The following is a 53,764-nucleotide window of genomic DNA, read 5'->3' as shown; positions in this document are numbered from 1 at the left end:
CACGCGATGGCCCACCCCAACGGCGACACCAAGCTCTCCGGCGTGTCCACCGCCCTCAGCGAGCCACCAAACCCCACCACTCCAGGGGACTCACCCTCCCGTGGGTGTACCAACGCTCAATAGGGCAGCGCGCAGCTGGTTAGAAGCCAATCGGGAAAGTCTGGACGCAAAGAATGCGGAACATAACACGTGGCGCGAAGCGGTCAATGCTGCGGTCTCTCGGCGCAGCCGGTTATAGCTGCATTCGCCGGTCCAGACGCGTGCCAACGCCGGGTTACAGATCTTCGCGCCACCCATATCCAACCGCGGAACCTCGCGCCGCGGCCGACCGGATCAGTCGACCGCCGAGAGCTTGCCCATCGGGCGCAGCTGGGAGGTGGTGGGCACCGGGTCCACGCCGAGCTCGCCGTCGCTGAGGAAGGTCAGGTAGCTGGGCTTGTTCGGGTCCAGCACCAACTGCTGACGCCGGCCGCGAGCCTTGATCAGGTCCGGCACGATGGTCAGGTAGCGCGGCAGGCTGGCCGCGTACACGTCCACGCGGAGGCGGTGGCCGGTCTTGAGCACCGCGTCGGTGGGCACCAGGTCCACGTCGATACGGACCGGCTCGTCCGGCGGCACCGGCAGGCGGCGTTCGCGGGACAGGTAGTGCACGGCGTCGACCAGGGTGCCGCCGTCGGCGTAGGTGGAGCGGGACGGGTCCAGGGCCCGGTTCGACGCAGTCAGCGCGCCGTTGCTCAGCACGGTGGACGTGCCGTCGGGGGCCACATCGTTGATGGTGACCGCCCAGATGCCCTCGTGCGCGGTGGTCGAGACGTTCAGGCGCAGATTCATCTGGCCGGAGATCTGGGTGGGCGCGGTGACCGGGGCGCTGGTGAAGCTCAGTGCGCCCTGCTCCTGGTAGGAGGCGTCCTCGGTGAACTTACGGCCGAAGACGATGGGCAGACCGGCGAACACCTGCGCGGCATCCCGGGACTTCATGCCACGCAGATCCGGGGTGATCCGCAGCGAACGCCGCCGCGTGGCCGGCGCGGTGTGCAGACGGCCGTCGTGGCGGGTGTGCGGCGCGGTGCCGGAGGGCTCCTCGGTGAGGAACAGACGCTGCGCGCGCACCTCGGCGCGCGGGAACGCCGGGCCGCACGACCAGTCGCCGCCCTGCTGCTCGAGGGTCACCGGGCCGTAGTCGTCGATGCCGTTGGAGATGCCCTTGAGCCAGCGGTCGAACCAGGCGCGCTCGAGGACGTCGAGCTGCGGGGGCTGGTGCTCGCCGCCGTGGTCGCAGCCGGGGTCGAGGTGGTAGCCGTTGGCCACCAGCATCTGCTTGCGGCCGGGCTCCATGTCCAGCTGCTGATACACGCGGGTGGCGCTGCGGCCGAACAGGTCGTGCCAGCCGCCCACGGTGAACGTTGCCGCCTCGATGTCGCCGATCTCCGGGGCGCGCTCGGCGAAGTAGGGGTGATCGAAGATGCGGTGGTCGCGAGCGGTGAGGAAACCCCACAGCAGCGACGGCATCTCGGTGGCCGGGCTGGCGATCCGGTCGCGCAGCCAGCGGTACTGCTGGCCGCGCACGGTGTCCGCCAGCAGGGTGGCCGGATTGGGCAGCCACTTCATGGCGTTGACCAGGGCCAGCCACATCGGGATGAAGGCCGACGGCATGCCGCCGGTGATGTAGATGTCGCGCACCACGTCCTCGGTGCCTTCGACGGCGAAGACCGCCTTCAGGGCGGGCGGGCGCAGCGCGGCGGCCTGCAGGGCGTTGATCGCCGAGTAGCTCCAGCCGGCCATGCCGACGGCGCCGTCGCACCACGGCTGCTTCGAGATCCAGTCGATCACCTCGACCGAGTCCTGCTGCTCGCGGGCACTGAGGATCTCCCACCGGCCGTGCGAGGCGCCGGTGCCGCGCACGTCGACGAGGACCTGCACGTACCCGGACTGCACCAGGTTGCGGTTGACGCCGAAGACGTCGAACAGGCCGCGATCGAAGGTGCGGGTCAGGCGGGACAGTCCGACCAGCGGACCCTCCTCGTGCGTCATGGTGCTCGCCGCGGCCTTGACCGCGCGCCCGATCACCGGCCCGTGCAGCAGATGGTCGAAGCCGTCCAGCAGCGCCCGGTTGTACGGGTTCACGTTCAGCACCGCTGGGAACGGGGTCTTGGTGGGCTGGCCGAGACGGTTGGCCGGCCGGATGACGGTGGCGCGCAGGTGGGTGCCGTCGGTCATGGTGATCGTGACATCGCGGGTGATGTGCACGCGCGGGTACGGCTTCCGGCCGTAGACCGACTCGTGCCAGGAGGCGGCCTGGTGGCCGCCGTCGGCGTCTCGGTATTCCGAGGCCTCCGCCGCGTCGAAATCGAGCTGCAGACTCACGTGTGACGTCCCTTCTCACCCGCGCGCGGAGTGAAACTGGAGTAGGTCGGGATGTGATCCATCCCACTGGTCCTCACTGACTATTAAGCACTAGTACTTCGCGAATGCGAAATTGGGGTCACCGTTTCGGTGTGCTCGGGTGACCTCAGCGTGACCGAAGCGGCCGCGGTCATCAGCATGGCGCCGGAGATCTGCACCGACAGATCCCGCTCCGGCGTCGACGACGACCGGACCGCTCCGGCGATGAAGGCCGCGCCCGCGCCGACGCCGTCGGGCACGACCGCCGGCACCGACCAGTCCGGACCGAACAGCGGCCGCCCGTCCACCTCCGCGCGGTGTCGCCACGCCGCCTCGGCGCTGGCCAGCACCACGGCGCCGGCGCGGGCCCGCAGGTCCGCGGCGGCGGGGGAGGTGCCGGGCAGGTCGGTCGCCACCAGCGCCAGGTAGCGCGCGGCGATGCCGCTGAACAGGCCGCCGTCGCCCCCGCCGTGCCCGATCAGCACGCCGTCGCGGGTCTGTTCGCGGGTCACCGCGGCGACCAGGCGGTCGAGCCGGTCGAGGTGGCGCGGCTCCCCGGTCCGGCGGTAGCACTCCAGCTCCAGCCCGAGGGTGACGCCCTGGCAATAGGTGAACGGGGTGTCCACCGCCCGGCGGGAACCGTCCGGCTCCACCCAGAAGCCGTCGGCGATCAGCCCGTTGTCGAGGACGAAGTGCTCGTGGATCCAGTCCGCGGTCGCGACCGCGCGGGCCGCATGGTCGCGGCGCGCCAGCACGATCCCGGCCGGACCGTTCGCCGGGACGTTGAAGAACAGGTCCGTGGTGCGCCAGGGGATGCCGCCGCCGTGGGCCGGGTCCCACGCGTCGTACAGCGTGTCGGTGAGCGTCCGCAGCCCACCGCGCAGACCACGGGCGCGCGGCAGGTGGCGACGGGCACGCTCCAGGGCGATCGCCAGCCAGGCCATGTCGTCGTAGTAGGCGTTGCGCCAGCGGCCGATGTTGCGGATGCGCAGACCGCGGACCACCGCGCGTGCCTCCCGTCCGGCGCGGCGGTCGCCGAGGACGGCCGCGTCGACCAGTACGTCCGCCAGGTGGGCCTGCCACCAGTAGTTCCAGGACGCGGTCAGGCGGGCCTTGCTGCCCAGGCGCCCGGCCGGCGGCCACGAACTGACGCCGATCCGGGTGCCGGGCAGGACGTACGCCACCGGCCGCAGATGGCGGGCGCGGAGCGCGGCCAGGGCCGCGGCGACGCGGGCCGTGGCTTCCGCGGCGTTCTCGACATCTCGGGATTCGACATCTTGGGCCATGACAGTTAGCCTAGATCCCGGTTCACCGGAGTTCGCTTCGGTGCATCGAGTTCAACCAGAGACCGTCGGTCGTCGGGAGGGATCCCGATCGAAGGCCCGAGTTCGCTCGGCGGCCCACGCAGGATGAACGAGGAGACTTCGCCCGCGCGGCTTGCCGCGCGGAGGACATCGCCCCGTGCTTCCTGCACGGGGCGTTCGTGTTTTCACGGGTCGTCGACCGCCTTTCGTTCCGCGGACGGTTTCTGGGTCGCGACACCCGATGGGTGTCTGGAAAAGACACGAGAGGAGGCGAAGTATGTCCACGCAGGAAAAGGTCGCAGCAGTTGCTGAGATCACTGAGCAGTTCAAGGGTTCCACCGCGGCGGTCATCACGGAATACCGTGGTCTGACCGTGCCGCAGATCGGTGAACTCCGCCGCTCGCTCGGTGACGGCGCAACGTACTCCGTCGCCAAGAACACCCTCGTCAAGCGTGCTGCCGCAGAGGCAGGCGTGGAGGGGCTCGACGAGCTGTTCGTCGGTCCGACCGCGATCGCCTTCATCGAAGGTGAGCCGGTTGTGGCTGCGAAGGCCATCAAGACCTTCGCCAAGGACAACAAGGCCCTGGTCATCAAGGGCGGCTACATGGACGGCCGTGCGCTGTCCGTCGCCGAAGTTGAGGCCATCGCCGACCTGGAGACCCGTGAGGTCCTCCTGGCCAAGCTCGCCGGTGCCATGAAGGGCAACTTGGCTAAGGCCGCCGGGCTGTTCAACCAGCCCGCCTCGCAGGTCGCGCGTCTCGCCGCGGCTCTGCAGGAGAAGAAGGAGGGCGAGGCCGCCTAGGTCTCACCCCTCCCCATCGCGGCCGGGCAACCAGCCGCACCACCGACTCGGTCTGCACCGCAGACCTCCCTTACCGGGACTTATAGGAAGGACGCCATCATGGCGAAGCTCACCGCTGACGAGCTCATCGAGCAGTTCAAGGAACTGACCCTGCTGGAGCTCAGCGATTTCGTGAAGAAGTTCGAAGAGGTCTTCGAGGTCACCGCTGCCGCTCCGGTCGCCGTCGCTGCTGCCGGTGCCCCGGCTGCCGCCGGTGCCGAGGCCGCTGCCGAGCAGGACGAGTTCGACGTCGTGCTCGAGAGCGCCGGCGACAAGAAGATCCAGGTCATCAAGGTCGTCCGCGAGGTCGTCTCGGGCCTGGGTCTGAAGGAAGCCAAGGACCTCGTCGAGAGCGCTCCGAAGGCTCTCCTGGAGAAGGTCAGCAAGGAAGACGCCGAGGCTGCCAAGGCCAAGCTGGAAGAGGCCGGCGCCTCCATCTCGCTCAAGTGAGATGAGTCGCCTTCGGGCGACTATCGGCCATCACGGCCATCTGCCGAACGAGGCCCGCAGGGATTCCCTGCGGGCCTCGCTCGCATCTGCCAAGCCGGGTATTCGGTCCCTGTTCCAGTAAGGACTTAAGGCCTACGTGGGCTCCGTCACCGGCGGCTTTCTGGATAGCCGCCGTCTCACTTGGTTGAGACGGATTCTTTGGGTATTCTCAGCGCACTGGGAAGTTACCGCTTGGTAAGAACGGTGTTTGCCGATCGAAGCGTTAGCACTATCGCGTGAAGGTCGGTCGTCGCTGGTGAGTTACAGTGACCGCAGCCACAAGTGGCGGCATCGAGTGGGGTCGGACTCCACGGTGGTCGGGGGCAACAGCCGCGACGACTTCTTCCGGTGCCAGTGAGACGTCTGGAGGGACGCAGTGGGAGTAGAGGTTGCCGTCGAGGGCTTGACCAAGTCGTTCGGCTCACAGAACATCTGGCGCGATGTTTCGCTGACCCTGCCCGCGGGTGAGGTCAACGCGCTGCTAGGCCCGTCAGGTACCGGTAAGTCGGTCTTCCTGAAGACGCTGATCGGTCTGCTGCACCCGGAGCAGGGTTCGGTCGTCATCGACGGCACGGACATCACCCAGTGCTCGGCCAAGGAACTGTACGAGATCCGGAAGCTGTTCGGCGTCCTCTTCCAGGACGGCGCGCTCTTCGGTTCGATGAGCCTGTACGACAACATCGCCTTCCCTCTTCGTGAGCACACGAAGAAGAAGGAAGACGAGATCCGCCGCATCGTCATGGACAAGGTGGAGCTGGTCGGTCTGTCCGGCGCCGAGGACAAGCTGCCCGGCGAGATCTCCGGCGGTATGCGCAAGCGCGCCGGCCTGGCGCGCGCGCTGGTCCTCGACCCCGAGATCATCCTCTGCGACGAGCCGGACTCCGGCCTGGATCCGGTGCGTACGGCATACATCTCGCAGCTGTTGATCGACATCAACGCCGAGATCGACGCCACCATCCTGATCGTCACGCACAACATCAACATCGCCCGGACCATCCCGGACAACATCGGCATGCTCTTCCGCAAGGAACTGGTCATGTTCGGTCCGCGCGAGGTGCTGCTGACCTCCGAGCAGCCCGTCGTCAAGCAGTTCCTGGCCGGTGACCGATTCGGTCCGATCGGCATGTCCGAAGAGAAGGACGAGGCTGTCGCCGCGGCCGAGGCCGCGATGCAGGCCGCCGGTATCTCCGGTGGCGGCACCAAGGACGACTTCAGCGAGATCATTCCGCAGGTGCAGCCGAACCCGGACATGCCGGTGCGCCAGGCCTCGATCCGGCACCGCCAGAACGTCCTCAACATCATCAACGATCTGCCGCCGAACGCGCAGGCCGCCATCCGCGCCTCGATCGCCGAAGAGGACCGTCGGGCCATGGAGAGCCCGGACACCTCCGCGACGCTCGTCGCGATGGCCAACCACCAGTTCGACTACCCGTCCGGTCACGGCTTTGCGGCCTACGACGGCGGCGCCACCGAGCAGATCTCCACCGCGGGCACCGCGACGGCAGTGATCGACGCGCCCACCGAGGTCATCGAGACGCCGACGGAGACCATCGTGGTCGACGACGCGACCGAGGAGATCACGGTGGTCACCGATGACGGCGAGGCGAGCACCCGAGGATGACCAGCGTCGCTCAGCGTGGCGCGTCGAGGATCGCGAAGGCCGGCGACGGGGCACTGACCCAGACCGGCAACATCGTTCAACTCTTCGTCGACGTCGCCCGCCAGCTTTTCGCGCGCCCGTTTCAGCTGCGCGAATTCATTCAGCAGGCCTGGTTCATCGCCAGCGTCACGATCCTGCCGACGGCGCTCATCGCGATCCCGTTCGGCGCGATCGTCTCGCTGCAGACCGGTTCACTGATCAAACAGCTGGGCGCTGAGTCGTACACCGGTGCGGCGAGCGTGCTCGTCGTGGTGCAGCAGGGATCGCCGCTGGTGACCTCGCTGCTGGTGGCCGGGGCCGCCGGGTCGGCGGTGGCCGCCGACCTGGGCTCGCGGACCATCCGCGAAGAGATCGACGCCATGGAAGTGCTCGGCATCAACCCGGTGCAACGCCTGGTGGTGCCGCGAGTGCTGGCCATGGTGCTGGTGGCCATGCTGCTCAACGGCCTGGTGGCCGTGGTCGGTATCGCCGGCGGCTACTTCTTCAACGTGATCGTGCAGGGCGGCACCCCGGGCGCCTACCTGGCGTCGTTCGGTGCGCTCGCGCAGCTTCCCGACCTGTACATCTCCACCTTCAAGGCGGCGATCTTCGGCGTCATCGCCGGTGTGGTGGCGGCCTACAAGGGCTTGAACCCGAAGGGCGGCCCCAAGGGCGTCGGCGAGGCCGTGAACCAGTCGGTGGTGGTGACCTTCCTGCTGCTGTTCTTCGCGAATCTGATCATCACTGCGGTGTTCCTGCAGATCGTCCCGCCGAAGGTAGGTTAGCCGTGACTCGTGGTGTGACGATCTCCAAGAGCCGGCCCGAGTATCTCCGGTACGAGGCCAAGAAGCAGCTGGCCAAGCCGGCCAAGCTGCTCGACGGTGCCGGCGAGCAGATGTCCTTCTACGGACGCACCCTCGCGTGGATCCCGAAGACGGTGGTCCACTACCGGCGCGAAGTGATGCGCATCCTCGCCGAGGTGGCCTTCGGCGCCGGCGGCATGGCCGTCATCGGCGGCACCGTCGGCGTGATGATCCTGATGTCCGGTTTCACCGGCATCGTGGTCGGCATGCAGGGCTACGCCGCGCTGAGTCAGATCGGTTCGGAGGCGCTCTCCGGTTTCCTCTCGGCCTACGTCAACACGCGTGAAGTGGCGCCGCTGGTCGGTGGTCTCGCGCTCAGTGCGACGGTCGGCTGCGGGTTCACCGCCCAATTGGGGGCGATGCGGATCTCCGAGGAGATCGACGCCCTCGAAGTGATGGCGGTGCCGTCGATTCCGTTCCTCGTCTCCACCCGCGTGATCGCAGGCTTCGTGGCGGTGATCCCGCTGTACGTGCTCGGCCTGATGGCCGCCTATCTGGCCTCCCGGGTGATCAACACGGTCTTCAACGGTCAATCGACCGGCTCGTACGACCACTACTTCAACTTGTTCCTGCCACCCGAAGACGTCTTATGGTCGTTCGCGAAAGTCCTGGTCTTCGCGTTCGTGATCATCCTGGTGCACTGCTACTACGGCTACTACGCGTCGGGCGGACCCGCCGGCGTGGGTGTGGCGGTGGGCCACGCGGTGCGCACAGCGCTCGTGCTGATCGCGGTGCTCGACTTCTTCCTCGGCCTCGCCATCTGGGGCACCAGCACGTCGATCCGGGTCGGAGGGTAGCGACACAGTGGGTGCAACCGTCAAACGCCGCCTGTTGGGGCTGGTGTTCTACATCGTCGTGCTCGGGCTGCTCGCGACCTCGATCCTGATCTTCCAGGGCGCGTTCACCTCGACGACGCGGGTGAACCTGATGGCCGACGACGTCGGCAACGCGCTCGCCGCGCACGCCGACGTGAAGGCGCGCGGCGTGGTGGTCGGCTCGGTCAAGTCGGTCGACGTGGGCGAGGACGGCCGCGTCGACGTGCAACTGGACCTGGATCCGAAGCTGGCCGGCGAACTGCCCGCCAACAGCACCGCCCAGGTGCTGCCCAAGACGCTCTTCGGCGAGCGCTACGTGGCCATCCAGATCCCGGAGAAGCGTTCCGGCGGCACGCTCGCCGACGGCGGGACCATCTACATCGACCCGAAGGGCAACGCCCCGGAGGTCGAGGACCTGTTCGACGCGCTGCTGCCCATCCTCGAGGCCGTTCCGCCGGAGGACCTGAACGCGACACTGACCTCGGTCAACGCGGCGCTGGCCGGGCGCGGCGGTCAACTCAAGACCACCATCGCCCAGCTCAACGACATCTTCGGCGAGTTGAACGCGAACATGCCGGAGCTGCAGGGCACCCTCGAGGGCCTGGCGTCGTTCGCCGACACCTACTCCGAGGCGCTGCCGGTGGTGATCGACGCGCTCGACACCTTCCGGGTGACCAACAAGACGATCGTGGAACGCCAGGGCGACCTGCGCACCGTGATCTCGACGCTGTCGGTGGCCGCGGTGGACACCACCGAGTTCCTCAAGGCCAACCGCAAGGACCTGATCGACCTGTTCGTCGACTCGGAGACGGCGCTGGTGCAGTTGGCACGGCAGTCGCCGGTCTTCGCCTGCACGTTCAACAACTTCGCCACCATCGTCCCCAAGGTGGGGCCGATCGTCGGCAAGGGCACCAAGAATCCGGGTGTGCGGGTGAACCTGCAGTTCGTGAATCCGCGCGGTCGTTACCTGCCCAACCAGGACGAACCGCGGATGTGGTGGACCGATCCGCCCGCCCGCTGCTACGACCCGCCCACCAACGGCCGGCCGTTCCCGCAGTACCCGGGTGGCAGCGTGCCCGACGGCTCCTACCAGCCGCCCTCGCGCAACGCCGGTCCCAAGACCTGGCCTGACCTGCCGCAGCCGCAGTTCGGCACCGCGCCGGCCGGTACCGGGATGGCTGAGGACCAGAAGAACCAGATGAAGATGATCTACGGCGCCGACAGCGGCCAGGATCCCGCGGACGTACCCGTGTGGGTCACCTACATGGGCGCGGGAGCGCTCGGTGAGGCGGAGGTGACGATCAAGTGAGAGGCATGTGGGCTCCGCTCATCAAACTGATCGTGTTCGCCGTGGTGACGGTGCTGGCGACCACGGTCCTGGCACTGCTGATCGCCAACGCCGGCGCCTCCGGCAAGTCCAGCTACAAGGCCGTCTTCGCCGACGCCGCCATGCTGAACCCGGGCGACGACGTCCGGATCGCCGGCGTGCGCGTGGGTCAGGTGGAGTCGGTGGGGATCGTCGACCGCAACATGGCGCAGGTCTCCTTCAACGTCGACCGCGATTCGCTGCCCAAGAGCACGCAGATCTTCATCCGCTACCGCAACCTCGCCGGTCTGCGGTACGTGGCCCTGGAGAAGGGCCCCGGCGACGCGGCCGACCTCGCCGGACCCGGACACACCTTCGGTTACGACCCCGATCGCCGCAAGTCCAACACCCATCCGGCGGTGAACCTCACCGAACTGTTCAACGGCTTCCGTCCGCTGTTCAAGCAGATCACCCCGGAGGACATGAACAAGCTCGCCGAGACGGTCATCAACGTCTTCCAGAACGGTGACGGCGTCGACATGGGCGCCACCATCGGTTCGCTGATCCAGCAGACCGCGGACCTGACCAACACGATCGCCGACAAGGACCAGGTGATCGGCGACATGATCACCAATCTCACCAAGGTCCTGGAGACGGTGAACAAGAACGACGATCAGTTCACGGCGTTGCTCACCAACACCGAGAAGCTGGTGGTGGGCCTGGCCGCGCAACGCGGATCGGTGGGCTCGGCGATCACCTCGGTCAGCAACCTCACCTCGCTGACCGGCTCGGTGCTCAGCCAGACCCGGCCGTCGATCCAGGCCTCCCTGTCGGGCCTGAAGCAGGTGGCCGACACCATCAACGCGCGGGAGGCGGACGTGTCCAAGGCGCTCACCAACCTGCCGGTCAAGCTGGAGAAGCTGGGCCGTTCGGCCACCTTCGGCTCCTGGTTCCAGTTCTACCTGTGCGGTATCGACGTCGTGGCCGGCAACGGCAAGTCGACACTGCTCACGCAGCCGCTGGTACCGCTGCCCGACATCAATCACGTGCTGTACACCAGCGCCGCCACGCGCTGCTGGGCCGACGGCAAGGTCGGGGGCTGAGCATGAGCGATCAGCACAGCACCCCCGACGGCGACGAGATCGACGTCACCAAGCTGCCGCCCAAGAAGTCGCGCCGCTTCGCCGGGCGCCGGAGCGCCCGCAGCATCGGCATCCTGGGGCTGGCGGTCCTGGTGATGGTGAGCCTGTCGACCTTCTATCTCAAGGATCTGCCGCTGCTGGGCGCGAGCCCGCAGTACACCGTGCAGTTCTCCGAGGCCGCCGGCGTGCAGCCGGGCAACGAGGTGCGGGTGGCCGGTATCCGCGTCGGCGAGGTGACCGAGGTCAAGCTCGACGGCGATCGGGTCCTGATGAAGCTGCGCGTGTCGAACACCTGGATCGGTGACCGCACCCAGGCGACCATTCAGATCAAGACGGTGCTCGGCCAGAAGTACATCGCCCTCAATCCGCTGGGCACCGAGCGGGCCGATCCGCGCGTGGTGCTCACCGAAACGGTGGCCCCGTACGACGTGATCGAGGCATTCTCCGATGCCACCGACCAGATCGAGAACGTCGACACCGATCAGGTGGCCAAGGCGCTCGGCGAGCTCTCCGACGTCTTCACGGCCACGGCCGACGACATCGGACCCTCGCTCGAAGGCATCTCCCGGCTGTCCAAGACCATCGCCAGCCGCGACGACGAGGTGCGTCGCCTGCTGAAGGCCACCCGCGACTCGTCGCAGATCCTGGCCGACCGTAACGAGGAGTTCACCCGTCTGATCGCCGGCGCGGGCGTCCTCCTGCAGGAGCTCAACAACCGGCAGCAGTCCATTTCGGCACTGCTGGCCAGCACCGAGAGCCTCAGCCGGGCGTTGACCGGCATCGTCACCGACAACGAGAAGCAGATCGGGCCGGTGCTCGACTCGCTGCGCGGGGTCACCGACCTGCTGACCGCGCAGAACGCGAACCTGCGCAGCACCATCCAGAACATGGCCCCCTTCTACCGCCTGTACGCCAACGTGCTCGGCAACGGTCGCTGGTTCGAGGCCGTGGTGACCAACCTGCTGCCGCCCGCGCTGCCGGCACAGAACACGACGAGGCTGCCGAACATGCAGAAGAACCTCACGAGCGGCGGGACGGGCGGCTGATGACGACTCCGGACACGACGGTGGACAACACGTTCTTCACCGCTCGAAACAAGACGATCGCCGCGGTCACGGTGGTGCTGGCGCTGATCCTGGGCATCATCGGCTGGTGGTCGTGGGGGATGGCCAACTCCACCAAGATCAAGGCCACCTTCTCCAGCGCCGTCGGCATCTACGAGGGATCCAACGTGCGGATCCTGGGCGTCGACGTCGGCAAGGTCACCAAGGTGACCCCGCGCGGCGAGACCGCCGAGGTGGAGCTGCGGGTGAACAGCGGGGTGCAGCTGCCGGCCGACGTGAAGGCCGTGCAGGTGATCCCGTCGCTGGTGGCCGACCGCTACGTGCAGCTGATCCCCGCCTACTCCGGCGGACCCACCGCGGGCAAGGACATCACCCTTGACGAGAACCGCACCGCGGTGCCGGTGGAGATCGACGCGATCTACGGCAACCTGCAGAAGCTGTCCAAGTCGCTGGGACCGGGACCGGACGGGGTGAACCAGAAGGGTGCGCTCAGCGATTTCGTGACCGCCGGCGCCGATGCGCTCGACGGCAACGGCGAGAAGCTGGGTGCGGCCATCACTAACCTGTCCAAGGCCGCGAGCACACTGGCCGATTCGCGCGGCGACATCGTCGACACGGTCAAGAACCTCGACGTCTTCGTCGGCGCGCTTCAGGAGAACGACCAGCAGGTGCGGCTGTTCAACAGCCAGATGGCGTCGTTCAACACCTTCCTGGCCGGTGAACGTTCGCAGCTGGGCAAGGCGCTCAACACGCTGTCCTTCGCCCTCGGCGATGTGGCGCGGTTCCTCGCCGAGAACGAGGCCAAGCTGGGTCAGACCATCCGCGACCTGCAGCCCACCGGTCAGGCGCTGCTGGACAATCGGGAGGACCTGCTGGAGATCTTCACGGTCCTGCCGGTCACCATCAGCAACCTGATCAACGCCTACGACGCCGAGTCGGGCACGGTCGCCATGCGCGTGAACATTCCGGATCTGCAGGATCCGGCCGGGGCGATGTGCAAGATGCTCGACCTCGGCAAGCTCCTGCCGGGCAACCCGCAGGCCAAAGCCTTCTCCAACCAGCTGCAGCCGCTGATCCAGCACTGCCTGGAGCTGGGGGAGCAGATTCAGGACGATGTGCTCGAACCGGTGCTGCCGATCCTGCCGTTCGGCCTGATGAGCAACAACAAGCTGCAGCGCATGCCGACGCCCGGTGCGGTTCCCGGCAATCCTGATCCCAAGCTCCCGGGAGGTAACTGATGAGGTTCGGCAAGTCCTCCCGCCTCAAGGCCGCCGGTGTGGCGGTGGCGATGACCGCGGTGGTCGTCGGGGCCTCCGGCTGCTCGGTGAACGTGCAGCAGATGCCGCTGCCCGGCGGCGTGGACGTCGGCGACGATCCGCGTGAGTACCGGATCGCCTTCGAGAACATCCTCGACCTGGTCCCGCAGACCGTCGTGAAGAAGAACGGCATGCCGGTCGGCCGGGTCACCAAGATCGAGGTGCCGCAGGGTTCCTGGGATGCCCTGGTCACGGTGACCGTGAAGAACTCGGTGGACCTGTCCGATCAGGCCCACGCCGCGGTGCAGCAGACCAACCTGCTCGGCGAGAAGTTCGTCGCGCTGTCCGAGCCCGAGGATGCCGCGCAAGCGCCGCGGCAGAATCCGGCCGAACCGATCCCGGTGTCGCGCACGTCCACCACCACCGACATCGAGGAACTCCTCGGGGCGCTGTCGCTGCTGCTGAACGGCGGCGGCATCAACCAGTTGAAGCCGATCATCACCGCGCTCAACGAGTCGATGGGCGGTGAAGACGGCAGCAGCGAGATGCGCGAACTGCTGGTCAACGCCGAGAAGCTGATCCGCGGCCTCAACAAGCAGCGGGACAACATCGTCAAGGCCGTCGACGGCGTGGCCGCGCTGTCCGACCGCGCCGCCGGCCAGACCCAGCAGATCGAACGCATCCTCGACGAGCTGCCCGCCGGCCTGGCGGTCCTCGAGGAGCAGCGTCCGCAGCTGGTGGACCTGCTCGGCAAGCTCGACGAGCTGGGCCAGGCCGGGACCGCGGTCCTGAACAAGGCGCACACGGCGATGATCAACGACCTCAAGGCGCTCAGCCCGATCATGACGCAGCTGGCCAAGTCGGCCGACGATGCGATCACGGCGGTGCCGCTGATGCTCACCCATCCGTTCCCCGACGACCTGCTGCCCGCGGTCCACGGCGACTCCACCAACCTGTTCATGACCCTCGACTTCCGGCTGCGCAATCAGCTGGAGGCCCTGGGCGTGGGTCAGGGCACCCCGCGCTATCAGCCGCCGAGCGTCAACCCGCCGAAGGTGGATCCGCGCAACCCGTATGTGAACGGCAACGGGCCGCGCTGGGGGTGGCCGACGATCTCGCTGCTGCCGCCGGCGCCGAACTCGCGGTTCGGCCCGAACACTCCGCCGTCCGGCGGCACGTACCCGATGAACCCGGCGCCGCAGAAGAAGTCGACGCCCCAGAAGAACTCGACGCCGAAGAAGCCTGCCGACAAGACGCCGTCCAACCAGTACGCGGTGACGCCGGGGGCCCAGGAGTACGACAGCTTCCTGGACGGCCCGATCGCGCTCCTCGGAGGCACCGATGCTCACTAAGTTCGTCAAGATCCAGCTGATCGTCTTCGCTATCGTCGGTGTGCTGGCGATCGTCTACGTGGGTGCCAACTACGCGCGCATGGACAAGCTCGTCGGCATCGGCCAGTACTCGGTGATCGTCCGGATGGGCGAGAGTAGCGGCGGCATCTTCTCCAACGCACAGGTCACCTATCGCGGTGTGCCGGTCGGCCGGGTGGGGAACATGACCCTGACCGAGTCGGGCGTCGACGTGGAACTGCTGCTGGACTCGGATGCGGCCAAGGTGCCGACCACCGCGGTGGCGGTCTTCGCCAACCGCTCGGCGATCGGCGAGCAGTTCGTCGACCTGCAGCCGACCAGCGGGAACGGCCCCTACCTGGCCGACAACGACGTGATCACCGAGTACGTGCTGCCGCCGGTGCTGCAGGACGTCATGACCGACACCATCGCGCTGACCGAGTCGGTGCCGGTGGAGGACCTGACCACGGTGGTCAGCGAACTGGGCAAGGCCTTCGATGGCCAGGCCGACAACATGAACCGCCTGGTCGACGCGCTGACCAAGCTCGCGCAGTCCGGGCACGACAACCTGGGCGAGACGATCTCGCTGATCCAGAACGCCGACGTGGTGCTGGCCACGCAGGCCGACCAGTCCGACGAGATCCTGGCCTGGTCCAAGGGTCTGGAGCTGATCACGGCGCAGCTGGCGTCGTCGGACCCGGATGTGCGTCGTCTGCTGACCAACGCGCCGATGACCGCCACCCAGCTGTCGACGTTCCTGCAGCGCAACGGTGCCGACGCGACCACGCTGATCCATCAGCTCGGCGTCACCATGGACACCATCGAGCCGGCGTCGTTCGCCACCGGGGCCACCCTGGCGATGCTGTCGGCGCTGTCGGCGGGCAGCCACAGTCCGGCGCCGGGCGACGGGCAGATCCACTTCGGCATCGTGCTCGAGACCAACAACCCGCCGACCTGTACGCGCGGCTACGAGGGCACCAAGGCGATGATCGCCGAGATGAAGAAGAAGGATCCGACCTTCGACGTCAGCTACGACGACTTCCCGTTCAACCGGGATGCCAGCTGCGAGGTCCCCGTCGGCAATCCGACGGCGGTGCGCGGTGCCGACCGTGCGGCGCTGGCGAACCCGGACTACCCGCAGCCGTGGGACAACACCCCGAAGAAGGATCCGGACAAGTTGAACCTGAACCCGCTGGCCATGCAGCTGGCGTGGCTCACCGGGGTGCACCCCACCAAGTACAAGAACTGACCGGGGCAGGGGAGAGGCCGTGTTTGAGATGACCGGCCGCGAGTAGATACAGTGGCGCGCAATGAGTTCTGAGCAGCACGACATCGAGGGTGACGACGTGGTCGACACCGAGGTCAATTCCGAGGCGGACGCTGCCGACACCGCGGTCATCTCCGAGGCGTCGACGAAGACGGCGACCTCGACGAAGACTGCGAAGAGGACTCCGCGGCCGGGTGCCGATCGGCACTGGGCGTCGTCACTGGCGCTCGCCACGGGCAGCGTCGCGCTGGCCGGGGCCGTCGCCTGCCTGGGCTACTTCGGTTACACCGGCATCTCCGCCTACCTCACCGCGGGCGGGGAAGCGGCCACCCTGCGCGACGACTCGGTCGACGCGGCCGAGCAGGCCATCCTGAACGTCACCAACATCGACGTCAACGACATCGACGGCTGGGAGAAGCGACTGCAGTCGTCGTTGACCGGCACCGCGTTGAAGCAGACGCAGGACGGCCAGGTGGAGCAGCTGAAGAAGGAGCTGGCCGCCGGCAAGCGCGTGCAGAACGCGCAGCTGGTCGCCACCATCAGCCGGGCCGCCGCCACCGAGGTGAACGTGGACGAGAACGAGGTCACCGTCCTGGTCTTCTCCACCTCGACGGCCAAGGGCGCCGACGGCGCACCGGCGGAACAGGTGCCGATGGAGTTCCTGGTGACCGTGGTGGAGGCCGACGGCATGCGCAAGGCCAGCAACATCGTGCCTCTGAGCGACATGGCCTACCTGGAGCAGCCGACGGAAGGCGGTCGGTGATGAGCGAAGAACCCCGCAAGATCGTCGAGACCAAGCTCGATCTCACCGCGCCCGAGCCGACGCTCGACGCCGCCGCAGCCACCGAGAAGATCCGCGCCGCGCGCGGCCAGGCGCCGCGCAGTCGGCCCCGCGAGGAGAGCGTCGACCTCAGCGGTGTCCGCGCCACCGCCGAGCGCACCGCGGCCGAGCGCACCGCAGCGGTGAGCGCGTCCGCCGCCGAGGGCGGCTCGGGGCCGCGTCGCTCCGCGAAACAGACGGTCTCCCTGGCGATCACGCTGTGGCTGGTGGCCGCGATCCTCGGAGGCATCGCCGCGGTCCTGGCCTGGCATCCCGGAGTCTCGGGCACCAGCAATCAGGCGTTCGCCGACACCGGCGCCACCAACGAGGTCAAGACGCAGCTGGAGGCCAAGGCCTGCCTGCCGCTGCAGTACGAATGGCAGAACCTGCCCGAGGCGATGGACCGCGTCCGCGCGTCGATCACCGACGGCGCCCGCGAGGCGTTCGACAAGGCCTTCGAGACCAACCGCAAGATCATCGAGCAGGCGCGCGCCGACTCGGTGTGCCGCGTCGACTCCATCGCCGTGTCCTCACTGACCGACGATCGCGCCGTCCTGCTGGCGATCCTGGTGTCCACCGTCAGCGTCGGCGGCGAGCCGGTCCAGCAGTTGGCTCCGCGCATGCAGTACACCATGGTCAAAAAGGACGGTCAGTGGTTGATCTCGGACGTCTCCGACGTGTGAGTCGAGGAAAAACCGCGCGTTCTGCTTGACGATCGGCCGCAGGCAGTACAGTCTGTTTCCAGCGAGCGCCGCACGGTTGCGACACGGCCGGGGCCTCGCTCCTGAGCCCGGGGCCCTCTGCCCCTTGACAGGGTTGACAAACCCTGCCCATTTTCTGATACAGTAGGACGTTGCGCTGCCCGCGCCCTGTCCACTGATCGCATCTTCCACCCGAGCACTCCTGTGCCGGCCCGGGGAAACCGCAGGTCAATGAACGAAAAGCGGACCACGCAAGCGGCCCCAAGGCCAAAGGCTAGACGCCACATAGTGAACACCTCGTGTTGGAAGGACGCATCTTGGCACTCGACCGCCAGTCCACCTCAACCACCTCGACCGGCAGCATCCCTGGAGCTCCGCGCCGTGTCTCTTTCGCCAAGATCGATGAGCCGCTGGAGGTTCCGGGTCTCCTGGATCTGCAGCTGGACTCATTCGAGTGGCTGATCGGGACTCCGGAGTGGCACGCCAAGGCGATCGCTCGAGGTGAGGACAATCCGGTCGGCGGACTCGAGGAAGTCCTCCGCGAGCTCTCGCCCATCGAGGACTTCTCGTCCTCGATGTCCCTCTCGTTCTCGGAACCGCACTTCGATGAGGTCAAGGCCTCGATCGACGAGTGCAAAGACAAGGACATGACCTACTCGGCGCCGCTGTTCGTCACCGCCGAGTTCATCAACAACAACACCGGTGAGATCAAGTCTCAGACGGTCTTCATGGGCGAGTTCCCGATGATGACCGACAAGGGCAGCTTCATCATCAACGGCACCGAGCGTGTCGTGGTGAGCCAGCTGGTCCGCAGCCCCGGTGTGTACTTCGACCGCGACATCGACAAGGCCACCGAGAAGACCCTGCACGCGGTCAAGGTGATCCCGAGCCGTGGCGCCTGGCTGGAGTTCGACATCGACAAGCGCGACACCGTCGGTGTCCGCATCGACCGCAAGCGCCGCCAGCCGGTCACCGTGCTGCTGCAGGCCCTCGGCGTCTCCCGCGAGGAGATCTCCGAGCGTTTCGGGTTCTCCGAGATCATGATGTCGACCCTGGAGAAGGATCACACCAACAACCAGGACGAGGCGCTGCTGGAGGTCTACCGCAAGCTGCGTCCGGGCGAGCCGCCCACCAAGGAGTCGGCCGAGAGCCTCCTGGAGAACATGTTCTTCAAGGAGAAGCGCTACGACCTGGCGCGCGTCGGCCGCTACAAGATCAACAAGAAGCTCGGTCTCACCGACAACCCGATGAACGGTGAAGCCGTCCTCACCCGCGAGGACATCGTCACCACCGTCGAGTACCTGGTGCGTCTGCACGAGTCGGACCCGAACACCGCCTCCGTGCCGCTGATGACCGGCCCCGGCGGCGTCGAGGTGCCCGTCGAGGTCGACGACATCGACCACTTCGGCAACCGTCGTCTGCGCACCGTCGGTGAGCTCATCCAGAACCAGATCCGGTTGGGCCTGTCCCGCATGGAGCGCGTCGTCCGCGAGCGGATGACCACCCAGGACGCCGAGGCGATCACCCCGCAGACCCTGATCAACATCCGTCCCGTCGTGGCGGCGATCAAGGAGTTCTTCGGAACCAGCCAGCTCTCGCAGTTCATGGACCAGAACAACCCGCTGTCGGGTCTGACCCACAAGCGTCGCCTGTCGGCGCTGGGCCCGGGCGGTCTGAGCCGTGAGCGCGCCGGCCTCGAGGTGCGCGACGTGCACCCGTCGCACTACGGCCGCATGTGCCCGATCGAAACCCCGGAAGGCCCGAACATCGGCCTGATCGGTTCGCTCTCGGTGTACGCGCGGGTCAACCCGTTCGGCTTCATCGAGACCCCGTACCGCAAGGTCGTCGACGGTGTGGTCACCGAAGAGATCAAGTACATGACCGCCGACGAGGAGGACCGCTTCCTCATCGGCCAGGCGAACACCTCCTACGACGCCCAGGGCAACATCACCGACGATCGCGTCCTGGTCCGTATCAAGGGCGCCGAGGTCGAGTTCGTCCCGGCCTCGCAGGTGGAGTACCTGGACGTCTCGCCGCGCCAGATGGTGTCGGTCGCGACCGCCATGATTCCGTTCCTCGAGCACGACGACGCCAACCGTGCGCTGATGGGCGCCAACATGCAGCGTCAGGCCGTGCCGCTGGTGCGCAGCGAATCCCCGCTGGTCGGCACCGGCATGGAGCTGCGCGCCGCCGTCGACGCCGGCGACGTGATCGTCAACTCGGACACCGGTGTGGTGGAGGAGGTCTCGGCCGACTTCATCACCGTGATGGCCGACGACGGCACCCGCCAGAGCTACCGTCTGCGCAAGTTCGAGCGCAGCAACCACGGCACGTGCGCCAACCAGGTGCCGATCGTGGACGAGGGTCAGCGTGTCGAGGCCGGCCAGGTGCTGGCCGACGGCCCGTGCACCGATCAGGGCGAGATGGCGCTGGGCAAGAACCTGCTCGTGGCGATCATGCCGTGGGAGGGTCACAACTACGAGGACGCGATCATCCTGAGCCAGCGGCTCGTGGAGGAGGACACCCTCACCTCGATTCACATCGAGGAGTACGAGATCGATGCCCGCGACACCAAGCTGGGCGCCGAGGAGATCACCCGGGACATCCCGAACGTCTCCGATGAGGTGCTGGCCGACCTCGACGAGCGCGGCATCGTCCGCATCGGCGCCGAGGTCCGCGACGGCGACGTGCTGGTCGGCAAGGTCACCCCGAAGGGCGAGACCGAGCTGACCCCGGAGGAGCGTCTGCTCCGCGCGATCTTCGGTGAGAAGGCGCGCGAGGTGCGCGACACCTCGCTGAAGGTGCCGCACGGCGAGACCGGCAAGGTCATCGGCGTGCGCGTGTTCAGCCGCGACGACGACGACGATCTGCCCCCGGGCGTCAACGAGCTGGTGCGCGTCTACGTCGCGCAGAAGCGCAAGATCCAGGACGGCGACAAGCTCGCCGGCCGTCACGGCAACAAGGGCGTCATCGGCAAGATCCTGCCCGCCGAGGACATGCCCTTCCTGCCCGACGGCACCCCGGTCGACATCATCCTGAACACCCACGGTGTGCCGCGTCGTATGAACATCGGCCAGATCCTGGAGACCCACCTCGGGTGGGTGGCCAAGGCCGGCTGGAACATCGACGTGGCCGCGGGCGTGCCCGACTGGGCCGAGCGTCTGCCGGAGGAGCTGTACTCGGTCGAGCCCGACACCAACACCGCCACCCCGGTGTTCGACGGTGCTCGCGACGACGAGCTCGCCGGTCTGCTCGGTTCCACCCTGCCCAACCGTGACGGCGACGTCATGGTGAACAGCGATGGCAAGGCCATCCTGTTCGACGGGCGTTCGGGCGAGCCGTTCCCGTACCCGGTCTCGGTCGGTTACATGTACATCATCAAGCTGCATCACCTGGTCGACGACAAGATCCACGCGCGTTCGACCGGTCCGTACTCGATGATCACGCAGCAGCCGCTCGGCGGTAAGGCGCAGTTCGGTGGACAGCGTTTCGGCGAGATGGAGTGCTGGGCCATGCAGGCCTACGGCGCCGCGTACACGCTGCAGGAACTGTTGACCATCAAGTCGGATGACGTGGTGGGTCGCGTGAAGGTCTACGAGGCCATCGTCAAGGGCGAGAACATCCCGGAGCCGGGCATTCCGGAGTCGTTCAAGGTGCTCCTCAAGGAATTGCAGTCGTTGTGCCTGAACGTGGAGGTGCTGTCGTCCGACGGTGCCGCCATCGAGATGGCCGACTCCGACGACGAGGACCTCGAGCGCGCCGCGGCGAACCTGGGCATCAACCTCTCGCGCAACGAAAGCGCGACGGTCGACGACCTCGCCAACTAGTAGTGACCAGCCATCCGACGATTGAAGAGACACTGAAAGGCATCTAGTGCTCGACGTCAACTTTTTCGACGAACTGAAGATCGGCCTGGCGACGGCCGATGACATCCACAACTGGTCATACGGCGAAGTCAAGAAGCCGGAGACCATCAACTACCGCACGCTCAAGCCCGAGAAGGACGGCCTGTTCTGCGAGAAGATCTTCGGACCGACTCGCGACTGGGAGTGCTACTGCGGCAAGTACAAGCGCGTGCGCTTCAAGGGCATCATCTGTGAGCGCTGCGGCGTCGAGGTGACCAAGGCCAAGGTGCGTCGTGAGCGCATGGGCCACATCGAGCTGGCCGCACCGGTCACGCACATCTGGTACTTCAAGGGTGTGCCGAGCCGGTTGGGTTACCTGCTCGACCTGGCGCCGAAGGATCTGGAAAAGATCATCTACTTCGCCGCCTGGGTCATCACCTCGGTCGACGACGAGCTGCGCCACGCCGAGCTCTCCACCCGTGAGGCGGAGGTGGTCGTCGAACGCAAGGCGATCATGGACGACCTCGAAGCCGCACTGGCCGAGCGCCAGTCCAAGCTCGAAGCCGACCTGGCCGAGCTGGAAGCCGAGGGCGCCAAGGCCGACGTCAAGCGCAAGATTCGCGATGCCGCCGAGCGCGAGCTCAAGAAGATGCGCGACGTCGCCGGCCGCGAGGTCGACTGGCTCGACGAGATCTGGGACAAGTTCGTCAAGCTCACCCCGGGTGAACTGATCATCGACGAGCGTCTCTACCGCGAGCTCGAGGACCGCTTCGGCGAGTACTTCGCCGGCGCGATGGGCGCCGAGGCGATCAAGAAGCTCCTGGAGAACTTCGACATCGACGCCGAGGCCGAGCTGCTCCGCGAGACCATTCGCTCCGGCAAGGGTCAGAAGAAGCTGCGCGCGCTCAAGCGCCTCAAGGTCGTGGCCGCGTTCCAGCAGTCCGGCAACTCGCCCAAGGCGATGGTGCTCGACGCCGTGCCGGTGATCCCGCCGGAGCTGCGTCCGATGGTTCAGCTCGACGGTGGCCGTTTCGCCACCTCGGACCTGAACGACCTGTACCGCCGCGTCATCAACCGCAACAACCGCCTCAAGCGACTGATCGATCTGGGTGCGCCCGAGATCATCGTCAACAACGAGAAGCGGATGCTGCAGGAGTCGGTGGACGCACTCTTCGACAACGGTCGTCGTGGACGTCCGGTCAACGGCCCGGGCAACCGGCCGCTGAAGTCGCTGAGCGATCTGCTCAAGGGCAAGCAGGGACGTTTCCGTCAGAACCTGCTGGGCAAGCGTGTGGACTACTCGGGCCGTTCGGTCATCGTGGTGGGCCCGCAGCTGCAGCTGCACCAGTGCGGTCTGCCGAAGCTGATGGCGCTGGAGCTGTTCAAGCCGTTCGTGATGAAGCGACTGGTGGACCTGAACCAGGCGCAGAACATCAAGTCGGCCAAGCGCATGGTCGAGCGTCAGCGCCCGCAGGTGTGGGACGTCCTCGAAGAGGTCATCGCCGAGCACCCGGTGCTGCTCAACCGTGCACCCACGCTGCACCGTCTGGGCATCCAGGCCTTCGAGCCGCAGCTGGTGGAGGGCAAGGCCATTCAGCTGCACCCGCTGGTGTGTGAGGCCTTCAACGCCGACTTCGACGGTGACCAGATGGCCGTGCACCTCCCGCTGAGCGCGGAGGCGCAGGCCGAGGCTCGCATCCTGATGCTCTCGAGCAACAACATCCTGTCGCCGGCTTCGGGCCGACCGCTGGCCATGCCGCGTCTGGACATGGTGACCGGTCTGTACTACCTGACCACCGAGAAGGAGTCGGCTGTCGGTGCGTACACCGCCGCCACCTCCGACGACGTGGAGCGGGGCGTCTACTCGAGCCCGGCCGAGGCCATCATGGCCGTCGACCGCGGCACGCTGAGCGTGCAGGCGCCGATCAAGGTGCGTCTGACCGACCTGCGTCCGCCGGCCGACGTCGAGGCCGCCGAGTTCGACGGCAAGTGGCGCAAGGGCCAGGCCTGGGAGCTGCAGACCACCCTGGGTCGGGTCATGTTCAACGAGCTGCTGCCGCCGGACTACCCGTTCGTCAACGAGCAGATGCCGAAGAAGCGTCAGGCCGTGATCATCAACGATCTCGCCGAGCGCTACCCGATGATCGTCGTCGCGCAGACCGTCGACAAGCTCAAGGACGTCGGCTTCTACTGGGCCACCCGCTCGGGTGTCACGGTCGCCATGTCCGACGTGCTCGTGCCGCCGGCCAAGAAGGAGATCCTCGACCGCTACGAGGCGCAGGCCGACCAGCTGGAGCGCAAGTACCAGCACGGTGGTCTGACCAAGGACGAGCGTCGCGACGCTTTGGTCGAGCTCTGGAAGGAAGCCACCGAGGAAGTCGGTAAGGCGCTGGAGGAGTACTACCCGGACGACAACCCGATCACGATGATCCCGAAGTCGGGTGCGACGGGCAATATGACCCAGGTCCGCAACCTGTCGGGCATGAAGGGTCTGGTGACCAACCCGAAGGGTGAGTTCATCCCGCGTCCGATCAAGTCCTCGTTCCGTGAGGGCCTGACCGTCGCCGAGTACTTCATCAACACGCACGGCGCCCGTAAGGGTCTGGCCGATACCGCACTGCGTACCGCCGACTCGGGTTACCTGACCCGTCGTCTGGTGGACGTCAGCCAGGACGTCATCGTTCGCGAGACCGACTGCGGCGTGGAGCGCGGCATTGTCGTGACGATCGCGGCATGGCACGAGAACCCGGCCACCGGGGCTCGCGACCTGGTTCGCGATCAGCACGTGGAGACCTCCGCTTATGCGCGGACGCTCGCCGCGGACGCGGTCGACGCCGACGGCAACGTCATCGTCGAGGCCGGCCACGACCTGGGCGATCCGGCGATCGAGAAGCTGCTGGCCGCCGGCATCACCGAGGTCAAGGTCCGTTCGGTCCTCACCTGTGGCACCGGCACCGGCGTCTGCGCCATGTGCTACGGCCGCAGCATGGCCACCGGCAAGCTGGTCGACATCGGCGAGGCCGTGGGCATCATCGCCGCACAGTCGATCGGTGAGCCCGGTACGCAGCTGACCATGCGTACCTTCCACCAGGGTGGCGTCGGCGACGACATCACCGGTGGTCTGCCCCGAGTCACCGAGCTCTTCGAAGCCCGCGTGCCCAAGGGCAAGGCGCCCATCGCCGAGGTGTCCGGTCGTATCCAGCTGGAAGACGGCGAGCGCTTCTACAAGATCACGATCATCCCCGATGACGGATCCGAGGAGCAGGTCTACGACAAGCTGTCCAAGCGTCAGCGTCTGGCACCGGTGGTGCAGGCCGACGGCAGCGAGCGTCCGCTGGCCGACGGCGACCACGTCAACGTCGGTGAGCAGCTCATGGTCGGCCCGGCCGATCCGCACGAGGTGCTCCGCGTGATGGGCCCGCGTCAGGTGCAGATCCACCTGGTCAACGAGGTGCAGGAGGTCTACCGCCGTCAGGGTGTGTCGATCCACGACAAGCACATCGAGACCATCGTGCGTCAGATGCTCCGTCGCGTGACCATCATCGACTCCGGTGCCACCGAGTTCCTGCCCGGTTCGCTCACCGAGCGCGCCGAGTTCGAGGCGGCCAACCGTCAGGTGGTCACCGAGGGCGGCGAGCCGGCTTCGGGTCGTCCGGTGCTCATGGGTATCACCAAGGCCTCGCTGGCCACCGAGTCGTGGCTGTCGGCGGCGTCGTTCCAGGAGACCACGCGTGTCCTGACCGACGCGGCGATCAACAGCCGTAGCGACAAGCTGGTGGGCCTGAAGGAGAACGTGATCATCGGTAAGCTGATCCCGGCCGGTACGGGTATCAACCGTTACCGGAACATCCAGGTGGCGCCGACCGAGGAAGCTCGCGCGGCTGCCTACGCTCTGCCGTCGTACGACGACACCTACTACAGCCCGGACGGTGCCTTCGGCACCTCCTCCGGTGCCGCGGTGCCGTTGGACGACTTCGACTACGGCGACTACCGCCGCTGAGTTCGAATCTCGCCGAAGCCCCCATTCCGTTCGCGGAATGGGGGCTTCGTCGTTCGCGCCCCGGCCGCCCCCGCCGCTGAAGGCGGCACTCGGCACCACACAGGCGGCAGTGGCCACCGAAAGCGGCACCCGGGGCAGCCGCCTCTGGGGACCATGGCCGCCTTTGTGGTCGACTGCCGCGACACGCCCGACGACGCGGCGGGGAACCTGGGGCGGGGCGCGGAGCGTCGAAAGAGTATGTGGCTTCCCGACGAGCACGGTCTTCTGCACCGGCACGACGTCCTCGACTCCGGCGTCACCCAGCGCGAGCTGGAGGCGGCGATCGCGTCCGGTGAACTGGTCCTGGTGAGCCGCGGGGTATACCTGCAGGAATCCCGGATCAGCGAATCGTCGCGCTATCGCGGTGACGTCCTCTACCGCGCACGGTGTCTGGCCGTGGGAGCAGCGAAGCCGGGGGAGCAGCCGGCACTGCTCAGCCACGATTCGGCGGCCGCCCTTCACGGGCTCCCGGTGCTGTTGCCCACGCGCACGCGCGTGCACCGCTTCGCGCAGCGGCCGCACGGCGGAAACGCGAAGGAGCGCAAGACCGTCTTTCATACCGGCACCGTGCCCGACGAGGACATCGTCGAGGTCGACGGGGTGCGGGTCACGGGGCTCGCGCGGACCGTCGTCGATCTGGCCCTGACCGGTCCGTTTCACCGGGCGCTCGCCGCGTTCGACGCCGGGTTGGCGCGCGGCCTGGACCGCGACGAGCTGGCCGAGCGCCTCGCGGTGCGCCGCAGGGGTGTCGGGACGGCGCGGTTCGCGCTTCGGCACGCGAACCCGTTGGCCGACAATCCCGGGGAGTCGTGGTGTCGTGCCCAGGTGATCGAGGCCAGGCTGCCGATTCCGGCGTTGCAGGTGCGCCACGACCTGCGGGATGGAAGCGTCGCCTACGTCGATCTCGACTTCGACGGGCAGGTGGTGGTGGAGTTCGACGGCCTGACCAAGTACCGGCAGGCGACGATCGGCTCGAAGCACAGCCCGGAGGAGGTGGTCATCCGGGAGAAGCTGCGCGAGGACAAGCTGCGTGAACTGGGGCTCGACATGGTGCGGACGGTCTGGCAGGAGCTGCGCGACGCCTCCTTCATCCCGGTGCTGACCGACCACCTCGGCAGGCGCGGCCTCTGCTGACGGCCCCGCGCCACTCCCACACAAAGGCGGCAGCGGCCCCCGAAGGCGGCACCCCCGGGTGCCGCCTCCGGGGTGCACTGCCGCCTTTGGGGGAGGGACCGCCTCGAGGTGGTGTCAGGCGCCGATGGCGCGGGCGATCATCGGCCACGACAGGCGCATGTCGGCGGCGAACAGGCCCCAGCTGTGGGTGCCGTCGGGCCGGTGGTTGAACCGGTGGCCGATAGCGAGTGAACGCAGCTTGTTGGACATGTTCGTGGTGCAGCTCAGGGCGATGGCCTCGAGGACGTTGCCGCCGAACATGCCGCCGAGGGCCTCGACCGGACCGCCGTCGACCGGGCCGGGCAGGCCGGAGCCGGCCGACAGGAAGATGGTCTTGCCGCGGAGCTTGCCGGCGTTCACCACCGGGTCGTGCTTGATCCAGGCCGGATTGTCGTAGGCGCCCCACATGTTGAACGGGTTGGCTCCGCCGCGCATGGGGATCGCGGTGGCGGCGAGGCGTCCGAGCGGATCGGTGGTGCCGGGACAACCGCTGTAGGCGGCGACGGCGCGGAACCGGCGGGGCGCCTGGATGGCCAGATCGAGGGCCGGACCGGCCGACATCGAGACCCCGCCGAGGGCGTTGACGCCGCTGGTGCGGAAGGTCCGATCGATCGCCTCGGGCAGCTCGCGGGTGAAGAAACTCTGCCACTCGTTGACGCCGAGCAGCGGGTCGCGTCGTTGCCAGTCGGTCATCATCGAGAAGCGTCCGCCGATGGGCAGCACCACGTTCACGCGCTTGCCTGCGAAGAACTGCTTGACGCCGCCGTGGTTGTACCAGCTGATCCCGTCCTCGGCGCCACCCGCACCGGGCAGGAGGTAGAAGCTGGGCAGGCCGGCGGGTTTGCCCGCCGGGTGCAGCACGTGGCTGGACACCACGCGCTTCATCGCCGGGGAGTAGACGGACACCAGCGAGACGCGCGGACTGATTTCGCGGACCCCGACCACGCGTGCCTGCGCGGCACCGGCGGCCGGCGCCGCCGCGAGGGTCACGGCGGCGATCACCGCGGCCAGCAGGAGGGACAGGGCTCGGCGGATCGTGAAGGTAGTCATCGGGTTCGACCATAGAGAGCAGCGTTCCTCCGGCCAATCTCCGCGGACCTCGCGGCAGGAACCGATGCCGCATCGTGTTGTGCGCGCCGCGTCGGGCCTAGGCTGGATTCGTGCCCGACGTCGCGCGATTCGGATGGCTGCTGCACCTGGATGTGGACCAGTTCCAGGTGGCCGCCGAGCGCGGTCGCCGACCGGAACTGCGCGGCCAGCAGGTGATCGTCGGGGGCGACGGCGATCCGACCCGGGCCCGGCAGGTGGTCACCTGCGGCTCGTACGAGACCCGGGCGCTCGGGGTGCGGGCGGGCATGCCGCTGCGCGTCGCCTACAAGAAGGCGCCGGAGGCGCATTACCTGCCGCTGGACATGGCCTACTACGAGCAGACCGCCGAACGGGTGTGGGCCGCCGTGCGCCGGGTGGGACCGCCGGTGGAGGTGTGGGGATTCGACGAGGGATGCATCGGGTTCGGCGATCGGGACGCACCGCGGCCGACCGAGTCGGCGGCCCGCGCGCTCGCCGAGGAACTCGTCGTCGCGGTGCGGACCGAGTGCGGGTTCGACTGCTGCGTCGGCCTCTCCGACAACAAGCAACGGGCCAAGATCGCCACCGGCTTCGCCAAACGGGCGGTGCGCGACGGCGCCGACGGCGAGGGCGCGCGCTGCTTCGTGCTCACCGACGCCAACTGGCCGACGCTGCTCGGCCCGCAGCCCACCGAAGCGCTGTGGAGCGTCGGGGCGCGCACCGCCGCGACCCTGGCCGAGCACGGGATCGAGACGGTGGACCAGCTCGCGGCGACCGCACTCGACGATCTGATCGAGGTGTTCGGCCCGCACAAGGGGCACTGGCTGTACGTGCTCGCGCGCGGCGGCGGCGACGATTCGATCGCGGTGGTCGCGCCTCCGGCTCGATCGCATTCGCGGTCGGTCACCTTTCCGCAGGACTTGACCGAACCGGGACAGCTCCGCGATGCGGCGCACCGACTGCTGGACGAGGTGCTGGCGCAGGTGGTGCGGGAGCACCGGCAACCGATCCGGGTCGGGCTCACCGTCCGGACGTCGACCTTCTTCACGCGCACCAAGATGCGCAAACTGGCGGCCCCGACCGTCGACGCCGCTTCGATCGTGCCTGTGGTCGACGATCTCCTCGCCGCCTTCGCGCTCGAGGAGCCCGTCCGGCTCCTCGGGGTCCGGCTGGAGTTGGCCGAGCCCCCGGCGCAATGACGGCGGCGAACGCCGGTTCTGTGCCAACTTTCTGGTCGTATTCGGACCAGGGCCGCTCCGCGAAATTCCCGGCCGACGCCGTTGTCGCAGGTGGCTGCTTGCCGCGGACTGGGCCTCGCTGAGCAAATTCGTGCCGCCTGGAAATGTCGTTTTCGGCGGTAACGCGCATATCGGACAAGTCACTGTGTCCGGTGACACACTCCATCGGGACAAGTACCCCGGACATTGGAGTGCCTGGTGACCCTCACCTCTCCCCATTCTCGATCCGAGCGCGGCCGCACCGCTCGGCGGCAAGCCCGCGAGAAGAAACGATTCGGCGCCCGCGGCTGGCGCACCAACATCCTGGCCGTCGGCGCGGCCGCCACCCTCGGTTTCGGCCTGATCGTCGGTGGGACCGGCGTCGGTCTCGCTGGGGCCGACGAGGCTCCCGCGATGGAGATGACCCCGGAGATGATCCTGGGTCTCCTCGACGACGACATGGTGACCGGCTTCGTCGAGATGTGCCGGACAGGCCTGCTCGCCAACGGAAACCCGAATGCGGGCGAGAGCACCGCCTGGGATCCGAACGACGTCCAGCAGGGGCAGGTCCCGCCCGGGGCGATCGCCACCTGCACCGACTCGACCGGTACCGGGCTGGCACTGGTGCTACCGGAGACCTTCGAGATCGGCGGTTTCGCTCAGAACATGTGGATGGACCTCGGTCCGGACCAGAACATTCTGGGTCTGGTGAAGTTCGAGATGGGCGAACGCAATCTCTTCAACATCATCGGCGGGCTGCTGTTCGACGCGCCGAAGGTCGCCGGCTTGGTCAGCGTGCGTGATCAGGCCAAGAGTCAGTACGGGATCTCGATCGACCCGCGCATGTTCGATGCCTTCGAGACGTACGACGAGGTCGTTGCAGCGGCGAAGCTGCCGGTCAAGCCGGCCACCGAAGACCGCTGCGTCAACCACTTCGGGCGTGACATCGGCAAACCCGCGTTCTTGGTCGGTTGTTCGTTGAGCGGAAGTACCCGGGTGAACAAGGGGCAGGACCTCAACGCGATCCGACGCAATCAGGCGATCAGTGTCGCCGAATACCTCACCGGAGCCACCTATCCCCGTGGCGGTCCGATCGAGCTCCCGGCTGAAGTTCCTCAGCCCAAGGGCAAATCCACCATCATCGGCGATGGAATCAACATCGCACTGTCCATGCGCGGTGGCACCGCCCTGGCCGAAACCGGCAATAGTCTCGCTGTCGCACTCGCCGCCGCCGACCACGGGCAACTGTCCACGGCTTATGCCAAGTACGGAATCGCGATCGCGGCGAACATGGACACCGAAGACCTGCGCTTCACCTGGTTCGGGCAGGACGTCGATTTCAGCAAGCTGCTCGCTGCGGGTCTGCTCGACTCGGATATGGCGGCTGAGGCCGGCGCCGCCGACATGACACCGATGTTGGAGATGATCGGGGGTTTGAACGGCACGATCCCGAGCCTCAAGGAGGTCTACTGCCTCGGCCTGGATGCGCGGGCGACAGCCGAGGGCCTGGGCAGCTGCACCAACGTGCTGGGCACCTTCGACACCTACAAGGACCTGCGGCCGCTGTCCAACGGTTCGCAGGACTTCACCGGCGACTCGGTCTCCCGCCAGCAGCAGTGGGGCCTGACCGACATCAGCTCGCTCGCGCTGGGCAACGACGCGCTGCTGCAGCAGTTCCTGCCGCTGCTGGGCGGCGAGGAGGCCGACCTGGGTGCGCTGCTGTCGAACCCGACCGTCGCCAAGATGCTGGGTGCGGTGCTGTCGGAGGACCATCGCCTCAAGCTGACCAAGGACTTCATCCGCTACACCAAGAACGTCGAGACCGTCTTCGCTAAGGAGCCGGTGCTCGACGCCAACGGTGACCCGGTGATGGAGCCGGTCAAGGTCGCCCTGGTCGGCGAGGACGGCAACCCGGCCCTCGACGCGGACGGCAAGCCGGTGATGGTCAACAAGCAGGAACAGGCCAAGGACGCCGACGGCAACCTGCTCTGGAACGACGACGAGCAGACCGACCCGACGATGGTCGACGTCAAGGTGCCGGTGCTGAAGAACAAGGTCACGCCGCGCATGGTCGGCGTCACCGAGAATGCGTGGGAGGACTACACCAGCGACGAGCCGGTGATGGTCGACGACGCCGACGCCGACGGCAACCCGATCTACGTCGACGCGGACGGCAATGTCGTCGACGCGGACACCGAGTGGGCGACGAAGCGGCAGGTGCAGAAGCTCGACGACGACGGCAAGCCCGTCTTCGCGACCAAGACGCGCCACCTCACCAAGCCGGTGATGATCGAGCAGCTCGACGCCGACGGCAACCCCGTCCTCGACGCCGACGGTAACCCGCTGCTGGTCCAGAAGATGGAGCAGGCCAAGGACTCCAAGGGCAATCTGCTGTGGGATCCGGTGGTCGAATCGTCGATCACCGCGCACTGGCTCACCAGCGATTACGGTCTGCGCGAGCCGCTGACCATCGAGTGGCTCGGCCACCAGGTGGTGTTCTTCCCGGCCGTGGAGGTCAACGGCACCTACCGTCCGAATCTGATCGGGCTGCCGCAGATCAAGCGCATCGCTTCCGACGCGCAGACGGGTCTGCTGCCCAAGATTTCGCTGGTCCAGTGGGACAACGCGTTCGGGCTGGGTACCTGGAGCTTCGACAAGCCGTGGGATCTCTTCGGGACCTCCCGGAATTTCATCGACTCGGTGACGTTGCCGAGTGACCTGAAGGCGATCGACGGCGCGCTCGGCCTCAGTGCCGGTATCCGGGACAGCATCGACGCTGGGATCGGCGACGTGAAGGACTTCGTCGACCAGGGCTTCGGGGACCTGTGGGGCCTGCTGAACCCGGGCGGTACGACGCCGGACGAGTCGGTGCCGGACGACTCGACGCCCGACCCGGTGCTGCCAGGGGACGGCGACGACGGCGCGCCGACGCAGAACGAACTGGTCGTTCCGGAGCTCACCACGCCGGAGACCTCGCAGGCCCCGTCGGCCGTCGAGCAGCCGGCGGTCACGCCGGAGCCGTCCGTCACGCAGCAGGCGCCGGTCATCCCCGAGTCGACCGGTGAACTGGTGGGCGCGGGAGCCGGCGGGTCGTCGCCGGAGCCGTCATTCGACGAGTGAGATAGGCGAGGCAGTCAGTCGGTTCAGCGAGGGCCGGTCACCGAGTGCGGTGACCGGCTCTCGCCGTCCGCGGCTAGTGGGCGGCCGGGTTGCCGTGTCGTCGCGAATCATCCGTTGAGACTAAAAGTCACGAAAAGGACAAGACGGGGAAGTTGTTCTGTAACAGTCCGACGTGATGTCGATCACTCGCGCCTGAGGAGTCCTGAATGTCCAAGTCGTCTATCCGCAAGATGAGTCTGCCGCGACGGATCGCGGCCTCGTCCGGAATCGCGGCCGCATTGATGGTGGCGGGTCCGGTGACGATCGCTGCAGCGGAGCCTGCGGGTGATGATCCGGTGACGACGGCTCCGGCGGACGGCGGTTCTGCTGACAGCGGGCAATCGGCGGGATCCGGTGAGCCGACGTCCCCGCCTTCCGAGACACCGCCGACCACCGATCCCCTCCCTCCGGTCGCGACGACCCCGGACTCCCCGACTCCGGGCCCGCTGACCTCGACCTCTCCGACTCCGGCGCCTCCCGCTCAGTCCGAGACTCCGATCGACAATGGACTCCCGCTTCCCGGGGGACGACACCGGGCCGATGAGAGCGGCGACCCCGGTGTGGAGCTGCCGTCGTTCTCCGGTGAGGCGGATGGTCGAGACGACCCCGGCCCTCTCGAATCGTCCGACGATCTGAACCCGAGTGCCGACAACGGTGGCACCGACGGCCTCGTCGACCTCGACCAGGCGGGCGCAGACGGACCGTCGTTCCGACCGGCCGACGAGGCGCCGGCGCAGGAGCCGCGGCCCGCGGGGATCGCGGGTCTGCTGAGCATGATGGGCGGTTCCGGCAGCGAAGGGCTGGTGCTGCTCAACCAGTCCGCGCTGATGATGGTGCTGCTGGATCCGCGGCGCATGATGGATCGGCCGCTGTTCGCTCCGACCGATGGCATGCGTCCGGCGCCGGATCCGGCGGTGGCCACGCTGATGGTCGACGACGTTGACGGCGCGCAGGCCGGGCCCTCCGTGGCCGACACCCAGCAGGTGGCCACCCTCTTCTTCTACCAGCCGGTGGCGGACGCCACCGGCGGCATGGCGCTGCTGCCGTACATGGTTCAGCAGTTCGTCTACGACCCGATTCACAACATCGGGCAGGCCTGGATCATCATGGCCGCGCCGATCAATCAGGTGATCAATATTCCGTTCCAGTTGCTGGTGGGCCGCGATCTGATCGGCAACGGCAAGGATGGTTACACCGGCGGCAATACGTCGCTGATCGGTGGACTGTTGCCGGGGCTGTTCGGTGATGCGGGTGACGGCGGCATGCTCTTCGGTGACGGCGGCACGGGCGCTGCGGCGTCGACCGGCGGCAGTGCCGGCGGTAATGCCGGCTTGATCGGCAACGGCGGTAAGGGCGGTGTGAGCGGCGGTGCCGGTGGTACGGGCGGCATTCTCATGGGCATCGGCGGTGCGGGTGCTGACGGAACCACGACGACCGGGGGTGGTCGCGGCGGTGACGCGGTGGGCTGGTTCTTCGGTGTCGGAGGGCAGGGCGGCAACGGCTCCGCCGGTGGCGATGGCGGCCGCGGCGGTGACGCGGTGGGCTTGTTCGGGCTGGGCAGTCTGGTCGGCCAGGGCGGTACCGGTGGCACCGGCGCCGCGGGTGTCGACGGCGTGACCGGTGGTGCGGGCACCGCGCCCGGCTCCAATGGGTCCGACGGCGGGAACGGTACCGCGGGCGGCCGTGGCGGCCAGGGCGGCAACGGCGGCTTCCTGTTCAGTGTCGGCGGCAACGGTGGCGCGGGTGGTCAGGGCGGCCGCGGCGGTGACGGTGGAGCGGGTGCGCCCGGCGCGGTGCCCGGCGGCATGGGCGGTACCGGCGGTGCGGGCGGTGAAGGCGGCGCCTCGGGTGCCGGCGGCAACGGCGGCAAGGGCAGCCTGCTGGGCCGTTCCGGTTCTGCGGGATCGGGTTCGGTGGCGGGTGTCGGCGGCAACGGTGGGGTCGGCGGTGTCGGCGGCACGGGTCGGGCCGGCGACGGCACCGTGGTGGACGGTGGCACGGGCGGTGTCGGTGGCACCGGCGGTGCGGCCGGCCTCGGCGGCCTGAATCTGGACGAAAGCCGCGCGGCGAACGGCCATGCCGGTGACGGCGGCGTCGGTGGTACCGGCGGCGCCGGGTACAGCGGCGGCATCGGTGTCACCGCAGGCAACGGCGGTACGGGCGGTGTCGGCGGCGCGGGCGGCGTCGGGATCGGCGACGACCGCGGCGGTAACGGTGGTCAAGGCGGCATCGGCGGTGCGGGCGGCGACGGTACCGGCCAGGTTGTGCTCGCGAACGGCTCCGTTCCGCAGTCCGGCGGCACCGGCGGTACGGGCGGCAGCGGCGGCCTGGGTACCAATGGCGGCGCGAACGGCAACGGTGGTTCCGGCGGCACCGGTGGCACCGGTTACGCGTACAGCGCGACGGCCGGCACCGGCGGCGTCGGCGGCGCCGGCAGCCAGGGCACCACAGCTGCACCCGGACTCGGCGGCGGCGGTGGCGGCGGTGGTGGCGGCGCGATCGTGCACGCGGTCACCGGCGGGCAGGCCTCCGGCACGGCGATCGGCGGCGACGGCGGTCGCGGCGGCGATGCGACCGCGGCGTTGACCGGCGGTCAGGGCGGTACCGGTGGTAGCGCGAGCGTCTATGCCGAGGGGGCCGGCAGCTCTGCCGGTGGCACCGCGGTCGGTGGACGGGGCGGCGACGCACTCGGCGCGGGTACCGGCGGCGACGGCGGCGTCGGGGATATCCTCGGACTGGGTGCCGGTTCGGCGGCATCGGGGACGGCGACCGGCGGTGCCGGTGGCAGCGGCACCGGCGCCGGCAGCATCGGCGGCGCGGGTGGCGACGCCTGGGTGCAGGCCAGTGCCGGGAACACGGCCGACGGCAATGCCGTCGGCGGCGACGGCGGGGCGGCGTCGAACGGCGGCGTCGGCGGCGACGGTGGCTACGGCTTGGTGATGGCAGTCGGCACCGGTGCGTCGTCGTCGGGCACCGCGACCGGCGGCAACGGCGGCGCGGCCAGTGTTGCCGGCGCGACCGGCGGCAACGGCGGTACGGCACAGGTCACCGGCATGAACGGCGTCACGACGAACGGCACGGCGACCGGCGGTGACGGCGGCGCGGGCCTCGGTGGCAACGGTGGGCACGGCCAGCAGGGTTGGGTCGGCGTCTACGACTACACCGGGCCCGCAGGTTCGACGGTGACCGACGCGGTCGCCCACGGCGGCGACGGCGGCAACGGCGGCCGCAACGCCGCCGACGGCACCCGCGGCGGCGACGGCGGCGACGGCGGACAGGCCCTGGTCAAGTCTGATCAGGGCGGTACTGCCACAGGTACCTCCACCGGCGGCGCAGGTGGTGTCGGCGGCAACGCTGTCGCGGGCACCCCCGGCGGCAACGGCGGTGACGGCGGCAATGCCGACATGCACGCGCGGGGTTCCGGAAGCCAGGTGTCGGGTACCGCGACCGGCGGCGCGGGTGGCGCGGCCATCGGCAGCGGCACGGGCGGCAACGGCGGACAAGGGTATGTGCTGGCCGAGAACGGCGGGACCGCGGCGGCGACCGGGGACGGTGCGGTCGGCGGTGCCGGTGGCAGCGGTACCGCGGGTGGTGTCGGCGGCAATGGAGGACAGGGGAAGATCCATGCTGCGGCGGCTGGAAGCGCGGCGACCGGAGATGTCCTCGGCGGTGCCGGTGGCAGCGGTACCGCGGGTGGTGTCGGCGGCAATGGAGGACAAGGGATCCTCTGGGCCGGTGCGGTGGGTAGCGACGCGGCCGGACTAGGCCGTGGCGGTGCCGGCGGTGCGGGCGCCGATGGCGGCCGCGGTGGCAACGGCGCGCAGGGCGGAGTGTTCGCCCTCGCCACCGACAGCACCGCGTCCGGTACCGGGGTCGGCGGTGATGGCGGGCGCGCCGAAGGCGCGTTGAGTCGGGGCGGTGCCGGCGGCGGCGCCTCCGTGCAGGTCGGCTACGACGGCGGCGGAGCGCGAGGGTCCGCGTCCGGCACGGCAACCGGAGGTGCCGGCGGCGACGGACTGACCATGGGTAGCACCGGCGGTGCCGGCGGCATGGGGTCGATCCTGGTCGGCGGGAACCGCGGTACCGCGAACGGCCCCGTCGTGCCCACGACCGACGGCCAGGCCAGCGGCACGGTGCAGGGCGGCCGCGGCGGCGACGGTATCAACGGTGGAACCGGCGGTGCCGGCTGGACCGGCCAGGTGTATGCCGGCGGCACCCAGACCACAGCGACCGGTACCGCGACCGGCGGGGCCGGCGGAGTGGGCGACGGTGTCGGCCAGGTCGGTGGACGCGGCAACAGCGGAGTCGTGGCGACCAATCGCCTGTCGACATCGGGAAGTTCGGCAGAGGGACACGCCACCGGAGGGGCGGGAGGACGCAACGGCGCCACCGGTAACGCGAACGCGGGTGTCGGCGGTCAGGGTTCCGTGAACGTCGGCCCGGCAGGCGGAACCATCGTGGGCGGCACAGCAGTCGGCGGCGAAGCTGTCGGTGCGCTCAACGGAGCACTGGGCACGGTCCAAGCCACAGGCGGCATCGTGAGGAACAGTTCGGCGATCGCGGGTGTCAGTAGTGCCACCGCGGTCGGCGGCGGCGCCCGGGTGGAAGCCGCGACCGGCAGCACGGTGACGAATACGCACGTGCGCGGCGGCGCCGCCGGGACGGCCGACACTAACAATGTCGGAGGTCGAGGCGGCGACGCCTCGGCGATCGCCACGAGTGGTGGTGCGATCGCCGACAGTTCGGCGGTCGGCGGGGTCGGCGGCGCCGCCACCGGCGGCGGCACCGGCGGTACCGGAGGCTCGGCGTCGATCAGCGCGAACGGAGGGCATGTCGCGAATGCGATGGTGACCGGTGGTGCTGGCGGACAGGCCACCGGCTCGGACAGCGTGGGCGGCAATGGTGGTGCCGGTGACATGACCAGCCGCGGCTCCGGAAGCCGGGCATCGGGTGTGGCGACCGGCGGTGCCGGCGGCGCGGCCGTCGATGCGGGCAAGGGTGGCAGCGGCGGCAAGGGTTCAGTGCTGGCGGAGAACGGCGGCACCGCGGCGGCGACCGAAACCGGTGCGGTCGGCGGTGCCGGCGGCAACGGGTCCGCGGGCGGTGTCGGCGGCAACGGCGCGACCGGCCAGGTCTACGCCAGCGGGCCGAGCGCACAGGCTTCCGGTGCGGCTGCGGGCGGTGCCGGCGGCGATGCCGACGGCGCTGGCAGTAAGGGCGGCGGGGGCGGCAACGCCTGGGTCCAGGCGAGCAACGGGGGCGGATTGGCCACCGGTACTGCTTCCGGCGGCAACGGTGGTGCGGCGACCAACGGCGGCGTCGGTGGTACCGGTGCGTACGGCTTGGTGTACGCGTACGGCAACGGTGGATCGTCGTCGGGCAATGCGTCCGGCGGTGACGGCGGTGCAGCCAGCGCGGCGGGTGCGACCGGTGGTAACGGCGGTACCGCACAGGTCACCGGTTACCACGGCGTCACGACGAACGGCACGGCGACCGGCGGTGACGGCGGCGCGGGCCTCGGCGGCAACGGTGGGCACGGCCAGCAGGGCTGGGTCGGCGTGTACGACTACGGCGGGCCCGCAGGTTCGACGGTGACCGACGCGGTCGCCCACGGCGGCAACGGTGGCAACGGTGGCTTGAATGCTTCCGACGGCACGCGCGGCGGCAATGGCGGCAATGGCGGCCAGGCGCTGGTCATGGCCGATCTCGGTGGTACCGCCACCGGTACTGCGACCGGCCGCGACGGCAGTGCCGGCGGCAGTGCTGTCGCAGGCAGCCCCGGAGGCACGGGCGGCAACGGCGGCAGCGCCTCCATGCACGCCCAGGGGCCGGCTAGCCAGGTGTCGGGCACGGCGACCGGCGGCGCGGCCGGTGCGGCCAACGGCACCGGCTCGGGCGGCCGCGGCGGCGAGGGCCGCGTGGTGGCCACGGGCGGTGGAAACGCGCAGACGACCGGTCCCGGTGCGGTCGGCGGTGCCGGTGGCAGCGGAACCGCCGGCGGCGTCGGCGGCAACGGTGGTGGAGGAACGGTCAGCGCTAGCGGCAGCGGTGTCACGGTGACCGGCACGAGTCTCGGTGGCGCCGGTGGCGCCGCGATTGGTGCCGGAACCACCGGCGGCCAGGGCGGCAACGCCACGACCTCGGTGTCCGGCGGTTCGACCGGCGGTGCCGGCGGCACGGCCACGACGTCCGGTGTGGGAGCCCAAACCGTGACGGCGGTCGGCGGGGCCGGCGGTCACGGACTCAATGGCACCGGTGGCACCGGCGGTGCGTCGACTTCAGTGGCCGACGGCGCGGGCAGCTCGGCTGCGGGGACGGCTACCGGCGGTGCCGGTGGTGACGGTCGCAACGGCGGCGCCGGCGGTGTCGGCGGCGGAGCCGAGATCATCGCCAGCGGCGCGGACAGCAGTGCCAGCGGCTCCGCGACCGGAGGGCCGGGCGGTGCGGCGGTCGGCGCGGGAAGCGTCGGCGGTGGTGGCGGCGGCGGCCGGATTCTCGCCGCCGGCGATGGATCGAGCGCCGCGGGCACGGGACGCGGCGGCGACGGCGGATTCGCTCAGAACGGCGGCCAGGGCGGAAGCGGTGCCAACGGCACCCTCTACGCGAGGACCCAAGACAGTGAAGTCACCGGCGAGGGCAACGGCGGAAGCGGTGGAAACGCCGACGGCGCCGGTAGCCGCGGCGGCAACGGCGCCAACGGAACCATCCAGGTCGGCTACGCGGAGAAGGTGGGTCAGCCGCTCGGCGGTATCGGGGGAGCGGCGCACGGGACGGCGATCGGCGGCAATGGCGGCTCTGCCACCGCAGGCAGTGTCGGCGGCGTGGGTGGACAAGGAAACCTCATCGTCGGTGCGTATCTCCCCGACCCGGTGACGCCGGAGAACCCGACCCCGGGCGGCACCCAGACGACGGGTGGCATCGCGACCGGTACGGGGTTGGGCGGCGACGGCGGAACGGGAGTGAACGGCGGTACCGGCGGGGCCGGCGGCATGGGTCAGATCTATGCGGGCGGCTCGAACACCGGGGCCGACGGTCGAGGCACCGGTGGCGACGGGGGCATCGGCGATGGTGCCACCGGCGGCGCGGGTGGCATCGGCGCGGTCTGGACCGATCCCAGGCTGACCTCCGGTTCGATCACCAGTAGTGCTGCGATGGGTGGCGCCGGAGGCGCGGGTGTTTCCGGTGTCAACGGCAAGAACGGCGGCGAAGGTCGCGTTCGGATCCGGAAGGATCAGACCGTCGTCGCGGGCGGTCAGGTCCACAACAGTGTCGCGACCGGGAGTAGCGCCGCCGGGAACATCGCTGGCTTGCACGGGTACGTCGATTCCTACGGCGGCACGATCAGCAACAGTAATGCTGCGGCCGGAGTGAGCAGTGCCAGCGCGGTCGGGGGCGGCGCTACGATCCGCGCCAACAACGGTGCCACCGTGGCGGATAGCCAAGCCGCCGGCGGAAACGCCGGTCAAGGCAGTGACGATGGAAAGGGCGGGCGCGGCGGAAGTGCCGCCATCACCGTCACGGGAGCGGGAGCGGGAGCGACCACTGTCAAGGCGACGGGCGGCGCGGGCGGTAACGGCGACGACACGGGTATCGGCGGCGCCGGCGGCGCCGCGTCGATCAGCGTGACATCGGCCCAGACCTCCGGCAACACCGCGACCGCGGGTGCAGGCGGAGATCGGAGCGGCCCGGGCACGGGTACCACCGGCGCGGCCTCGACGGTGAACGTGACCTGACCCGGTTCCGTCCAACGACGCAGGGGCGTGGCTGTCTTCGGACAGTCGCGCCCTTGCGGTATCTGGGGGAAGCTCGGGGCGTGGTCCGCCAGAATTCTCCCGTTCACCGACACCGGCGGGGTCACCGTGGTCAATATGTCCACGGTGACCCCGCCGGTGGCAGCGAACTTTCGAGAACTCTTACGCGCGGGGGATCTGCAGCGAGGTCAAGCGAGCCGCTGGGTCCACGTCGAGGCCGAGGCGGTCCCACGGCACACCGATCGACAGGACCGCATACGCCGAGGTGGGGAAGCGGTCGATGTCGGCGTCGCCGTCCAGGGTCAGCGCAGTGCCCGGCAGTCCGGGGAAGTGGCCCACCACCAGCAGGACGGCTGCGTCTGCCGGCGCGTACGTGCGGATCGCTTCGAGGATGTCCTCGGGTGAGTTCTCGTAGATGTCCGCGGTGAACTGCGTCGGAGCGTCGATCCCGGTCCGCTCCAGGGTCTGCCGGGTGCGCTCGGCGGTGGAACAGATCACCGCATCGACCTGCAGGCCGTCGCGCTCCATCCATTCGCCGGCCAAGGCCGCTTCGCGACGGCCGCGGTCGGCGAGGGGACGGTCGTGGTCGGGCACGCCGGCCGGATAGCCGGATTTGCCGTGCCGCAGCAGAATCAGGGTGCGTGCACCAGCGGTCATGCCGACTCGGCCGCGCGGACGGCCGCGGTACGCTCCGCGCGCATCTCGTTGAGGACCCGCGCGGTGTCCCGCCAGGCGGCGGCTTCCTGCATGTAGTACTCGCGGGTCTCCGGAGTCGTATCGGTCAGCGCTTCCTCAGCGAGCTCGCGCAACTCCAGGTACTCGTCGTAGCACTGCGTCAGCAGCGCGTTGAGGCCCTCGCCGGCGCAGGCACGAGTGATCGCGTTCATCGACAGAGTGGTGAGGCTTTCCAGCTGCGTCCGGTAGTCCATGATTCCCACGGTAGAGCCTGCCGCCGACAAATCGGGGGAGGCACGTCAGTGCGACGGACCGGGTGCGGTCTCCGCGCCGGCGCTCTGGGCGTGCAGGGCGCGGACCTCGTCGACCAGTTCCGGCGCGGGGCCGGCCACCTCCACACCGGGCGCCACCGCGTTGATGGGCAACGGGGCGACCGGTGGCTCCGGAAGGTCCCACTCGCGACGCCATTGGAGCAGTTGAATGCTGCCGACCGCGTACACGATGCGGCCCAGTCCGACCCATGCGTGCGCGGCCGAGCACATCGGGCAGTGTTCCCCGGACGTGTAGACCACCGCGGCGCCGCGCTGTTCGGGCGTCAGATTCTCGGCGGCCCAGCGTGCGATCGCGAACTCGGGATGGCGGGTGTGGTCGCCGCCGGAGACGTGATTGCGGTCCTCGAAGAGGATGTCGTCGCCCAGACGCAAGAGTGAGCCGAAGGGCTCGTCGCCGACCTCGACGGCGTGCCGGGCCAGAGTCACGCACCTGCGCAGGAACGGAAGGTCGTCGGGCACGGGGTTGCGGAGGATCACACCTGCAACGTAGCGCCTGGGACGTGCGTCGGGGAGCGGAGCGCGGATCCGACCGATAATCTGAAACCACGATGCACACTTGGGTTCCGGCGCTCTTCGCCGTCTTGTCGGCCGCGTTGATCGCGACCGGAACGGTGCTGCGTCAGCGCGCCTCCTCACGGAACGGTGCGATCACCGCGGGCTGGTGGATCGGTGCGATCATCGCCATCGTCGGCTTCGCGTTCCAAGCGTGGGCGCTGGGGCTGGGCTCGATTCTGCTGGTGCAGCCGCTGGTGGTGCTGGCGGTGCTCTTCGCGTTGCCGCTGGAAGCGCGGATCGACAAACGCCGTCCCTCGCGGGCGGACTGGATCTGGGGCGCGGTGCTGGTCGGTTCCGTCGTCGCGTTCCTGGTGATCGCGCGCCCGGTGTCCAGCGAACGGCGGGCGGCGCCGGTCCTGTTCGCGGCCACCGTGACCGTCGTGGTCATCGCGCTGCTGGTGCTGGTGGTGCTGGCCGAGCGGTGCCGCAACGCGCACTACCGCTCGCTGCTCTACGGCATCGCGGCCGGCGCACTGTTCGGTGTGGCGGCGCTGCTCATCAAATCGGTGGCCATGCACTTCATGGAGGATCCGGTGACCTTCATGGCCCACCCGGACATCTACCTGTTGGCGATCGTGCTGGCCTTGGCCGTGGTCGCGCAGCAGCGCTCGTTCGGTTGCGGCGACATCCAGACGTCGTTCCCCGCGATGAACGTGGTGGAGCCCGCGGTGTCGATGGGCCTCGCGGTGGTCCTGCTCGGCGAGAACCTGCGCGTGGGCGTGGGTACGTCGATCCTGTTGTTGCTGATCCTGCTGGTGGCCGCCGTCGCCGTCGTCAAACTGGCGCAGCACTCGGCCATTCGGGGAGAAGCACAACCGCGCGACGATGCAGATCGTCGCGCGGTCGAGGAGGTCGTCGCCCTGGGTCAGTCGTCGGCGATGACCGACTTGAGGCCCTGAGCCCACTCGGCGGCCGCGACGGTCGGCTTGATCGTCGACGACGCGTCGTGCCGGAAGTGCTCGCCGACCTGCGCGGCGCCGCGCTTGGTCAGCATCTCGGCCATGATCTCGCCGCCGCGATTGAAGGTGTCGTCGTAGACGCTGTCGCCCATGCCGAACACGGCGAAGTGCATGCCGCTCAGGTCGGGGTCGACGTCGTCGAGCTCGTCGGCGAAGGGCAGCGCGCCCGACGGCAGTTCGCCCTCGCCATAGGTGGAGCAGATCACCACGAGGAAGTCGTCGGCGTTCAGATCTTCCGCGGCGAACTCGGCCATGTCGTAGATCGACGGGTCGAAGTCGGCGGCCAACACGTCGGCGATGGCGTCGGCGACCAGTTCCGCGGTACCGGTCTCGGTGCCGTAAAGAATGACAGTGGCCATGTTCGGACCTTCTCCTACATCGGGAAACAACCCGTCGACGGTAGCGTAGGCGGCCGCAGATAGTCGAATCGTGGCCAGGGACTTTCGGCCCAAAAGTGCAGGTCGGGCGGCCGGGAAGTGGGGCAAGTCGCTGGTCGGCGCGCCCCGATTCGGGGGCGCTATTGTGCACCAGTCCACCCCTGTGCTTCGCTTGCTTTTGCACCCGGTCCGACCGGAGGGGTGATTCTCTACGTAAGGAGTCGGTATGGACTGGGGCAACGTCTGGAACGTCGTCTGGTACACGATCCTGATCTTCGCGTTCATCGCGTACCTGATCGTGCTGTTCATGGTCCTGACGGACCTGTTCCGCGACCACAAGCTGTCGGCGGGCTGGAAGGTTGTCTGGATCATCTTCCTGGTGATACTCCCGTACATCACTGCATTCGCCTACCTGCTGTTCCGCGGGCCCGGCATGGCCGAACGTTCGCAGCAGGCGCAGTCGGTCGCCGAGGCGCAAGCGAAGGAGTACATCCGGAACGCGGCGGGGACGACCACGCCGGCCGATCAGATCGCGACCGCCAAATCCCTGCTCGACGCCGGGACCATTAACCAGGCCGAGTTCGAGGCCATCAAGGCCAAGGCGCTCGCCTGACCTGACCTATCTGCGNCTATCTGCGGCGCCCGACGACACCTCGTCGTCGGGCGCCGTGGTGTATCACCGGTCCGCTGTAATACTTAGGGGAACGACGGGCGAGAGGGGAGTTGACACATGGCGACGCGTGTCGACAGTTGGATCTGGGGAATTCGGCTCACCAAGACCCGCTCGGCCGCGGGCGCCGCCTGCCGCGCCGGTCACGTACAGGTCAACGGTGTCACCGCGAAGCCGGCCACGCCGGTGGCCGTGGGCGACGAAGTGCGCGTACGATTGCACGGCCGCGACCGCATCGTCGAGGTGGTCAAGCTCATCAGTAAGCGGGCCTCGGCCCCGGTCGCCGCCGAGTGCTACATCGACAACAGTCCGCCGCCACCACCGCGCGAGATCGTCGCCGCGGTGCCGCGTCGCGATCCCGGCGCCGGTCGACCGACCAAGCGCGACCGACGGCAGATGGACCGGCTGCGCGGCGGCACCCTGCTGATTCTCGCCGCCGTGGCCGCGATGACGCTGAGCGCCTGCGGTTCGGGCGACGACGTCGTCTCGTCGAAGACCACCACGCCGAAGGCGGGCACCGGGCCCGCCTTCGAGCGGTGCGGCGGACTCACCGCCGAAGAGGTGTCGGCGGCCACCACCTTCGCCGCGCTGAAGCTCTACAACGACAATCCGTCCGTCTGCGAGTGGCGTTCCGACGCACACCGGGACGGCCCGGTGGTCTCGTTCAACTGGTACCGCGGCTCGCCGATCGGACGGGAACGCGGTCACGAGCAGCTGAGCCGGGAGAACCCGACGGTGGACATCGAGATCGCCGGCTACCCGGGCTTCCTCGCCCGCCACAATCCGATCTGTGAGGTGGGCGTGCAGTTCGAGAACGACTTCATCGAGATCTCGGTGGCCGACCGCCAGTCGTTCGGCGCCGAGACGGTGCCGCTGGAGACCCTCTGCAATGCGGCCAAGAGCCTGGCCGCCACGTCGATCGAGCGTGCCTCGTGAGCAGGCCCGGCAGGCTGCGGCGCACCGTCGCGGCGACGGCCGCGCTCCTCGTCCTCGGCACGACGGCAGCCTGCACCACCGTGGTCGACGGCGACGCCCAGCGCGTCGGTGCCGACGCGGCGCAGAAGGGTCAGGTCGACACCAGCGATTTCGAGGGTCTGCTGACCGAGTGCCAGATCCTGCCGGCCGCCGACATCGCCGAGGCCGTCGGTGGCGGATCGGCCGAGCGGGGCTTCAACGGGGCGATCTGCCGCTGGGTGGTGGTCGGCGGCGGCGTCACCGATGTGACCCTCGCCTGGTACGAGTGGGGCGATTTCAACCTGGAGAAGCAGACCGCGCAGCGTCTGGGCTTCACCACCGAGAACATTCAGGTGAACAGCCTCGCGGGCTTCACGCAGCGCGATCCCGCCCGACCGCAGGTGTGCGGGGTGACGGCCAAGTCGCCGGGTCGCGGCACGCTCACCTGGTGGGTGGAGCCGCACGCGGCCGGCTCGGACGCGTGCGCGTCGGCGATCGCGCTGATGGAACTGGTGCTGAACCGCGCGAACTGAGTCGGGCGGAACCGGGTCAGGCGAACCGGGTCAGGCGGCGGGGATCAGCGACACCGAGACGGTGGCCGCCGAGACCAGGCCGTCGTCGGACGGAATCAGCATCCAGACGAACAGGCAGTCGTCGATCCGTTTGCGACGGATGGTGATCTCGATCCCGGGCGTCACCGGCCGGAGGTATTCGATCACCAGGCGGTGCGGTGCATCCAGCAGATCCGGGTGATCCACCAGCTCGTCCTCGACGGCTTCGAGGTAGGCGGCGTTGTTGAGGTGCTTGAACGGGTCGAAGTCGGTGGACCGCAGCACGTGCTCGCGGTCGGGCTGCGAGCACTCGGCCTCCGGCGGGGCCGGTTCGGGGTTCATCGAATGCCAGCGGAGCCGATGGTGGTCGTTCATCTGCGCGAGCACCTCGAACGTCGAATCGGAGATGCGCGAGGGCATGCCCTGATCGTTGACGTTGATCCAGAACGCCTCGGTCTCGATCCGTCCGTCCGGACGCGGCTCCGGGTTGAACCGGTTGGTCTCGCTCGTCGCTGCGAGGCTCACCCGCATGTCCGTCCAGCGCGTCGACAAGGCGCCGCACCAGCGCTCCACCTGGAAGTCCGACGGCCAGGTGATCGGCTCGAGGACGTCGATGATGGTGCGCCGCACGATCCAGAACGGTTCGGTGTCGCCGAAGTCGGTCGCCGCGATGTTGTCGTTCGCGGCATCCTGCAGGTAGCGCGCCACCGCATCCAGTCGCACCCGCATCTGCTGATCGATGTCTCCGGTGCGCACCCGATAGTCTTCGGCGAAGAATCGGGCGTCTGCCTTGCGGGCGCCCAGCGGACGGTAGATCGGCGACGCGGACGACGTCGGTTTGGGAGCGGGCACGGCGAGCCTTTCGTCGGTGGCCGATAACCAGTTGATTACGATACGCTCGACACAAAACTAGAACATGTTCCGGTAGGTACGAGTCGAGGGAATCGAACATGGCACACGTCATCACCAGGCCCTGCTGCAACGACGCGAGTTGCGTCGAGGTCTGTCCGGTGAACTGCATCCACCCCACTCCGGACGAGCCGGAGTTCCTCACGGCGGAGATGCTGTACATCGACCCGGAGGCCTGCATCGACTGCGGCGCCTGCATCGACGAGTGCCCGGTCAGTGCGATCTTCCCGGATGATCAGCTCGAGGCCAAGGACGAGCCCTACCTGCAGATCAACGCCGACTACTTCAAGGATCACGATCCCGACGGCGGTCTGGTGAAGCCGACGCGGCCGCCGGTGATGCCCGAGGGCAAGGAACTGCACGTGGCCGTGGTGGGCGCCGGACCGGCCGCCTTCTACGCCGCAGGTGAGCTGGTCAAGCGTGGCCAGGTGAAGGTCGACATGTTCGACCGGCTGCCCACACCGTACGGTCTGGTCCGCGCCGGCGTCTCGCCGGACCACGCGAAGACCAAGGGTGTGGAGAACACGTTCGCCGCCACCGAGAAGAAGGCGAACTTCACCTATCACCTCAACGTCGACGTCGGCACGCACATCACGCACGACGAGCTGAACGCCCGCTACGGCGCGATCCTCTACGCCGTCGGTGCCCCGCACGACCGTCGTCTCAACATCCCCGGCGAGGACCTGACCGGCTCGTTCGCGGCCACCGAGTTCGTCGCCTGGTACAACGGCCATCCCGCCTACGCGGACCGGACCTTCGACCTCAGCGGCGAGCGCGCCGTGGTGATCGGCAACGGCAACGTGGCGCTCGACGTCGCGCGCATCCTGCTGACCGATGACGCCGTGCTGGCCGCCACCGACATCGCCGACTACGCGCTGGACGCGCTCAAGGCGTCGTCGATCACCGAGGTGGTGGTGCTCGGCCGCCGCGGTATCGAGCACGCCGCCTTCACCAACGCCGAGTTCCTCTCGCTGGGCGACCTCGACGGCATCGACATCGTGATCGAGGAGGCCGACCTCGCGTTGTCGGAGGGCACCGAGGCCGCGCTCGCCGACGACACGCTCGACTCCACCATCGCCACCAAGATCCGCCTGGCGCGCGAGTTCGCGGCGCGGCCGCGGACCGAGGGCAACAAGCGAATCGTCTTCCGCTTCCTCTCCTCGCCGCTGGAGATCCTCGGCGACGAGCACGTCACGGGCCTGCACTGCATGCAGAACTCGTACGCGCCCAGCGGTGCGGCGACGCCGACCTCGGAGACCTTCGACCTGGACGCCTCCATCGTGGTCCGGTCCGTCGGCTACCGCGGTCAGCCGATCCCCGGCCTGCCCTTCGACCGGGACCGCAACGTGGTGCCGAGCGACGACGCGCGCGTCACCGACGGCCCGGACGGCCCGGTGCTGCCCGGCCTGTACGTGGCCGGCTGGATCCGCCGTGGACCGACCGGCGGCATCGGCCGCAACCGCTTCTGCGGTGAGGAGGCCGCCGCGTCGATCCTGGCCGACTTCGCCGCCGGTTCCCTCCCGGAACCGGAGCGGTCGGTCGACGACGTCCCGGAGCTGGTCGCCTCGCGCGGTGCCGAACGCGTCGACCTCGACGGCTGGCGCCGGATCGACGCCGCCGAACGGGCCGCGGGCAAGACCGAAGGTCGTCGTCGCGTGAAGCTCGTGACCGTGGACGAACTGGTGGCCACCGCGCGCGCGACCGAAGAGGCCGTTGGATGAGTGCACAGCCGCCGCTGCGGATCGCCCTTCTGTCGTATCGCAGTAAGCCGCACTGCGGCGGGCAGGGCGTGTACGTGCGGCACCTGTCGCGCGAGCTGGCGCTGCTCGGCCACCAGGTGGAGGTGTTCTCGGGACAGCCCTATCCGGTGCTCGACCAGGCCGCGCTCGACGCTGGCGTCATCCTCACCGAGGTGCCGAGCCTGGACCTCTACGGGGAGCCCGAGCCGTTCCGGACGCCGAAGCTCGGCGAGTACCGCGACCTGCTCGACGTCCTCGAAGTGGCCATGATGTGGACCGCCGCGTTCGGCGAGCCGCTGACCTTCAGTATGCGGGCCGCCCGCCTGCTGAAGAGTCGTCGCGCCGACTTCGACGTGGTGCACGACAACCAGTGCCTGGGCTACGGCCTGCTCGACATCAAGCGCCGCGGGTTCCCGCTGGTGGCGACCATTCACCACCCGATCACCCGGGACCGGTCGCTCGCCGTGCGCGCGGCCAAGGGCCTGTCCAAGATCACCGCCTGGCGGTGGCATTCGTTCCTGGCGATGCAGGGCCGTGTGGCCCGGCGCATCCCGTCGTTGCTGACGGTGTCCAAGACCAGCGAAGACGACATCCGGGACGCCTTCGGTGTGCGCGACGGCGCCCTCGCGACCATCCCGCTCGGGGTGGACGTCGACCTGTTCGCCCCGCGCGGCGAGCGGGTGCCCGGCCGGATCGTGTGCGTGGCCAGTGCTGATGCGCCGCTCAAGGGCGTCGCCTACCTGCTGGAGGCCTTCGCCAAGGTGGCCGCCGATCATCCGGTGAGCCTCACCCTGGTGTCCAAGCTGGATCCGGAGGGGCCGTCGGCCCGACTGATCGAGCAGTTGTCCATCGGCGACAAGGTCTCCGTGGTCTCCGGACTCGACGACGACGAACTGGCCGCGCTGCTGGCCAGCGCCGAGATCGCCTGCGTCCCGTCGCTCTACGAGGGCTTCTCGCTGCCGGCCGTGGAAGCGATGAGCTGCGGCACGCCGCTGGTCGCCACCCGCGCCGGTGCGATCCCGGAGGTGGTCGGCGACGCCGCGGTGCTCGTCGATCCGCGGGACGCCGAGGGCCTGGCCGCGGCACTGCGCGAACTGCTCGACGACCCCGACCTCGCCGCCGAGTTCGGCACCGCGGGCCGGACCCGCGTCACCGAGAACTACAGCTGGGCGGCCGTCGCCGCCGCCACGGCCGAGCGCTACCGCGCGGCCATCGCGGTGACCCGCGGGGCCCGCCTGCCGCTCGAGAATCCCCCAGTTCCGAGCACCCCCGAAGTCCCGACCACACCCAAGGAGAACGCCGCATGCTGACCGTCGACTTCGATCGCCTCGGCGTGGGTCCGGGCGTCCGCGCCATCGACATCGGTGCCGGCCAGGGCCGCCACTCGTACGAGATGCTGCGCCGCGGCGCCGACGTCACGGCCTTCGACCAGAACACCCAGGACATGGCCGACGTCGCCGAGATGTTCGGTGCGCTCGCGGTGGCCGGTGAGGCACCCGAGTACGCCGTCGGCCGCACCGAGGTCGGCGACGCGCTGCGCCTGCCGTACGAGGACGACAGCTTCGACGTGGTGCTGATGTCGGAGATCCTGGAGCACATCCCCGACGACGAGGCCGCGATCGCCGAGATGGTGCGGATCCTGCGTCCGGGCGGCATGGCCGCGGTGACGGTGCCGCGCTACTGGCCGGAGAAGATCTGCTGGGCGCTGTCGGACGAGTACCACGAGGTGGAGGGCGGCCACGTCCGCATCTACCGGGCCTCCGATCTGGCGACCAAGCTCGAAGCGGCCGGCCTGGAAGTGACCGGCTCCGATCACGCCCACGCGCTGCACGCGCCCTACTGGTGGCTCAAGTGTGCCGTCGGTGTGGAGAACAACGAGAATCCGCTGGTCCGCGGCTATCACAAGATGCTGGTCTGGGACATGATGAGCAAGCCGTGGGTCACCCGGGTGGGGGAGCAGGTCCTCAATCCGCTGGTCGGCAAGTCGGTGGCGCTGTACCTGAGGAAGCCTGCCTGAATGACCATCTCGGCGGCGGTACCTGATTCGGCGAGCGGGGAGCGCGGCGGCGGCCGCCCGCATGTGCCCGGGGTCCTCGCCGCCGTGTCGATCAACGCGACCGGCGAGGCCGTGGCGCGCATGCAGGAGTCGTCCGGTGCCATGCCCTGGTTCCCGGGCGGGCAGACCGATCCGTGGGATCACGTCGAGTCGGCCATGGCGCTCAGCGCCACCGGCTTCCTCGCCGAGGCCGAAGCCGCCTACGAGTGGTCGCGGCGCACGCAGCGCGAGGACGGCTCGTGGCCGATTCGCACCGACGTCGGCGTCGTCACGGTGCCGGGCATCGACTCCAACTTCTGCGCCTACATCGCCGTCGGCGTGTGGCATCACTTCCTGATCACCGGCGACGGTGCCTTCCTGCAGCGGATGTGGCCCACCGTGTGGTCGGCGATCAATCTGGTGTGCCGGTTCCAGCGGAACGACGGCGCCTTCCGATGGGGTGCCGACCACGTGACCTACGCGATGTTCGACGAAGCGCTGGTCACCGGCAACGCGAGCATCTATCAGGCACTCGACTGCGCCGTCCGCATCGCCGACGAGATCGGTGCACCCGAACCGGACTGGGAGGCCGCGCTGGCGGCGCTCGGGCTCGCGTTCCGCGAGCAGCCGGAGGTCTTCGAGCCGCCGAGCGATCACTCCATGGACTGGTACTACCCGATGCTCGGCGGCGCGATCCGCGGACGCGAGGGGCAGGAGCGCATCGCGCAGCGGTGGGACGAGTTCGTCGTCGACGGCCTCGGCATCCGCTGCGTCGACCACCGTCCCTGGGTCACCGGGGCCGAGACCAGCGAACTCGCGCTGGCGCTGGAGGCGCTCGGCGACACCGAGGCCGCCATCGCGCTGATCGCGTCGATCGGGCACCTGCGGGATCCGGACGGTTCGTACTGGACCGGCCTGGTCTACGACGACGGCAAGCGGTGGCCGGTGGAGAAGAGCTGTTGGACGTCGGCCGCGGTGGTGCTCGCCGCGGATGCGATCAGTCGGGCGACACCCGGCAACGGCATCTTCCGCGACGTCCGCCGCTTCTGAAACGGCCCGCTTGCAGAATTTCCGGACAGGTGTCCAGAGATCTGTCTAAAATTGTGCATCAGTCACGTTCATCGCATCCCAGGAGGTTCCGTGGACTTCGGAATCGTGCAGTTCACCAGCGACCGCGGTCTGCTTCCGCAGATCCTCGCGCCGCTCATCGAGCAGGCCGGCTTCGCGTCGTACTACGTGCCCGAACACGGCCACATCCCCACTAGGCGGGAGGCGGCGCACCCGGGTACCGGTGATTCGTCGCTGCCCGACGACCGCTACCTGCGCACCCTCGATCCGTGGACCACGCTCGCGGCGGCCGCCGCGGTGACCGAACGCATCCGCCTGGCCACCGCGGTGGCGCTGCCGGTGCAGTCGGACCCGATCACCCTGGCCAAGACCATCGCCACGCTCGACCACCTCTCCGGCGGGCGCGTCACGCTCGGCGTCGGCTTCGGCTGGAACCTCGACGAGATGGCCGATCACGGCGTGCCGCCCGGTCGACGTCGCACCATGCTGCGCGAATACCTCGAGGCCATGCGGGCCCTGTGGACGCAGGAGGAAGCCGAGTACCACGGCGAGTTCGTGGAGTTCGGCCCCAGCTGGGCCTGGCCCAAGCCGAAGTCCACCATGCCGGTCCTAGTCGGGGCCGCGGGCAACGAGAAGAACTTCAAGTGGATCGCCCGCAGCGCGGACGGCTGGATCACCACCCCGCGCGAAGAGGACATCGAGGGCTCGGTGCAGCTGTGCCAGCAGATCTGGCGCGACGCCGGGCGCGAGGGCGCGCCGCGGATCGTGGTGCTCGATGTCAAGCCGATTCCCGAACGCCTCGACAAGTGGCGGGAACTCGGCGTCACCGAAGTCCTCTACGGACTGCCCGACGACAGCGTGGAACGCGCCTCGGGATACCTCGCCAAGCTCGCCGGAAAGTTGGAGCTCGACGCATGACGGCAACACCTTCGGTCGCCATCATCGGTGCCGGCATCAGCGGCCTCACCACCGGCAAGCAGCTCGCCGACTACGGCGTGGCGTACACCTGCTTCGAGAGCTCGGATCGGATCGGCGGCAACTGGGCCTTCGGCAATCCGAACGGCCACTCGTCGGCGTATCGCTCGCTGCACATCGACACCTCGCGGCACCAGCTCAGCTTCCGCGACTTCCCGATGCCCGAGCACTACCCGGACTTCCCGCACCACTCGCAGATCAAGCAGTACCTGGAGGACTACGTCGACGCCTTCGGTCTGCGCGAGGCCATCGAGTTCGAGAACGGCGTGACCCATGCTCGACGCCTCGACGGCGGCGGCTGGGAGCTGACCACCCAGCGCGGCGAGCAGCGTCGGTTCGATCTGCTCGTGGTGGCCAACGGGCACCACTGGGATCCGCGCTGGCCGAATTTCCCCGGGGAGTTCAGCGGCACCGAGATCCACTCGCACCAGTACATCGATCCGCGCGACCCGCTCGACTTCGCGGGCAAGCGCATCCTCATCGTGGGCCTGGGCAACAGCGCGGCCGACATCGCCGTCGAACTGTCGTCCAAGGCGCTCGAGACCCAGGTGACGTTGTCCACCCGGTCCAGCGCGTGGATCGTGCCGAAGTATTTCGCCGGTCAGCCGGCCGATAAGTACTACAAGACCAGCCCGCACATCCCGTTCGCCTGGCAGCGCAAGTTCGCGCAGGTGATGCAGCCGTTCACCGCGGGTCGACCCGAGCAGTACGGTCTGCCCACGCCGAACCACAAGTTCTTCGAGGCGCACCCGACGCAGTCGGTGGAACTGCCGCTGCGCCTGGGTTCGGGCGACGTGGTGGCCAAGGGCGACATCGACCGGCTCGACGGGGACACCGTCCACTTCGTCGACGGCACCAGCGACGAGTTCGACATCATCATCTACGCCACCGGCTACAACATCACCTTCCCGTTCTTCGACGAGGACGTGATCAGCGCGCCGGACAACCAGATCGACCTGTACAAGCGGATCTTCTACCCGGGCATGGACGACGTGGTGTTCGCCGGTTTCGCGCAGGCCACCCCCACGCTGTTCCCGTTCGTGGAGGCGCAGACGCGGATCATCGGCGCCTACGCGGTCGGCAAGTACGTGCCGCCGCCGGTGCCGACCATGCACGAGGTGATCGCGTCCGACACCGAGTTCTACACCGGCCACATGCTGCACCGTCCGCGGCACACGCAGCAGCTGGACCACTTCTTGTACGAGCACGACCTGCGCACCAAGGAACTGCCGGCCGGGTACGCCCGCGCCCAGCAGGCCGGTGCGCCCGAATGGGCGGGAGTCGACGCATGAGCCGTCGATCAGTGGATTTCGTTTCCGGCGGCACGCGGTGCGCGGCGTGGTTCTTCTCCGCGGCCGCTGATTCGCCGTTCGCCGGCGACGACGGCGCCGTCCCCGTGGTGGTGATGGCGCACGGCTTCGGCGGCACCAAGGACTCCGGCCTGGAGCCGTTCGCGGAGCGCCTCGCGGCTGCCGGTCTGGCCGTGTTCGCCTTCGACTACCGCCACTACGGCGAGTCCGACGGCGAGCCCCGCCAGCACATCTCGCTCACCGGGCAGGCCGATGACTACCGGGCCGCGATGGCCGCGGCGGCGGTGCAGCCGGGTGTGGACCGCTCCCGCGTGATCCTCTGGGGCGTCTCGCTGGCCGGCGGTCTGGTCCTCGAAGTGGCGTCCGGGCGCGACGACCTGGCCGCGGTGATCGCGATGGTGCCGCTGGTCAGCGGGTTGGCCGCCGGTATCCATCACTACCCGCAGCTGGGGGTGGCCGGCGTCGCCAAGTCGACGTCGCGCGCGGTCGGCAGTGCACTCAAGTCCCGCTTGGGCCGTGCACCCACCATGATGACCGTCGTCGGTCCGCCCGGCTCCGGTGCCGCGCTGTCCGGTCCCGGCTACCTGGAGAACTACCTCGCGGTGGCCGGTCCCACCTGGCGCAACGAGGTGGACGCCGCCATCGGTCTGGAGCTGGGCAGCTTCCGCGCCGACAAGTCGGCCCACCAGATCAGTGCGCCGACGCTGGTGCAGATCGCCGACTTCGACCAGGCCGCACCGCCGCACGCCGCAGCCAAGGCCGCCTTCTCCGCCCGCGCGCAGGTGCGCCACTACCCGTGCGACCACTTCGACATCTTCGAGGGCTTCGACTGGTTCGAGCAGGCGGTGACCCACCAGATCGACTTCCTCACCCACCACCTCGCCTGACTGCGCGGTGCGCTCGCGTGTACCGGCTGTTGATGGGCCAACAACTGGCATCAACTTCTTTCGACGAATCTGGCCGGGGAGGGGATTTCGGACGGAGGCCATGGGCACCTTAGCCATACGAGGTCGCTGAGTGGGCGGTAGGGGTTTGAGAAAGCCGAAAATACAATGTGATAGCGGCTCTTCGGATCTAAGAGTGCGTAGGTGAGGTTCGGGCCGAGCGCGGGCGACCACAACATGTAGGTGGGCCCTGGGGTGTGATCATGGAAGTTCCTACACGT

The 53,764-nt window shown here is 68.7% G+C and carries 38 protein-coding genes; 30 read left to right on the top strand and 8 right to left on the bottom strand.

Annotated elements, in window-relative coordinates:
- Positions 1-333: 333 nt before the first annotated feature.
- Both ACFFJD_RS16215 and ACFFJD_RS16210 read right to left on the bottom strand, forming a co-directional pair.
- Positions 334-2,364 carry a CocE/NonD family hydrolase gene (locus ACFFJD_RS16215; protein WP_382366037.1) on the bottom strand — a complete coding sequence of 677 codons (2,031 nt, stop codon included), beginning with the start codon at positions 2,362-2,364 and terminating at the stop codon, positions 334-336.
- Between the two features lie 83 nt (positions 2,365-2,447).
- Positions 2,448-3,668 carry a glycoside hydrolase family 76 protein gene (locus ACFFJD_RS16210; protein ID WP_382366035.1) on the bottom strand — a complete coding sequence of 407 codons (1,221 nt, stop codon included), beginning with the start codon at positions 3,666-3,668 and terminating at the stop codon, positions 2,448-2,450.
- Positions 3,669-3,963: 295 nt separating this feature from the next.
- Here ACFFJD_RS16210 and rplJ point away from each other — a divergent pair, with 295 nt between their 5' ends.
- The 16 genes from rplJ to ACFFJD_RS16130 all read left to right on the top strand — a co-directional run bounded on the left by rplJ (position 3,964) and on the right by ACFFJD_RS16130 (position 26,256).
- Complete coding sequence (rplJ, locus tag ACFFJD_RS16205) at positions 3,964-4,488, top strand: 50S ribosomal protein L10 (RefSeq protein ID WP_246992194.1); 525 nt, start codon at positions 3,964-3,966, stop codon at positions 4,486-4,488.
- Positions 4,489-4,587: 99 nt separating this feature from the next.
- Entirely contained in the window at positions 4,588-4,977 is a 390-nt protein-coding gene (gene rplL / locus ACFFJD_RS16200) for a 50S ribosomal protein L7/L12 (protein ID WP_382366032.1), read from the top strand.
- A gap of 415 nt (positions 4,978-5,392) precedes the next feature.
- The gene (locus ACFFJD_RS16195) at positions 5,393-6,637 is read left to right on the top strand and encodes an ABC transporter ATP-binding protein (RefSeq protein ID WP_382366030.1); all 1,245 of its coding nucleotides are present in this window, start codon (positions 5,393-5,395) and stop codon (positions 6,635-6,637) included.
- Positions 6,634-7,440 (top strand): MlaE family ABC transporter permease, encoded by an 807-nt coding sequence (locus ACFFJD_RS16190; RefSeq protein ID WP_382366028.1) that lies wholly within the window; start codon positions 6,634-6,636, stop codon positions 7,438-7,440. Before ACFFJD_RS16195 ends, ACFFJD_RS16190 begins: the two co-directional genes overlap by 4 nt.
- A gap of 2 nt (positions 7,441-7,442) precedes the next feature.
- On the top strand, positions 7,443-8,315 hold the full coding sequence (locus ACFFJD_RS16185) for an MlaE family ABC transporter permease (RefSeq protein ID WP_382366026.1): 873 nt from the start codon (positions 7,443-7,445) through the stop codon (positions 8,313-8,315).
- A gap of 7 nt (positions 8,316-8,322) precedes the next feature.
- A complete protein-coding gene (locus ACFFJD_RS16180) occupies positions 8,323-9,642 on the top strand; it encodes an MCE family protein (RefSeq protein WP_382366024.1) in 1,320 nt (439 codons plus the stop codon).
- Entirely contained in the window at positions 9,639-10,742 is a 1,104-nt protein-coding gene (locus ACFFJD_RS16175) for an MCE family protein (protein ID WP_382366022.1), read from the top strand. The genes ACFFJD_RS16180 and ACFFJD_RS16175 overlap by 4 nt, the downstream gene beginning before the upstream one ends.
- 2 nt (positions 10,743-10,744) lie before the next feature.
- Positions 10,745-11,827 (top strand): MlaD family protein, encoded by a 1,083-nt coding sequence (locus ACFFJD_RS16170; protein WP_382366020.1) that lies wholly within the window; start codon positions 10,745-10,747, stop codon positions 11,825-11,827.
- Entirely contained in the window at positions 11,827-13,083 is a 1,257-nt protein-coding gene (locus ACFFJD_RS16165) for an MCE family protein (RefSeq protein ID WP_382366018.1), read from the top strand. Before ACFFJD_RS16170 ends, ACFFJD_RS16165 begins: the two co-directional genes overlap by 1 nt.
- Entirely contained in the window at positions 13,083-14,453 is a 1,371-nt protein-coding gene (locus tag ACFFJD_RS16160; protein ID WP_382366016.1) for an MCE family protein, read from the top strand. The genes ACFFJD_RS16165 and ACFFJD_RS16160 overlap by 1 nt, the downstream gene beginning before the upstream one ends.
- Positions 14,443-15,699: an MlaD family protein gene (locus ACFFJD_RS16155; RefSeq protein WP_382366014.1), complete on the top strand. Its 1,257-nt coding sequence runs from the start codon at positions 14,443-14,445 to the stop codon at positions 15,697-15,699. The genes ACFFJD_RS16160 and ACFFJD_RS16155 overlap by 11 nt, the downstream gene beginning before the upstream one ends.
- Positions 15,700-15,760: 61 nt before the next feature.
- Entirely contained in the window at positions 15,761-16,480 is a 720-nt protein-coding gene (locus ACFFJD_RS16150) for an Rv1363c family protein (protein ID WP_382366012.1), read from the top strand.
- On the top strand, positions 16,480-17,220 hold the full coding sequence (locus ACFFJD_RS16145; protein ID WP_382366010.1) for a hypothetical protein: 741 nt from the start codon (positions 16,480-16,482) through the stop codon (positions 17,218-17,220). The genes ACFFJD_RS16150 and ACFFJD_RS16145 overlap by 1 nt, the downstream gene beginning before the upstream one ends.
- Positions 17,221-17,555: 335 nt before the next feature.
- Positions 17,556-21,065, top strand: a complete 3,510-nt coding sequence (gene rpoB / locus ACFFJD_RS16140) for a DNA-directed RNA polymerase subunit beta (RefSeq protein ID WP_382366008.1) — start codon at positions 17,556-17,558, stop codon at positions 21,063-21,065.
- Positions 21,066-21,111: 46 nt separating this feature from the next.
- Entirely contained in the window at positions 21,112-25,083 is a 3,972-nt protein-coding gene (locus tag ACFFJD_RS16135; protein WP_382366006.1) for a DNA-directed RNA polymerase subunit beta', read from the top strand.
- Positions 25,084-25,236: 153 nt separating this feature from the next.
- The gene (locus tag ACFFJD_RS16130) at positions 25,237-26,256 is read left to right on the top strand and encodes a type IV toxin-antitoxin system AbiEi family antitoxin (protein WP_382366004.1); all 1,020 of its coding nucleotides are present in this window, start codon (positions 25,237-25,239) and stop codon (positions 26,254-26,256) included.
- 114 nt (positions 26,257-26,370) lie between these two features.
- Here ACFFJD_RS16130 and ACFFJD_RS16125 read toward each other — a convergent pair whose 3' ends face one another.
- Entirely contained in the window at positions 26,371-27,345 is a 975-nt protein-coding gene (locus tag ACFFJD_RS16125) for an alpha/beta hydrolase (protein WP_382366002.1), read from the bottom strand.
- 110 nt (positions 27,346-27,455) lie between these two features.
- Between ACFFJD_RS16125 and ACFFJD_RS16120 the strand changes: the two genes are divergently transcribed.
- The 3 genes from ACFFJD_RS16120 (at position 27,456) to ACFFJD_RS16110 (ending at position 39,472) form a co-directional block, all read left to right on the top strand.
- A complete protein-coding gene (locus ACFFJD_RS16120; protein ID WP_382366000.1) occupies positions 27,456-28,562 on the top strand; it encodes a DNA polymerase IV in 1,107 nt (368 codons plus the stop codon).
- A 237-nt stretch (positions 28,563-28,799) separates the two neighbouring features.
- Positions 28,800-31,700: a hypothetical protein gene (locus ACFFJD_RS16115; RefSeq protein WP_382365998.1), complete on the top strand. Its 2,901-nt coding sequence runs from the start codon at positions 28,800-28,802 to the stop codon at positions 31,698-31,700.
- Positions 31,701-31,906: 206 nt separating this feature from the next.
- Positions 31,907-39,472, top strand: coding sequence for a beta strand repeat-containing protein (locus tag ACFFJD_RS16110; protein ID WP_382365996.1), 7,566 nt, complete (start codon positions 31,907-31,909; stop codon positions 39,470-39,472).
- Between the two features lie 180 nt (positions 39,473-39,652).
- On the opposite strand, the gene ACFFJD_RS16105 is transcribed toward ACFFJD_RS16110, so the two are convergent.
- The 3 genes from ACFFJD_RS16105 to ACFFJD_RS16095 are packed head-to-tail and all read right to left on the bottom strand — an operon-like array spanning position 39,653 to position 40,974.
- Positions 39,653-40,147 carry a SixA phosphatase family protein gene (locus tag ACFFJD_RS16105; protein ID WP_345312735.1) on the bottom strand — a complete coding sequence of 165 codons (495 nt, stop codon included), beginning with the start codon at positions 40,145-40,147 and terminating at the stop codon, positions 39,653-39,655.
- Positions 40,144-40,419 (bottom strand): hypothetical protein, encoded by a 276-nt coding sequence (locus ACFFJD_RS16100; RefSeq protein WP_246992153.1) that lies wholly within the window; start codon positions 40,417-40,419, stop codon positions 40,144-40,146. The genes ACFFJD_RS16105 and ACFFJD_RS16100 overlap by 4 nt, the downstream gene beginning before the upstream one ends.
- Positions 40,420-40,464: 45 nt before the next feature.
- Complete coding sequence (locus ACFFJD_RS16095) at positions 40,465-40,974, bottom strand: nucleoside deaminase (protein ID WP_345312734.1); 510 nt, start codon at positions 40,972-40,974, stop codon at positions 40,465-40,467.
- Positions 40,975-41,045: 71 nt separating this feature from the next.
- Between ACFFJD_RS16095 and ACFFJD_RS16090 the strand changes: the two genes are divergently transcribed.
- A complete protein-coding gene (locus tag ACFFJD_RS16090; protein ID WP_345312733.1) occupies positions 41,046-41,951 on the top strand; it encodes a DMT family transporter in 906 nt (301 codons plus the stop codon).
- Here ACFFJD_RS16090 and ACFFJD_RS16085 read toward each other — a convergent pair.
- A complete protein-coding gene (locus ACFFJD_RS16085) occupies positions 41,918-42,370 on the bottom strand; it encodes a flavodoxin domain-containing protein (protein ID WP_345312732.1) in 453 nt (150 codons plus the stop codon). The two genes, ACFFJD_RS16090 and ACFFJD_RS16085, sit on opposite strands and share 34 nt — an antisense overlap.
- Before the next feature lie 244 nt (positions 42,371-42,614).
- On the opposite strand from ACFFJD_RS16085, the gene ACFFJD_RS16080 reads away from it, so the two are divergent.
- From ACFFJD_RS16080 to ACFFJD_RS16070, 3 genes are all read left to right on the top strand, one after another.
- On the top strand, positions 42,615-43,001 hold the full coding sequence (locus tag ACFFJD_RS16080) for an SHOCT domain-containing protein (protein WP_382365992.1): 387 nt from the start codon (positions 42,615-42,617) through the stop codon (positions 42,999-43,001).
- Positions 43,002-43,118: 117 nt separating this feature from the next.
- Positions 43,119-43,994 (top strand): Hsp15 family ribosome-associated heat shock protein, encoded by an 876-nt coding sequence (locus ACFFJD_RS16075; RefSeq protein WP_382365990.1) that lies wholly within the window; start codon positions 43,119-43,121, stop codon positions 43,992-43,994.
- On the top strand, positions 43,991-44,545 hold the full coding sequence (locus ACFFJD_RS16070) for a DUF3558 domain-containing protein (RefSeq protein ID WP_382365988.1): 555 nt from the start codon (positions 43,991-43,993) through the stop codon (positions 44,543-44,545). Before ACFFJD_RS16075 ends, ACFFJD_RS16070 begins: the two co-directional genes overlap by 4 nt.
- Before the next feature lie 30 nt (positions 44,546-44,575).
- Here ACFFJD_RS16070 and ACFFJD_RS16065 read toward each other — a convergent pair whose 3' ends face one another.
- Positions 44,576-45,415, bottom strand: a complete 840-nt coding sequence (locus ACFFJD_RS16065; protein WP_382365986.1) for an acyl-[acyl-carrier-protein] thioesterase — start codon at positions 45,413-45,415, stop codon at positions 44,576-44,578.
- 98 nt (positions 45,416-45,513) lie between these two features.
- On the opposite strand from ACFFJD_RS16065, the gene ACFFJD_RS16060 reads away from it, so the two are divergent.
- The 7 genes from ACFFJD_RS16060 (at position 45,514) to ACFFJD_RS16030 (ending at position 53,486) form a co-directional block, all read left to right on the top strand.
- Positions 45,514-47,193 carry an FAD-dependent oxidoreductase gene (locus ACFFJD_RS16060; protein WP_382365984.1) on the top strand — a complete coding sequence of 560 codons (1,680 nt, stop codon included), beginning with the start codon at positions 45,514-45,516 and terminating at the stop codon, positions 47,191-47,193.
- Between the two features lie 14 nt (positions 47,194-47,207).
- Positions 47,208-48,521, top strand: a complete 1,314-nt coding sequence (locus ACFFJD_RS16055; protein WP_382366039.1) for a glycosyltransferase family 4 protein — start codon at positions 47,208-47,210, stop codon at positions 48,519-48,521.
- Complete coding sequence (locus ACFFJD_RS16050; RefSeq protein ID WP_246992135.1) at positions 48,515-49,228, top strand: class I SAM-dependent methyltransferase; 714 nt, start codon at positions 48,515-48,517, stop codon at positions 49,226-49,228. Before ACFFJD_RS16055 ends, ACFFJD_RS16050 begins: the two co-directional genes overlap by 7 nt.
- Positions 49,229-50,296 (top strand): prenyltransferase, encoded by a 1,068-nt coding sequence (locus ACFFJD_RS16045; RefSeq protein ID WP_382365981.1) that lies wholly within the window; start codon positions 49,229-49,231, stop codon positions 50,294-50,296. It abuts the gene before it with no gap.
- Positions 50,297-50,386: 90 nt separating this feature from the next.
- Positions 50,387-51,232: an LLM class F420-dependent oxidoreductase gene (locus ACFFJD_RS16040; RefSeq protein WP_382365979.1), complete on the top strand. Its 846-nt coding sequence runs from the start codon at positions 50,387-50,389 to the stop codon at positions 51,230-51,232.
- Positions 51,229-52,581, top strand: coding sequence for a flavin-containing monooxygenase (locus tag ACFFJD_RS16035; protein WP_382365977.1), 1,353 nt, complete (start codon positions 51,229-51,231; stop codon positions 52,579-52,581). The genes ACFFJD_RS16040 and ACFFJD_RS16035 overlap by 4 nt, the downstream gene beginning before the upstream one ends.
- Positions 52,578-53,486, top strand: a complete 909-nt coding sequence (locus ACFFJD_RS16030; RefSeq protein WP_382365975.1) for an alpha/beta hydrolase — start codon at positions 52,578-52,580, stop codon at positions 53,484-53,486. The genes ACFFJD_RS16035 and ACFFJD_RS16030 overlap by 4 nt, the downstream gene beginning before the upstream one ends.
- The last annotated feature ends 278 nt before the right edge of the window (positions 53,487-53,764 follow it).

The organism is Gordonia phosphorivorans, assembly GCF_042432625.1.
Lineage (GTDB): Bacteria > Actinomycetota > Actinomycetes > Mycobacteriales > Mycobacteriaceae > Gordonia > Gordonia phosphorivorans.
Note: the sequence above shows the minus strand (reverse complement) of the source record. Positions and strands in the feature narration are given on the sequence as shown.

Bases quoted from the DNA above. Each gene is read 5' to 3' on its own strand.
- ACFFJD_RS16210 (WP_382366035.1), bottom strand. From the start codon at position 3,668: ATGGCCCAAGATGTCGAATCCCGAGATGTCGAGAACGCCGCGGAAGCC.
- rplJ (WP_246992194.1), top strand. From the start codon at position 3,964: ATGTCCACGCAGGAAAAGGTCGCAGCAGTTGCTGAGATCACTGAGCAG.
- rplL (WP_382366032.1), top strand. From the start codon at position 4,588: ATGGCGAAGCTCACCGCTGACGAGCTCATCGAGCAGTTCAAGGAACTG.
- ACFFJD_RS16190 (WP_382366028.1), top strand. From the start codon at position 6,634: ATGACCAGCGTCGCTCAGCGTGGCGCGTCGAGGATCGCGAAGGCCGGC.
- ACFFJD_RS16170 (WP_382366020.1), top strand. From the start codon at position 10,745: ATGAGCGATCAGCACAGCACCCCCGACGGCGACGAGATCGACGTCACC.
- ACFFJD_RS16165 (WP_382366018.1), top strand. From the start codon at position 11,827: ATGACGACTCCGGACACGACGGTGGACAACACGTTCTTCACCGCTCGA.
- ACFFJD_RS16160 (WP_382366016.1), top strand. From the start codon at position 13,083: ATGAGGTTCGGCAAGTCCTCCCGCCTCAAGGCCGCCGGTGTGGCGGTG.
- ACFFJD_RS16155 (WP_382366014.1), top strand. From the start codon at position 14,443: ATGCTCACTAAGTTCGTCAAGATCCAGCTGATCGTCTTCGCTATCGTC.
- ACFFJD_RS16150 (WP_382366012.1), top strand. From the start codon at position 15,761: ATGAGTTCTGAGCAGCACGACATCGAGGGTGACGACGTGGTCGACACC.
- ACFFJD_RS16145 (WP_382366010.1), top strand. From the start codon at position 16,480: ATGAGCGAAGAACCCCGCAAGATCGTCGAGACCAAGCTCGATCTCACC.
- ACFFJD_RS16130 (WP_382366004.1), top strand. From the start codon at position 25,237: ATGGCCGCCTTTGTGGTCGACTGCCGCGACACGCCCGACGACGCGGCG.
- ACFFJD_RS16125 (WP_382366002.1), bottom strand. From the start codon at position 27,345: ATGACTACCTTCACGATCCGCCGAGCCCTGTCCCTCCTGCTGGCCGCG.
- ACFFJD_RS16110 (WP_382365996.1), top strand. From the start codon at position 31,907: ATGTCCAAGTCGTCTATCCGCAAGATGAGTCTGCCGCGACGGATCGCG.
- ACFFJD_RS16105 (WP_345312735.1), bottom strand. From the start codon at position 40,147: ATGACCGCTGGTGCACGCACCCTGATTCTGCTGCGGCACGGCAAATCC.
- ACFFJD_RS16100 (WP_246992153.1), bottom strand. From the start codon at position 40,419: ATGGACTACCGGACGCAGCTGGAAAGCCTCACCACTCTGTCGATGAAC.
- ACFFJD_RS16090 (WP_345312733.1), top strand. From the start codon at position 41,046: ATGCACACTTGGGTTCCGGCGCTCTTCGCCGTCTTGTCGGCCGCGTTG.
- ACFFJD_RS16085 (WP_345312732.1), bottom strand. From the start codon at position 42,370: ATGGCCACTGTCATTCTTTACGGCACCGAGACCGGTACCGCGGAACTG.
- ACFFJD_RS16080 (WP_382365992.1), top strand. From the start codon at position 42,615: ATGGACTGGGGCAACGTCTGGAACGTCGTCTGGTACACGATCCTGATC.
- ACFFJD_RS16075 (WP_382365990.1), top strand. From the start codon at position 43,119: ATGGCGACGCGTGTCGACAGTTGGATCTGGGGAATTCGGCTCACCAAG.
- ACFFJD_RS16060 (WP_382365984.1), top strand. From the start codon at position 45,514: ATGGCACACGTCATCACCAGGCCCTGCTGCAACGACGCGAGTTGCGTC.
- ACFFJD_RS16050 (WP_246992135.1), top strand. From the start codon at position 48,515: ATGCTGACCGTCGACTTCGATCGCCTCGGCGTGGGTCCGGGCGTCCGC.
- ACFFJD_RS16045 (WP_382365981.1), top strand. From the start codon at position 49,229: ATGACCATCTCGGCGGCGGTACCTGATTCGGCGAGCGGGGAGCGCGGC.
- ACFFJD_RS16035 (WP_382365977.1), top strand. From the start codon at position 51,229: ATGACGGCAACACCTTCGGTCGCCATCATCGGTGCCGGCATCAGCGGC.
- ACFFJD_RS16030 (WP_382365975.1), top strand. From the start codon at position 52,578: ATGAGCCGTCGATCAGTGGATTTCGTTTCCGGCGGCACGCGGTGCGCG.